Below are 57,671 nucleotides of genomic sequence, written 5' to 3' on the forward strand. Positions count from 1 at the left end.
TTTTAAACCTATTTCATAGTTATCCGCTATTTCTGGATCAACTTTCAGTGAATCTGCGCCTGCACTCGGTGCTGTGCCTACGGCTAAATTAAAACCACCAGATTTTTCACCATGCGAATAGGTTGCATAGAATAAATTGTTGGGATTAATTTTATAACTCGCCGTCAATAATCCGGAATAACTGGTATCACTCAGGTTCAGTTTGCCTGAATCATAGGCCCCAATCTGATTATTAAGCACCGTCTGATAATCCGTATTCACACCGCCTATCGGTGCAAGACGATTGACTCGAGCTTCCTTATCTTCATAAGTCACCCGACCACCGGCGGTAATATCCAGTTTTGGCGTAGTATGCCATGTGCCTTGACCAAATGCCGCATAGCTTTTGGTATCGGCATAGCCATAGGTATGGGTTTCTCGATTATTTAAAATATTTGCACTATTGTTGCCAACCACAGCTCGTAAAGCTGCATTCTGATAAAACAAAAAAGGATCCGCAGCATCGCCATAATAGGTAAAGGAATGATTGGTCAGATTTTGCTGGAAATAATATAAACCTGTGACCCAATCAAAAGTTGGATTGCTGGCAGAAGCCAGACGCAATTCCTGTGAATATTGTTTATCTTCAACTGCAACACCAGTATTACGAATCGCATCTGCGGTGGTATTGTCACTGTTGGTCGGGGTAAAGTTCCAAAAACGATAAGCGGTAATCGAGGTTAACTTTTTACCACTATCCAGTGTCCAGTTGGCCTCCACTGAGGTTCCGCCCTGATCAACCTGCATGCGTTGACTGGCATCTGCTGCAATCTTTTTATCCTTCCAGTTCAGAATCTGAGTATCACCACCAGCTTGAGCAACATTACTTAGATATTGATTATAATTGGCCCCATAAGTTGGATGAGTAAAGGTCGGTCCTCTGGAATAAGTGACCGTCATCCCCTGTTGATCATCTTCTTCATGATAATCGGCAATCCAGCGTAAGTTAAAATTATCACTGGGTTGCCATAAGATCTGGCCACGCACCCCTTGACGATCAATATCATTTAATTTATCGGCATCAGGTTGCGCGACATTTTCAATAAATCCATCCTGTACGGTTTTATAAAAAGAAAAACGTCCGGCGACAGTTTCCGTTAAAGCATCCGATAAACTGCCCTTGGCCTGAAAATAGTTCCTTTCTCCGGCAGAAATTTCCAGCGTGTTATCTGGATAAAACGTCGGTGCTTTAGAGGTGATATTGAGCAAGCCCGCAGTGGTATTTTTACCAAATAACGTGCCTTGTGGTCCGCGTAATAATTCCAGTTGCGCAACATCCAAAATATCAAATACCACCATACCGGGACGGCCCAAATACACATTATCCAGATATACGCCAACACTGGCTTCCAATCCATCACTGGCCGGATTATTGCCCAGACCACGAATGGCAACACTGGATTGGCGTGGATTCTGAAAAGCCACATTCAAGCTAGGTAGTGCTTGTTGTAAATCCTCTACCCGACTTAAACGCTGGGACTCCAAAGTCTGACCACTTAAAATACTGATCGGTGTCGGAACATCCTGCGCCTTTTCTTCACGACGACGCGTTGTCACCACCACAGCGTCCAGTTCAACCACATCTGCTTCATTGACGGGTTGTTGCTGTACAATCCCACTCTGCTGTGTTTCCAGCACCTCATCTTGTGCCATCACTAGAGTTGATGCTGTGCAACCCAAAAGAATCCATGCGATGGATTGTGCCAGTTGACTCGGCTGTATTGCGTTCCCCAAATTAAATTTCGCTTTCATCTTTTCCATCAACGACCTCATAAAAACTTCCTTGGCTATTGAAGATTCATCTCCATATCGCGCAGGCAAAAATCAAAAAATCCTTGGATGATATTGTTTAAAAAAAATGATTAAAAAGCTGTCAAATCACTGACACATTCAGCGTTTTATTCAGAATAAGATATCAAATATAAAGATATATAATTTTTTTAAAATATTAGACGCATTTATTCTAAATCTAATCATGAGTTATATTGGTTTTAAAATAATAAAGACTTCGATACAAAAAAGGTTTATTCACCATTTATAAATAATGAATAAACCCTATTTTTAATATGGTTTTAAAGATTTAAAAAGGTCGTCCACCGGCCAGACTTACTCTTTTTAATAATCTTCGTTGTTCTGATGGAAATGCAGTGCGTGAATGCAAGGTCAACTGATTATCCCAGAACACAATATCCCCAATTTCCCACTGATGTTCATAGCGATATTTGGGCTGTGCAATATGTTGTCGTAAACGTTCAATCAGTTGCGCGCCTTTTTGGTCATCATAACCCACCACTTCCACCTCGGTATGGGTATCCAGATACAACCCCAACTTGCCGCTTTCAGGATGAGTCCGCACCAAAGGGTGCGGAAATGCAGCACCTAAAATTTCCTGATTAGAAAAACGATATTTTGGATAAATACCTGTACCCTGACGTAAAAACGGATTATAGGTAATCAACTGGAGTTGGCGGATTTCCTGTTTGGTTTCCTCATCCAGATCCTGATAGGCTTGCACTGTATTATACCAACTGGTCGCGCCACCATCACTGGGTATTTCAATGGCATATAATAATGAACCACTTGAAGGCTGTGGCGTCCAGTGATGATCACTATGCGGTGTTAGCTCATTGTTCCCGGTATAATCGCCTTGCCCTACTGCATTAGATACAGGGACAACATCCGGTGGCAAACCGTCAGTTTTTTGCGTTGCCAATACCGGAATATCAACCGGTGGTTTAAAAATTGCGCCGAAATAACTGGCAAACGCCAATAGCTGCTCATCCGTCAAATCCTGCTGTTTAAACACCAGAATTAAATGATCCTGCAATGCCTTTTTCAGGGTTAAAATGGTCTGGGCATTTTGTGGCTGTCTGGCATCAAGCCCTGTTACCACAGCACCCAGAGGCGCATCAGCAATCGGAGCGACTGTTAATTGCTCTACACCTTGCAGCACTGATTCATGCCATTTTGGCGCATTTTCAATACTATAAGATAGTTGTGTTAAACTTGACATGATAACTCCTTGATTTGTTTTAAATTGCTTTATATCTCACACAGGTTAACCGTGGTATGGACTGGATGATTCTGTTGCCAGCCATGCTTTATTTCGAAATCACCAAAACACTTTCTCTTGTGATTTTTTTACTTGCTGGATTACCAGACATTTTCATATCCCAATTGCTTAATTCCCTGATCCACAAATTGATGATCGACCCATTGATCGACATCAAATGTTTGTCGAATCAGTTGGGCTTTCAGTGCACTGTCTACACCTTGACGGTAATGATCAATATAGGCCTGATCCAGTAATGGTGAATGTACAACTTTAAAATCCTGATCCTTGAAACCGAGTGCATACAGTGCAACAGGATAATTCGCATTGTTGGCAACCAATTCAATCGCAGCCTCACGATTTTCTGGCTGTGCTACCCAATGTGCAGATTTCAAGACAGTATTGACCAGACGTTGTGTTAGCTCTGGAGATTGCTGGATAAAAGCACTACGTCCAACCAATCCGGCTTCGGTGGTACCTGCCTGACCATTCCCCTGTTTGGAAGATAATGGAATCTCAACAATTCCTTTTTGCTGCAATGCCAATAAACCCAAACTGCCCCAACCAGCATCAATTTGCTTGGCGACCAATGCCGCATTCATCGCAGGGGGATCAAGATTGACGATACGAAAATCTTTTTCACTCAAGCCATACTGGGCAATAAAGCGATTGAATGATAATTGTGATGCTGTACCTTGCCATACCGCGATCCGCTTACCTTTTAATTTTTCCAGATTGTCATAGCCCTGATTGGGCTGTACTGCCAAATAACCGTTGGACTGACGTACGGTTGCCACCAATAATCGTGTATCTATCTGATTGGCCTTGCCAATAATTGCCGCCAGATCACCTAAAAAGGCAAAATCCAGTTGTTGATTGGCCAGAGCCTCATTAATCGCTGGTCCCGCACCTTTAAAAAATTGCCACTCAATTTTGATCTGATCTTTGTCAAACTCTTTTTCCAGCAATTTATTCAAATAAATATTATCAATCAGCGCAGTACCACTACTGTGTCTGTCACTTGAACTTAAATCCGGTACAGCAATCCGGATCACCGATACGTGACTCGCTGGCTGATTTGAATTGACTGTTTTTTCTGATAAATTTTTGGGTTTAAAAATCACAAATAAAATAATCAGGACAATCAATAACGGAATGACCCAAAAATATTTTCTGTTTTTTATGCTATTCGCCATTGGACTTCCTTCAATATTTAACTATTCCATCATCAAGCGAAAGACACCCTAATACAATGCAGACAAATCACGATATTCTGCTAAATAAAGTATTAAAATGAATAACTAATAATGATGGATATCGCGCCAAAGCAGCAAAAAAATCAATCTTTCCCATGTATAGGAATGATGACAATGCTTTACTTTGCTGCCAAAACGGCATCGCGCTTGGCCTGTTCCAATTCCGCCGCCGACAAGCCCTTGGGCGAAATAGTGATGCTGTTGCGACCATCCACACCCACTGGAACATCACCTGCCAGCGTGACACGACGCACCACACGATGCACATCACCATAATCATTGACGGCCAAATGCTGGGTTGCGCGATTATCCCAAATGACAACATCACCCGCCTGCCAGCGCCAGCGCACCGTGTTTTCCGGGCGAATCACCCGTTCCTGTAAAATATCGTAGATACGGCTAGACTCGCGGGCATTTAGACCAACAAAGCGTTTAAAGAAATGTCCCAGTAATAAACTACGTTTCCCGGTTTCCGGATGCACCCGTACCACCGGATGCTCGGTTTCATAGACCACCGACGCAAAAATATTTTTATATCGAGCCAGCACATCAGGATCGACATCAGGCTTTAAGCCGACATAATCGTAATCATTGCTATGAACAGCGCGTAAATGATTGGCCAGTTCTTTGAGGACCTCAGGTAATTCATCATAGGCTGTTTCGGTATTGGCCCAGGTGGTATCGCCACCAAATTCTGGAATGGTCACGCCTCTTAAAATACTCAGTTTTGGATAGGCATCGACGAAGGTCACATCGGTATGCCATGAATTGGCACGTCCGCCATAACGGGAATCCAGCTCCAATAAATATTGCGTCCCCTCTACCGTTGGTACAGTAGGATGGCGCACAGGTTCGCCCAAAAGTGCTGCAAATTTTTCCTGTTCCTGATCATCCAGATGCTGCTGATTTCTAAAAAAGATTACCTTATACTCCAGCAAGGCCTGATAAATTTGCTGTACGGTTTCTGCCGACAATGCACTAGATAGTTTTACACCGCTAATTTGCGCACCTATACGACCCGAAATAGGTGATATAATTAGTTGTTGTTTGGCCTTATTACTTGCTTCGCGTTCAATAACTTCACTCATTTTATGGCACTCATCGTTGCATTTTTTCTATTATGCAAGCGCATGCACCTTTTATTCTGTCAAATACTAGACAACTTACCGATTAAATAATGCTATATATATCTTTTTTTCGGCTAAATTCCGTCAACAATATGCTGGATTTATCATAAATTAATCACATTTTTTTATTTATATTCCGATTTTATTTCATTTATAGTCAATCATTCACGATTTGTCTTATTCTCTTGTCGGGAATTATTTTATCTGGCATTTATCCTGTGAAATTTTATTTCATTAGATATTATTGCTGTATAAAACCATACAAATCAAACTTTCTCCTATTTTGATTCGATCGCCATTCTATTATTCGCCACGATTTTAATGCGAGAAATTTACGATGCTTAAAACTGCACATCTGGAATCTTCTTTTCCGAAGTTCGAAAAAAAATTCACGACATTACCCGCGCCTATTCAATTTCAGAATAAAAGCCTGCAACACACTGCACAGGAATTTCTATTAAATTATAAATTGATTCAATTATGCACGCCGGAACAACAACAAGAGATTTTTAAGCACTTAAAAATTAGCCGCTATCATAGTAATGAGATGATCTTTCATAAAAGTACCTCATGTAATGAATTAACTTTAATTCTTAGGGGCAGCATTAAACTGGCTTGGCATGTCGCCGACGGCAAACAAATTGTGCATCGCTTTATTCCTGCCGGTTGCCTGATTAATATTGTGCCGCTGATCTCGCGATTGAATTTAACCCATGATCATGTGGCCCATGATGCCACCGTGATTGCCACGATTCCCAGCCATATTTTTTATTCGATCCTAAAACAAAATCATCAGGTTTCGCTGGCGGTACTGGAACTGATCTGCAATCGTAACCACTTATTATTTGATGATTTTTATCATCAGTCTACGCAGTCATTACGAGGCCGACTTGCACGTCATTTGTTACTACTGGTGGAATATTTTTCCTATCAGGACAAGCAAGACACCACATTGAATATTAAACTTTCCCAAGAAAATTTTGCCGAGCTTTTACATACCTCGCGACAAAGCATCAATAAGGAATTACTCTGGCTGGCACAACATGGTATTGCAGAAGTCAAATATAATCAGGTTCATATTTTAAATCTGGGGAAACTCAGGGCATTAGTCCATCTATAATCGTTTATATCATCTTCATTGATATTAATATCTGATATTGTTCATATAACTGTCATTTGACTTACAGAACATTGCGTTTAAAACATCAATAATAACCGCATCTATTGAATTTTAGCCTACCCCGCATTTCATTGATAAAACATTAATAGCCTCTATTGAATATGGAATATTATCGCTATGACACAACCAACAACGCAAACACATCCGAATATTTTATTGATTGTTGCAGACGATTTGGGCTTTTCCGATATTGGCGCGTTTGGTGGTGAAATTCAAACCCCAAATCTGGATAAACTGGCATTGGCAGGGTTACGTTTTACCAATTTCCACACCGCATCGACCTGCTCTCCAACACGCTCCATGTTATTGTCTGGCACAGACCACCATTTGGCCGGTTTGGGAACAATGGCAGAAGCCTTAACCCCTGAATTACAAGGTAAAGAAGGCTATGAAGGTGTTTTAAATCAACGGGTTGCTGCCCTGCCTGAATTACTACAGGATGCAGGCTATTACACCGTAATTTCCGGCAAATGGCATTTGGGCTTAACCCCTGAACACTTCCCGGCAAAAAAAGGCTTTGAACGCTCTTTTGCCTTATTACCCGGCGCTGCCAATCACTATCTTTTTGAAGCAGATATTCCCGAAGAAAACATTCCGCGATTATTAAAATCCACGCGCGGTTTATACGCCGAAGGCGACCAGTTTGCGGAAGAATTACCCAAAGGTTTTTATTCTTCAGATTACTTTACCACCCGCTTACTGGAATTTTTACAAGATGATACGGCACGACAAGATCGTCCGTTCTTTGCCTATCTGCCATTTTCTGCACCGCACTGGCCTTTGCAGGCTCCGCAGGAAAATATTGAAAAATATAAAGGCTTATATGATCAAGGTCCTGTCGCCCTACGTGCAGAACGGTTAAAACGCTTAAAACAATTACAGTTGGTTGATGATACTGTTACAGCCCATCCGATTCTGGCCAGAACCCCGTTCTGGGATAAACTAGGCGATGAACAACGAGCAAAATCGGCCCGAACCATGGAAGTCTATGCCGGCATGGTTGACCGCATGGATCAAAATATTGGTCGGGTGCTGGATTATCTTGAATCCAAACAGCAACTGGACAATACCATTATTATCTTCTTGTCAGATAATGGTGCCGAAGGCGCACAATTAGAAGCCCTACCGGTTTTTGGCGGTAATCTAAACCAGATTATCGAGCAATATTACGACAATAGTCTGGACAATATCGGACGAGCCAACTCGTATGTCTGGTATGGCGAACACTGGGCACAGGCAGCCACCGCACCATCCCGACTGTATAAGGCACATACCAGTGAAGGCGGTATCCGCACGGTTTCTTTTATCCATTATCCAAAATTTGCACGTCAGCAACAGATCAGTCATGAATTTCTGACCGTAATGGACATTCTGCCGACCTTACTGGATTATCTGAATATTCAGCATCCCGTGACAGAGTATAAAGGTCGTCAACTGGTGCCTTTACGCGGTGAATCTATCCTGCCTTATTTACAACAACAGCAAGAGCATATTCATGATGATCAGCATATTACCGGCTGGGAGTTGTTTGGTCAGAAAGCATTAAGAAAAGGCGACTGGAAAGCCTTGTTTATTCCTGCACCGAATGGCCCGAATCGCTGGCAACTTTATGATCTGGCAACAGATAAAGGAGAAGTCAACGATTTGGCCGAGCAATATCCGGAAAAACTGCAAGAACTTTTACAAGACTGGGCGACCTATGTGCGGGAAAATGGCGTGGTCGAAAATATTCCGACCCGACGCTTACTGCAAAATGAAAATGCAGAGCCATTTGAAGTATAACAATTAACCCAAACCAAGCACCCGGAACTTTGATATGAAATAAATTTCCGGGTTTTTTTAGGACTTTAAATCAGCTCTGGTTTTAATTTTCAGGTCTGCCCATCTCGGTAAAAGCATCCTTACTCCATGCCCCATAACTGGTATTCGGCAACATAATCCAGTCTTGTCCAAAACGGGACTGATTTTTTTCAATCATTGCTTGTCTTTGGGATTTGGACTGTTGCTGATTAAAATCCTGTGAAAAATCATGTAAGGTGTCACCAATCAATAAGACAATTTGATGGTTTTGAGCAATCAATTGCCGTCGTTGCTCCTTACTTTTACCATAGAGTAAAACATGATCATTGCTGACTTGTGGTAAGCCTAGGTGTTTTAAGGTATTGACGGTGGCTGTACGATATTGCTCGGAACGATCAGACACATAAAAAATAGCCACCTGATGCTGTGACGCAAAGTTGAGAAAATCCAGACTACCAACAATCAATTTCGGCTGACCATTTTTCTCCCACTCACTCCACGTGGTCCACTCGGTATAATCAATACAATGCTGAATATTGCTGACCAGAAAATCACTATTATCCAGTACGGTTTCGTCTAAATCGATAACAATCGCCAGATTTTTCGCCTCGGGCGTTTGCGCCAAAATATGTTGCAAACGCAGTGTTGCAATCTGGTAAGCCTGCAATTGTAGCGCCTGTATTTCGGCAGATTGTTGCTGATATTTCAGACTCATCTCATAGGCTTTGGCAGCACAAATGGTGGTTCCCTGCATGGAAAGATCGGCATGGGCAGAAAGACACAATGTCCCTGTCAACAAAAGCGCAAAACTGGATTTAAACCGAGTACCAAACATACATGAAATCAGTTGAGTATATTGCATTACATCTTTCCATTGAATCCTGATTTAACTGCATCATGTCACCGGACGATATGCAGCCTTTTGCATCTTATGCCGCCACATACGCCAGCCATTAAGCGCCAATAAGATAAAAATAAAGTATAAAAAGGAGGTGAGATATAAGGATTTACTCAGATACATGCAAACATACATCGCATCAAGTACACACCATAAAGCCCAGCTTTCTATGTACTTTTTGGCGGCCCAGAAACTCGCCACCAGACTAAAGGCGGCCAGCAAAGAATCCAGCCATGGTAATGCAGCATCAGTATAGCGATGGAATAAAAATCCGAGTAACAGCCCCGTGAATAAGCCCAGAAGCAAACTGCTTAACAATGTGGTTTTGCCAATACTGGATACACTATATTGACTGGACATTTTTTGGGTTGACCAGCTATACCAGCCATAACACTGCAATAGAATAAATATCCCTTGCAGCATGGCATCGGCATAGAGTTTGACCTGATAAAAAATCATGACATAGAGCGCAACCGCAACAATATTGATGATCCAGCAAATGCGATATTGCATTGATGTCAACCATACGCCAAGCACATTCAAAATAAAGGCGCTGATCTCTAACTTTGTCATGATATATTTCCCTACCCCTTAGAAATTAAAGGCCAAAGAAAATTTTGCCGTACGGGGTGCGCCAAGAAATAAATAATCATCGCCCATAAAGCCACCCACATCACGCCAGTATTTTTTATTCAAGACATTTTCGATATTGATGCGTAGTGTTGTGTCATAACCATATGGCTGAAAATTATAGGCAGCACCGAGGTCAAAGACACTATATCCACCCACTTTTGCAGTGGCTTCTTTATTGGCAAATTTACTGCTGCTATATTGCACACCACCCAATACCCGCAAACCTTCCAATTGTGGCAGATCATAAGACAGATACGTGGCAAATCTGACTTTGGGAACATTCTGGGTTTGATGGTCTTTGTATTGTGCGGTATCAATATCGACTAGTCTGGAACGAATATAAGCCAGACTGGAGTTGAGTTTTAAGCGATCTGTAAGTTCGCCATTTAGAGCCAGTTCCACACCCTGATTATGCTGTTTACCTTCGGCAATAAAGGTCAATGAACCATCCGCCTCAGGTCGGGTATATTGATTATCCTGACGAATATCAAATAATGCCGCAGTCAGTAGATAGTTATGAATCTGTTGTTTAATCCCGATCTCATACTGAGTTGAATTGACAGGCGCCAGAATCTGATCTGCATTTTCAGCATACCATGGTGCTGTACCGCCATCGGTCAAACCCTTGACATAGGATACATAGACATTGGTATCCTGCCATGGACTATACATCAGTGCAGCCTGCGGCAAGAATTTATCGAGGTCGGTATGGCGTGTTTCAATATGCCCGACATCATAGGCTTTTTCATCCAGATGCAGCCATTTCCCGCCCAGCAAGACTGACCATTGCGGATTAAATTCCAGTCGATCCAGTGCAGTCACTGCAAGCTGTTTACTCTTTAAGGATTGATAGAACTCGCCATTTGACGCTGATACCGAAGCATAATCAACCGTATCCTGATAAATATTGCCCGTGCCAATCAGTTCATTAACACCTTCATAGCGTTTACGTTGTTTATCCGTCTGGCTTAGATCCAGCATTAGATGATGCAGCACAGATCCAGTATTAAAAGTTCCATTTAAAGCCGCTTTAAACTGATTGGTTTCCCGCGTATCGTCCGGATTACGATAGTCATAAATATCATAATAGCCATTTTGATCGAAGCTATTACCCAAACCAGTATATTGACAAACATCACTATAACAGCCCCACGGGAAAGCCGTGTAATCATCAATCACCACTTTACTATGTGAAGCAGAAACACTGGCTGTCCAGTCTGCATTAAAAGCATACTGATATTTTAGACTACTGTTTAAGGCATGCGTACTGACAGGTCGACTCCAGCTTTGATACCCCAAAAGCCGATCCCAATCCAGATCATTGATCGCAGGCACTTTGCCATCCAGCAATTGATAGCCGGGAACAGAGCGTTGTCGTTGATACTGTGATTCCAGATCAAACTGAAGTTGCGATTGCTCATTAATATTCCAGTCCAGTGCCAGAGAGCCGAAATAGCGGTTACCATTGGCATGCTCAACATAGGATTGAATATCTTCGGCAGCCGCGTTTATACGATAACCCAGTTGCTGTTCCTGACCGACAAAGCCGCCCAGATCCAATGCCAATGATGTCCCGCCATTGCTATCCGCATTGATGTTGATGGCACGAATATCCTTGGGACGCTTGGTCACATAATTGACTACACCGCCCGGGGTCGACATCCCACTTTGAATCGCTGATACACCCTTGAGAATCTCAACCCGCTCCTTATTTTCCAGTGCAATATTTTGCTCACCACGAATTGCCTGACCATTAAGCAAATAACTCGAAGCCCAATCCAAAGCAAAACCACGGGACACAATATTGGGATAATAACCCACCGCAGCATAGCCATCGCCAACTGAGGCATCATTCTTGATCACTTCAGTCAGAACTTTGGCTTGCTGGTCAGCAATCAGATCGGAAGTCACTGCTGTAATCGATGCAGGTACTTTGGTGATTTCCTTGCTGCCAAAACCTGTTATCTCCACCCGTTTACTGCCATAATTTTGCTGATCATTGCTAGCATAGACATGAATGGTTTCCAGCTGTTTGACCTCAGCCTCATCAACTTCTACTGCATAAAGATGAGAGCTCGTCATCATCAGTAGTGAAGACGACATCACGGCTTGAAGGGTCTGGCTGAGTCGATGTGGTTTAAAATTTTGAATCTGCATTAGGGCGTACCTGTAACAAGTGGAAGGTCAGAAATTTGTGCCCACTCTTGCAGCGAGCCATCATAAATAGATAAAGATTGGCTGGAAACCAAACCAATGGCAACGGCAAGCACACATGCCGAAATTCCCCCGCCACAATACAAAACATTTAAATCTTCATGCCAAGACAACTGTTGCAGGGTATTTTTAATCTCTTGATCGGAAATAAATTTATTGTCTTCACCGATAAAAAGCCGTGCCGGAACATTGACACTATTTGGAATGGCGCCACGACGCGCGTAACGGGTAATACCCTGTCCCGTAAATTGCTCAGGTCCCAAAGCACAGACCAACCCCGAGGGCTCTTGGTGTGAACGTTGCTTGACCTCTTGCAGATCACACCAGTACCCATCCAGCGCAGTCACAGTGATATCACCAGACTGTATCGATGTTGGTACATGGGTTTGCTGCTGAACCGGATAACCGGCATTTTCCCATGCAGTCAATCCTCCATTTAAAATCCGGCTTTTAATGCCCAACGATGATAATACCCACCATAATCGTGAAGCCCAGATCCCATCCTTGGCATCATAAATCACAATATCCGAATCCTGAGATAACCCAAGCTGCCTTAAAAAATGCTGGGCAACTTGTGGCTCAGGTACAGCAAAACTATAATTCACATCAGGATTGCTAAAATCATGATATAAATCGATATGCAGCGAATGCGGAATATGTTTTTTCTGCCAGCATGCCAATCCACTTTGCACACGATAATCGCCATCAAAAGCAGGCTTCTCTAACAAAACCGTGGCATCAAAAATGAAAAAATGTTCGGTGCCAATACGCTGCAATTCATCACATTCAATTAAAATATTTTTACGGTTATACATGCTCACCTCGTGCGTGGATGATACGTTTCAGTTGTGCAAGAAAATCTTGTCCCTGTGCACTGACAAACCAATAGGTGTGTTCAATCAAATACGCATAAGCCGCCTTGGCATGCGTTTCATTGCGGGTAATTCCGACAAAATATTCCAGCTCATATAAGGCAAAATCGATATGTGCCAACGGTAAAATATCAGGCACAAAATCCAGTTGCGCCAGATTCTCTCCAGTTTGTGCATAGCCATGTATAAATGCACACAAGCTTTCAACATCGATATGCAGATCATTGCCTTGATCCAGTGCCAGCCAGTCGATAAAGTTACGCTCAATCGCCACAGCAATATCGTAAGGTATTGAAGTCAAATCAGTGAGACCAAAATCAATCACTGCCGCAACTTCTGCCTGATCTGAACCATTACGCCATAACAGATTGGACGCATGCAAATCGTTATGTGTCCAGATTTTTTTAAACTTGGGAAATTGCGCTAATAACGGCTGCTGTAACCGAAGCAGTAAAGCCAGAAAATCATCAGATACCGGATACTGCGCGAAATATTCAGATAGTGCGGGACTCTGCTGAATGCGATCGGCAAAAGCCTGTAAAATCGACGGACTTTCGATAATTTTCTGGTTGGAAATCAAATATTGTGTGGTTCTGGATTGATCCGGCAAAAAATCTGCGGCAGCCACATGCAGATGTGCCAATGCTTTACCTGCCTGCAACGCATGTTGCGCAACAAAAAATGATTTCCATGACTGCTGATCGGCATAAATATCCTCACCCGCTACTTTCTCATGCAGTTCATAAATCCAGTCATCCAGCGCAGTTGCCGTCTGCCCTTGCGCATTGCTAAAAATCTGCGGCACAGCGACACCTTTACGTGCCAGATGTGCAATAAAATGATGTTCCTGCTGTAAGTCTGCAACGCTACGAAAGGAATGATGACTGCGTTTAAGTAAAAATTCGCCCTGTGCGCTACGGATAATACTGGCCGATGAAAAGGGTCTAGGACTATGCCAGATGATGTCCATTTCCCCCTGTAAAACAGGATAATAAGGTTGAATACGCTTTAAATCTTCGGCACTGATATTGACCCAGTCTTTTGATTCCAGATCGGTACCCATGCCATGACCACAATGATCGTTTAATTCAGGCATTGGCCACCTCGGTAATAAATCGGTTACTGGTCGCCTGCTGCCAGATTTGTGCATCGTTTAAAATGCCATATTGCTGCAACCATGCTGCATATTCCTGATGAAAATCGGCATTTTGTATGCCCCATTGTTCGGAAGAAAACCAGGTTGTGGCGACTGTATTTAAAGATTTTTGAATCAATGCCCGCGGGAAATAAGGAATCACCTGTTCATAAATCGCAAGTGCCTGTTCCGGCTGAGATTGCAATGCCTGATAGCCTTGTTGCAGCGCCGCAATAAAATGCCGAATCTGCTGATCAGACAACCGTGACTGCGCCTCATTGATACCCAAAAGATAACTATGATAATTCGGCGCACCGATTTGGCTGACTGGCCAGACAACCCGCTCATCAGGATCAATCGGGCTGTCCATTAAGGCTTCCCAAACCCAGTAACCGCCAAAACTTGCATGAGCATGACCTGCCTTTAAATCGGTCGGAGTATATTCCCGACTACCGGCATCGACCAAGATCACCTTATCAAAATCACCACCATCCTGTTCTACCAGATGTTTGATCATGGCCAGTCCACGCGGTGTCGGATTAAGCGCGAGTCGTTTATCTTCGAGATCTTTAGGACGATGAATATTAAATTCACGCAAGGTTTGGATCGATTCCAGTCCGGTATGATTAATCGCCGCAATCCCCAATAAAGCTTGCCCCTGTTCACGGCGCACGAATAAACGATTGGTTGGAAAAATCGCGAAATCCACTGCCTGTTGATGGAGATATTCCAGTGCATCGCCTCTACCCGGATCAGTCACAATAAATTCCACCTCCAGACCATATTGCGCAAACAAACCTTGTTCGCGCGCATAATAAAATCCGGCAGAATTCGGCCATGGATGAAAATATTCAAGTGCAACTTTAATCGAGGACATCACAACAACCCTTAGAAACAATGCAGAAAAACTATAAGATTTCAGTGGTACATACCAATCAAATTTTAAGATTTATATATCCGTTTTTTATATAACACTGTGCATATTACAGCTTTAATCATTTTCTTCCACCCTGCTAAGCAACTAAAAATACTGATAAAAAATAATAAATTGAGATCATCATATAAAAGTAATTATTACAAACGTCTTTCGTCATGCGCCCTGTTAAAACGCTAGCTTTGACTCGACTTTTTCTTTACTATCCTTATGCAATTGATTTACATTTTCCAAATCCTAGAAGTCCAGACATGCGCTATTTAGACGTTCAAAAACAACTTGAAAATGATTTGCAGCACTATAGTGATCATCAATTATTACCTTCTGAACGTAATCTATCCGAAAAATATCAATGTTCAAGAGAAACCCTACGCAAAGCACTGGAAAATTTACGCACAGAAGGAAAAATTTTTAAAAATAAAAATATTGGCTGGCTGATTAACCGACACAAAATTAAATATGATCTGAAATCAACATTGGGATTTAGCGATTATACGACCCAACAAGGCTTTGTGCCCACAACGCAAATATTATCCAGCACAATTATTCCAGCAACCGCACAACTGCTTGATATTTTTGGCCTAGATCAGGCTAATCTGCAATTTATTGAAATTGTGCGATTAAGATTTATTCATGATATTCCGGTACTACTCGAATATAATTATCTACCCTATCAACAGTTTGCAAATCTACTGCAATATGATTTAAGCCAATCGATTGTCCATATTGTAGAAAATGATTTTGCGATTCATTATTCATCAAGCCAGATTTCGATTAAATATTCTCATATTTCCAATGAAGAAAAAAATCACTTGCTGATTCCAGCCCATCAATCGGCAGTGAAAATCGAACGTATTTCAAAATCGCAGGATCAGGTGATTGAGTTTGATATTGAGATTTGGCGGGATGATAAAGTGGAACTATTATTGGAAATACAAAACTGATCGGCATTCTATGTAATATATATATATAAAATTTAATGGATGTAATTCAGGGAAAATCTACACAGACTAATCCTGTCAGGCAAGCTGGATATCCTATTTGCCTGACAGTCGTCCTCAAGTTATTAAAAATTATACCGCAGGCTGGCACCAATGGTTCTTGGTTGTGCCGCCGACCCCGCATACATGCCATTGCCAGAATTAACCAATCCTAGAAAATAATGTTTATCGAGCGCATTTTTCGCCCATAGAGACAAATCAATTTCATTATCGCCATGTGGAATACGTACGCCAGTGGTTAAATTCAATACACCATAACTTGGAATTTTGGAATATTCGGAATTATTCACATCAGCATAGGTCTCGGAACGCCAGCCATAGTTGATCAGGCTATAATGTTTGCTATTGGCCAACACATCATGCTGATGCTGTAGCGTCACATTGGCAGTCCAGCGTGGTGCACCATTGACCCGATTGCCTTTAATGTCCCGATAGCCTTTGCCATAACCACTGTCATTGGTGCCACCCGGACCATTAAACACTTCAAATGGTGTCGGTGCCGTACCATTATCAAAGGTGGCCTCGGTATAGGCTGCATTAAAATTCAGACTTAAATTGCGTGTCGCCTGTGCTTTGAAATCAACCTCAATACCTTTACTGGTCAGGTCACCAACATTGGTGAGCAAGCCGATATATTGATTGCCAATTGCAGTATTGGTGACCGCTTGATAATCCTTAAGCTTGGTGATAAAGGCATTGATATTGGCATAAATACGATTGTCTAACCATGCGGTTTTTAGGCCTAATTCAAAATTCTGCGCTTTTTCAGGTTCGATCTTGAGTGAATCATTACCCAAAATGGCAGCCGGTGTCGCTACGCTATTGATATTAAAACCACCGGATTTTTCCCCGGTTGAATAGGTCGCAAATCCCAGTATATTGGGGTTAAACTGATAACTAGCTGTGATTAAACCTGCAATACTGTTGTCACGACGGGATAACTCACCCGAATGATAGCTTTGAAATAAAGGACTTAAAGCTGCATAAGCTGCCGGATTGACTTCGGATTGATTGACCTCTCCGGTTTTTTTCTCTGAGGTATAACGTAGCCCTGTGGTTAAATCAAATTGCTCATTCACATGCCAAGTCGATTGGCCAAAGGCAGCATAACTATGCGTTTTGGATTTTCCCAAGCCTTCAAGTGTGGCATTATTCGGATAGGCTGTGGTCAATGCCAATGCACTGTCGCCAGTTTGATAGGTATTACGACTGTCAATATTTTGATAGGTATTACGACTGTCAATATTTTGATAGAAATAATAAGCACCCACCACATAATCAACTGCACCGCCTGTTGGTGACGCCAAACGGATTTCCTGTGAAAACTGATCCTGTTCGACCTTAAAACCACCAGTAATGCCAGCCAGTCGGCTAAAGTCCAGATCATTTTTAGGGCTAAAATTCCAATCCCGCCATGCTGTAATTGAGGTCAGTTTATAGCCGTTTAATTGCCAATTCAGCTCCGCAGATAAGGCACTTTGGTCAATTTTGGCTTGCTGCTCGGCATCAAAATCCACTTTATAGTCATATGGATTGCGGGCGATGTTTTTTGCCCCTAATAAGGTTGCACGATCGGCAAAGGTGGTAGCATTTGAACCCGTTACCCCTACAGGTAAATAACTTGCAGGATTGCCTGTCGGATTCCAGGGTGCAAAGCTATAGGGCACCAAAGAACCGGTACTGGAATCTTCCCGATTATGCTCGGCAATTACCCGTAGGCTTAATTCATCACTGGGTTGGAACAGCAATTGCCCTCTTAGCCCATAACGATCAATTTCATTGAGGTCCTTGCCATTATAGGTATTTTCCAGCCAACCATCATCATGCGTGCCATAGCCAGACAAACGTACTGCTACTGTATCGGAAAGCGGCTGATTCCATGTGCCCTTCAGCTGTTTGTAACCGCGTTCACCTGCCGAAATTTCAACATTGCCCTCCTGATAAAATACAGGTTGTTTGGAAGTAATATTGAGTACCCCAGCTGTAGTGTTTTTCCCAAATAATGTGCCCTGCGGTCCACGCAATAAATCCACTTGCTCAATATCGAGTAAATCAAATACTGCCTGTCCGGGACGCCCCAGATACACATTGTCCAGATAAATCCCGACACTGCCTTCTAGCCCTTCATTGGCCGTATTGTTACCAATCCCGCGCACAGCCACACTGGATTGACGTGCATGAATAAACTGTGAGGTAAAATTCGGCAACTGTTGCTGTAAATCCTGCACCTGATAAATCTTGGCTTCTTCCAGTTGTTTACCTTTAATCACGGTAATGGGTGCCGGGACATTTTGCTCTGCTTCTGCACGGCGGCGAGCTGTCACCACCACCGTTTCAAGTTGAATGACCTCATCTGCCGCAGTCGTTTGAAGCTGAGAGCTTGATGACGACTGCCCTTCCTCTATCGTATCCTGTGCCCAAGACCATGCCGATGCTGTACTTAGCGCAATGGCCAAACTGGTCAATGTAAATACCCGACGCTGTTGTACGATATTCAGGTATTTTCCCCGCATAAAATGTTTCATGATGCTAACCTCAATTTAAATGTTTAATCTCAACAATAATTTTTTAAAGGCACACTTCAGCTGAGAAAGAAAGCTATGCTTCTTCCGCGACGTGCCACTTTAGAACAGCGATTTAAATCAAAATGAGCGTCAACATCGTGCTGACGCATTGTCCCAACGAATGAAAATTGTGATAAGGCCTGTATTAAACAGCAAAATTAATCTATTCATGCCGCCTCCAGTGGGTAGCGTTCTACCCGAGCAAAATCTTTGCGGTAATAACGCAAGGCAAATAAAATCAGCACCGTTGCCAACACACCACTCACCAGCGGTAAAACGGTTAAAGCTACCGTTAAGCCGAAACTATCCGACAATAATCCAGCGATAAAAGGACCGGGAATCGAACCCAATAAATGAATGGTCATCACCGATGTGGTCCCAGATAATGCCCGTGCCGATGGACTGACCAATTCCTGCGTTAGACTAAGCGGTGCCGAACTACAAAAAGTCAGCAAGGCGCCCGCCACAATAATCAAAGCAAATTGCAGCCATAAACCACTCACCAAGCTAAATGCCAACACATATAAGAGCGTAGCCAGCGCATAACCACCTGCGGCAATATATAATTTTGAGCTGGGATATTTTTGTGTCAGGCGATCCATCACCCAGCCACCCAATGGCAAAGTCACGATGCCGATCAGTAAAATTGAACTGGTCAACAATGAAGCGGTTGCCAATTCAATTTGATGAACACGATGTAAATAACTGGGTAGGAAAAAAACAATCGGCACCCATTGCAAGGTTGCCATTGCAGCAGCAAGATAGGTCAATAATAAAGAAGGGGTTTGGCGAATAGATTGCCAGTTTTGCCGAATCACTTGCCGATGGGTCAATTGCTGCACCGTTGATGACGATGCTGAATCTAAAGCTTTTCCAGCAAAAACCTGTGCAGGCAAAAGTTTAGGCAAAATCGTACGATAATCCCGTCCTTTATACAGCAATAAAGCAATCACAATACCGGGAATCGCCATCACACCCAGCGCATAACGCCAGCCAAAATGCTGTGCAATCAAGCCACCTAGGGCAATACCGATCGCCATACCAATCGGTTGACTGGCTGAAAACAATCCCAATGCCAGTTGCAAACGCCGATGCGGAAAAGCTGCACTAATCCACGCATACGATGCCGGTGCATATGCGGCTTCACCTGCACCTACCAACAATCGGGTGGCTGCGAGTTGTGAAAAGCTTTGTGTAATAGCTCCCGCAGCCGAAGCAATCCCCCAGAAAATTCCCATTAAACTGGCCGTTTTAATGCGCCGCCAACGATCAATCACAATCGACACAGGAAAAGCAAACAGCACCATGCCGATGGTTAAAATGGAACTTAAAAAACCCGCCTGTGCATCATTAATCGCCCAGTCGTGCTGGATATAAGGCAATAGACTGGCGATAATCATACGATCGGCAAAATCAAATATCATCAACAGACATAACAGCGCAAAAACCCAAACCGTTGCCTTACGCCCAAACAGATAATCTTGAACAGTGATGTCTGTATTGGGCTGATCGCGTTTCTGGTGGCTATCGGCATCCACCTGCCCAAGTTCATTATGCGGACGCATGATATCGACTCCGTGGACGTACCAAGCCCAGATGTTCACGCAAGGTGTGTCCTTCATATTCCGTTCGATATAAGCCGCGTTGTTGCAAGATCGGTACAACCTGATCAACAAAAATAGTTAAATCCTGCGGAAAAGTCGGTGGCAAAATATTAAAGCCGTCTGCCGCACCCTGCTCAAACAAATATTGCAACTCATCGGCAATATCTTCTGCTGTACCAATCAAAATACGATGTCCTCGTGCCCCTGCCACTTTTTGATATAATTGACGAATGGTTAAGTTTTCACGTTTTGCCACCTCAAGAATTAATTGTTGCCGACTTTGCCAGCCTTCTGTGGTAGGAAAATCCGGTACCGGATCATCAATTGAATATTGGCTTAAATCGATATTGCCAATAAATGCCGACAACAGTGAAATACCAATTTCCGGATCAATTAAGGACTGTAAATAATCAAACTTTTGCTGTGCCAATTCTCTGGTTTCGGCAATCACAGGCATGATGCCCGGCATGACCTTGACCGCATCAGGATCACGTCCAGCTTTGGCAACACGCTGTTTAATATCCTGATAAAATGCTTTTGCACCTTCAAATGTCTGCTGCGCTGTAAAGACAATTTCGGCAGTTTGTGCCGCAAGATTTTTACCATCTTCCGAAGAGCCTGCCTGTACAATCACCGGATAGCCTTGTACTGGTCGTGCCGATTGCAAAGGACCTGCAACCGAAAAATATTGACCGCGATGATTTAAATAATGTAATTTTTCCGGCTCAAAAAAATTGCCGGAATCCTGATCAAACAAATATGCATCATCATCCAGGCTATCCCATAAACCCTTCACCACATCGACATATTCCCGTGCTTTTTGATAACGCTCCAAATGCGCAGTCTGAGTTTCCAGATTAAAATTATTGGCTTCAAAATCGGTACCAGATGTCACCAGATTCCAGCCCGCCCGTCCGCCACTTAAATGATCCAAAGAAGCAAATAATCGAGCCAGATGAAAAGGCGGTAAATAACTGGTCGAAATCGTACTGATTAACCCAATGTTCTTTGTCACTTGTGCAATCGCAGATAAAACTGTAAGTGGCTCCCAAAAATAAGTTGGTGCACCTTTGGCCAGTAATTGAGGATCTATTTGCGGCCATCCCAGACCATCGGCAAAAAAAATCGCATCGAATTTACCTCGTTCGGCAATTTGTGCCAGATGCTTTAAGTGTTCCAGACGGGTTGCATTTTTGGGGTCAACATCCGGATGTCGCCATGCTGCCAGATGATGGCCAACACTTTGTAAAAAAGCCCCCAGCTTGATTTGTCGTTTGGAATCTGTCATGTGTATGCCTTCGTTTTATTTCTATTTGGGTTCACTTCATTTTAAAATTAAGTGAACGGTATCGTTTACTTATTGCTTAAATTAAGGGATTGCGATTAAAATAAAAAATAATTAATCACGATATTGTTATTCTTGATTGAGATATAAAATGCGGCTAATCCAGCTAAGATCTTATTTTTATTCACCGAATTGAGAAAATGAACAGTCTGCAAAAAAACCTCAAGCCCTCATCAAGCCGTAAAAAAACATTTTCAGGCAGACCCACTCGTCAGGATTCCGAAGTGCTGCATGAGAATTTACTGCATATCGCCACTGAGCATTTTTTAGCATTTGGGTTTCAGGGGGCAAGTATTGAAGGCATTGCAAAAAGTGCCAAAGTGTCAAAACTCACCATTTATCGGCAATATCAAAATAAACAAGGGCTTTTTTTGGCGGTTTTAGAATCCCATGTCCAGCAATATATTCAGGATCTGGAACACACACTGATTAATAAAGAAATCAATCCTGAGAATTTATTGGCTTTAGGTGTATTTATTGCTGGTAGATGGCTTGATGCACACAATATTGGGCTAGCACGAATTGTCATTGCCGAAATGAATCGTATCGAAGGTCTGAGTCAGGTGATTAATCCTTTAATGCAACAATCCCGTCTACCTGTTGAAAATTTTCTCAAGCGGTTAAATGACTTACCTGATTACACCATTGACAATATTCAGCTTGCGACCATACAGTTTATTCAACTGAGTGTGATGGGACATTACTATTTTTTACGTGATGATCACCATCTCCCTAAGCCCGAACAGTTAAAGCAACAGGTTCAGGCTGCGGTGCAATTATTTTTAAATGGCTGTAAAAACCCATAACTGCATTATTATGTTTTTTAGATTCAGGCGAAAAATCAAAAAATAGAATCATAGTTTCCGCTCTTTTTTAAAGAGAGAATAAAGAAATATTATCAATGAGACAGGTAAAGTGACAGCATGTCCCCTATTACCACTGGTCAAAAGAATCTTTCCTTTGACCAGCATATCAAAATTATGACTTTGCCTCGTCCATAAACACTTTAATTTCTTCGTCAGTCGGAGCCTGTAAATCATATTTTTGGATTAAAGTATCATATTCACCAGATTGTTTTAGCTTTTGTAATCCATCATTAATTAAATTATAGGTAACTGTATCGCCCTTACGTACAGCAATACCACCAATAAATGGAAAAAATGGTTCTGTGGAAGTAATTTCTACTTTGCCATTGAGTTTTTTGACGGTATTACGCGCCACACTGCTATCATCATATTGTGCATCAGCAGCTTTTGCCAATACAGCTTGTACAGCCTGTGGTGATGTATCAAATTCACGAACAGTAATGGCTGCTTTACCTTTTGCAAGACAGCTTTCTTGGGAAATTTGATTCAGTTGATCCGGATATAATGAGCCTTTTTGTGTTGCAATAGTTTTACCACATAAATCATCACGGACTTTCGGTTTGTAACTAGAGTTACTGAGTACAGTCACCGATTCAGTAGATTTAAAATAAGGAACCATATCTACTTTTTTCAGACGTTCCGCTGTGATGTACATCCCTGAAATCACAGCATCAAATTTTTTGCCCTCTAGACCAGGAATTAAATTTGAAAACCGTGTATCTATAAAGTTTGCACTTGCAGAAGATTGCTGTAATATTCCATTCATTAAATCAATATCAAATCCACTCGGTTGACTATTTTCGATATATTCAAAAGGTGGAAAAGTCATGTCTGAACCGATATTAATCACTTTTACTTGATCAGTTGTTGAAGCATCACTATTTTGGGTTGAAGAAGTGTCTTTATTACATGCAGTTAAACCACCAGCAAGTAATAATGCCAAAAATGGATAAAGAGAATATTTCATAATACGCATAGTAAGGATTCCGGTTAAATCGTGTGATATTTACTTGATATCTGTTATGAATAGTTATACTCAAGTTTTGAATGGAAAGTAATTTTGAAATTCCTATGTATGGTTATTAAAAATCCGATCCAGCATGAAGCCAAAAATCTATAGAATAAATTCAATAAGTTCTTGAGAGTATACACCTGTGGATGAAAAGCAAATCCGTATTGATTTAGCAGCATGTTTTCGGTTATTTGCCAAAATGGGGATGCATGAAGCTGTAGCCAATCATTTTAGTGCAGCAGTTTCAGAAGATGGTAGAAAATTTTTACTTAATCCCAAATGGAAACATTTTTCCAGAATTAAAGCCAGTGATCTGATTTTAGTAGATGCAGACGATGTCAGTAGTTTTAATCGTGGTGAAATTGATCCAACAGCATGGGCAATCCATGGTCAAATCCATCGTCTAAGACCCGATGTCCGTGTAGTGTTACATTTACATCCCATATTTTCAACAGCGATTTCCTGCTTAAATCACCCAGAAATTATTCCCATTGATCAAAATACGGCACGTTATTTTAATCGGGTTGCTTATGATTCCCAATATGGGGGCATGGCTGATTCTAAAGCTGAAGGACAACGTCTTGCCAATATTTTACAAGATAAGAAACGCTTAATGATGGGGAATCATGGCATATTAATTGGGTCACATTCTATCGGCGTGGCTTTTGATGATATGTATACCATTGAACGTGCATGTCAGATCCTCACTACAGCCTATTCAACAGGCCAAACATTAAAAACTCTAGATGACGATGTTGCCGAAAAAACAGCGCAAGATTGGGAAAAAATCGAAAATTTTAGTGAGGCACATTTTACCGAAATGAAATGTTTATTGGCTGAGGAAGATCCTAGCTTTATGGATTAAGATTTTTTATCTGTCTTCCTAAAAAGCCTGATACTTATTTCAAGCAAACGCCAGATAAATTTTATCTGGCGTTTTATATTATCAATGCAATCACTGGCAATTATAATTTTCTATCAATACCACCATTTATGTCATATTCTGAATAGCTTTGGACACAGAAAATATGAATGATAATTTTAGAATGAGAACCACATAAAAAAGCAGAGTAAATAAAATTACCCTGCATCTTTAGCAAAACATCTATTTAATTTTAAATGCTTAATTCTTTTGAATAAAGTTTTGTAGGCGATTATTTTCAGATTTCAATAGATTATCCGGACTATCATTGGCAACAACATAACCATTTTCCATAAAGACTACCCGATCAGAAACTTTAAAAGCAAAGTTCATCTCATGAGTGACGATGATCATGGTCAACCCTTCCTTGGCCAATTCTTCAATCACTTTAAGTACTTCACTCACCAATTCCGGATCCAGTGCTGAAGTGGGCTCATCAAACAAAATTACTGATGGATGCATTGCCAATGCACGAGCAATGGCAACACGTTGCTGTTGTCCACCCGACAGTTGGTGAGGATATTTTTTGGCATGTTGCTTCATCCCCACTTTTTCTAGCATCGCCAATGCTGTGACCTTATTGGCCATTGGCGTATCCAACTGATGGTATTGCGGTGCCAACATTACATTTTCCAGAATGGTTTTATGGGGAAACAGGTTAAAACTCTGAAAGACCATCCCGACATGAATAATTTGTGATTTATATTGTACAGATTCATCAGTGATACTTTGATCTTTTAAAAATGGATGACCCAGTAGGTTAACGGTACCGTGATTGAGTTTTTCCAGACCATTTAAGGTGCGGATAAATGTCGTTTTTCCTGATCCAGATGGCCCAATAATGGAAATGACTTCTCCCCATTTCACATTCAAATTAATCCCTTTCAACACCTCATGATCGCCATAGGATTTATGAATATCAATGGCTTCGAGTGCATATTTACCTTGTTGTTCCGAAATAATTTCCTTGCGTTTTGAAATGGAGGCATTGGAAATATCTGACAGAAGAGGATCGTTATCCTGAAGTAACCCGGGCGTTTTACGACTTACATCCATGCGTTTTTCCAGCCAGTTCATCAGCCACCCAAAGACAGTAACAATCAGCACATAGTAAAATGCCACTGCCAGCATGGTTTCCATAACCAAAAAGTTTTGTGTATATAGGCGTTGACCGACCAGTAAAATCTCAGTCAGGGAGATCACTGAAACCAGTGATGTGAGTTTTACAATAGTGACATATTCATTGCCTAAGGTTGGCAGCGCAATTCGTAAAGCTTGTGGAATAACAATCAGACGTTGAATACCTGTATATTTAAGACCGAGCGCTTTACCCGCCTCTATTTGGCCCTTGGCAATGGAATTTAAACCGCCTCGGTGAATTTCGGCAATATAGGCCGCCTCACTTAATGCCATGGCCAGCAAACCGGAAATAAACGGTGAAGCCAATAAGACACTGCTCGATGGATAAATTTGTGGCAGATTATAGATAAATACCAATAAGACCAATAAGGGTAAACTTCTAAAAAACCAAATATAAAGACTGCTACCTTTAGATAGAATCTTAAATTTTGATTGCTTTGCCAATGCCAGCACAAAACCAAATACAATCCCTAAAACCCATACCAGAACACTGAGTTCAATGACTGTAAGTGTGGCCTTCCAAAAATCATGATTGGTTAATAAACTGAATGCGTAAGCCCAATTGAACTCCATTCAAACCTCCAGAATCTGTAAAATTTTTACTTATTATTTTTATAGCGGATTTGCTTTTAATAAGTAATTTCTAAATCGTGATGTAACCATGTGGAAAATATGAATCTAAAAAATATGAACAAAAAAATGGTTCAGGTTGGGATGATAATAGCCTAAAACACTTTTATTGCAGGCTTTGCAGCAGTTTATGCAAAAATACATCACATTGTATTAACTGATTAATTTCTACAAACTCATCAGGTTTATGTGCCACTGTAATTGAGCCGGGACCACACACAAGGACTGGACAATGTAATTGATTGGCAAATAATCCACCTTCTGTACCAAAGGAAATTTTACCTGTCTGGGTATTTTCTGGCAGCAAGCTTTGCATAAATTTAACAGCTTGAACGGTTGGCGAGGTTAATAAGCCGGGATATTGATTGACTTCTTCAATATGAACAAACTTTTTAAAGCTATCCAAAGCAGGATGTTGTTGAATTTTTCCCTGAATTTGATCACTGCTGTCCTGTGCAATATTCCTAATTTCATAATCGACAATACATTGATTGGGAACAATATTTAAGGCTTTACCACCTTCAATTTTGCCAATATGAAGTGTGGAATATGGCACATCATAATCACTATCCTGTTCACCTGCTTGGGCAATGTGTTGCTGGGTATCAACAATTGAATTGATCAATGCATTGGCCACATGAATAGCATTGGTAAATTGTGGTGCAAGCGCAGAATGTCCTTCCTGTCCTGTGCACATGGCTTTAAATACTGCTTTACCTTTATGTCCCGTTGCAATTTGCATTAAGGTAGGCTCGCCAATGACACAACAAATGGGTGGAATCATATATTCTGACAAATGCTGTAAAATCTCTCGTACACCAATACAGCCAATTTCTTCATCATAGGACAGGCATAGATGTAACGGTTTACTCAGGATTTGCGTGCTGGCATGTAACATCACATTTAAAGCACAGGCGATAAACCCTTTCATATCAGCGCAACCACGTCCATAAATTTTACCGTCTTTTTCCAGCGCAACAAATGGATCACTATGCCAGTCCTGCCCCTCAACAGGCACCACATCGGTATGCCCCGAGAGTAAAATGCCTGATACATCTTTAGGGCCAATACTGGCAAGTAAGCAGGCTTTGCTCATTTCTGGATTGAATTGTAGTCTTACCTCAATACCATGATCTTCCAGCAATTGTTTTACAAAATAAATAAGTTCCAGATTACTTTTGTATGAAGTAGTGTCAAAAGCAATCAGTTGTTTAAGTAGCATTGTACTTTGAAGATCAGACATTATTCGTCTTCCTTTGTACGGATATGTGGATCATAAAAATGTGGTGCACCCATACCCGGAATATATTGATCAGAAATAAAGGCTCGACAACGACTAATAAATGCTTGGGCAACCGTATTGAGAATGACATTTTTTGCAGTGACCAAACCGATATGCATTGGACGCTGTTCGCCTGAAATTCTCACACGAACCAGTCGTTTGCCATCTAAGGAATAATTAATTTTTGGTCGAACATTTAAAATGCTATAGCCAATATTATTGGCAACCATGGCACGAACTACTTCCGAATTTTTGGAAGTTTTAATGATTTGTGGATTCAAATTTCTATTTTTAAATAATGAAATAAAATAATCATTACTATAAGGCATATCCAATAAAATCATTGGATAGGCTGCCAGCTCTTCCATCGTTACTGCGGGTGCATGTGCCAAAGGATGTTCTTCACTAAATAATGCATAGGGCGGTAACGATGCCAATGATTCAAAATGGAGTAAATTTTCATCAATATTAAGATCATATGTTAAAACCACATCCAGCACATTCCGCAATAAACCATTAATCAAAATTTCCTGATCACCCTCACAGACATCCAGGTCAACACTTTTATATAAGTTACTAAATCCATGAATAATTTCTGCATATAACATCGGTGCAAATGCAGTAAAACAGCCCAGTTTTAATGGGCCACGAATCGAACCAGAGAAATTAGCTGCCAATGAATATAGACTGCCAGCCTGTGATAAAATTTGCTGGCATTCTTTCATCACTTGTTCGCCAATATTGGTCAGAATCAATCCTTTGGCATGTTGCCGAATAAATAATTGAACCTGAAGTTCTGATTCAATATGTGCAATTGCAGCAGAAATTGAGGGTGAAGATACATGAATTTTTTCTGAGGCAATAATAATGCTGCCACTTTCTGCGGTGGCAACAAAATATTCCATCTGGCGTAGCGAAATACGATTTAACACGTTTGATTATTCCATTGAGTTACTGCAAATTATGGATCACCTGGAACGCCGTAACTTGGTGAGGAGGATGGATTCAGGGCACGTAACACATAATCCTCAACTTGTGGTTGATAAATTTTCCATATGTTGTAGAGCTCTCCGATTGGATCAGATTCAGACCAATCGACGCGTAAATCTACAATAGGCCACTGAACTTTGTCCACGACCAGTATACCAGCTGAATGAACACTGCCAGCCTCACCACCTGCGGCAAGACCTGCCTGCATAGCAAGTAATAACCGTTCAGCTAAACATCCCTGACTTTGCTCAAAGGCTTGACACATGGCTTGTGGAACATTTGGATTTGCCAATAAATTACCTGCACAAGCCACATCCTGACCCGTATGGGCGTGATAAATACCTAGTGTTTTTTCGCCACTATATGCAGCAACCTGACCTTGCATATTAAGTACAAGTAATTGACGATATTCAATAAAATCTGTATTGGCTACCAGTTCCTGAATCGCATCATTCGGGGAAACATCATATTTGATTAAATCAAGCAGAATATTCGCCAAATGCGGATCAGTAATATTTTGACTGGCTGCCACGCCTACACCAGCTTTGGCACGAATACAGCGTGAGGCAACTGCAGGTGAGGAAGAACTCACAGCAGCACCCAATTGTCCTGTGGTTTTACAACGTGCCACAATGGAAAATGTCATACACCTCTCCTGATGATTAGTCTGGAATCACAGCAGTCGCATCAATTTCAACCAACCATTCCGGACGTGCCAGTGCAGAAACCACGATCCCAGTAGAAACAGGGAAAACCCCTTTAAGCCATTTTCCAACGACACAATAAACGTCTTCACGGTAGCGTGGATCAATAATATAAATGGTAATTTTACAAATATCCTGTAATTCACCACCCGCTTCTTTAAGGAGCATATCAATATTATACATCGCTTGTTCTGCCTGACCTTTGGCATTACCAATACAGACATTTTCGGAAGTATCAATATTTTGCCCAATTTGTCCACGTAGAAAAACTGTAGAGCCACGCGCCACAACCGCCTGACACAAGTCATTATCAAGATTTTGTTCTGGGTAAGTTTCTTTGGTATTAAAGGTACGAATACGAGTATGTTTCATGTTGCGATCCTGTGTTTTATTACACTTTCTAGTATGCGGATCCCATTTCTCAACTCAATTTCTATTTTCCTTGCTTCTAATTCAGATAATCCGTACTAAAAACTCAATTTAATAGAAGATGCTCACATTCCGAGCGATTCGTTTTTTTTGATTCAGTCCTTTTGGATATGTGATTTTCATTTTTTTAAACAACTTTCTAAGATCAAAACAACATATTTATGGGCTGCTCTGTTAAAGAGAATATATTTTGCAATGCAAGCCTGAAGCTTATAGATCAATCAAAAATTTAGGATTAATCATGAATTTACCAGAACAAATAGATACGGTGGTGATCGGTGGTGGTCAGGCAGGCGTAGCCATGAGTGAACATCTTGGCACATTGAATATTGCACATGTGGTCCTAGAAAAAGCCAGAATTGCGGAAGCATGGCGCAGCAGACGCTGGGATTCACTGGTCGCAAATGGGCCATGCTGGCATGATCGTTTTCCGGGCATGGAGTTTTCTTCAGCACCAGAAAGCTTTGTACATCATGATCAGGTTGCTGATTATTTTGAAGCTTATGCAAAAAAAATTAATGCGCCGATTTATACTGGAGTAGAAGCGCTGAAAGTCAGCAAGAAAGAACAATCTTCGACTTATCAGATCAAAACTTCTCATGGAAAAATTGAGGCACAGCGCGTCGTCATTGCCACCGGACCTTTTCAAAAAGCAGTGATTCCGGCAATCGCACCAAAAGATGAAAAAGTATACCAGATTCATTCAGATCAATATAAAAATCCTGAGCAGCTACCAGAAGGCAATGTATTGGTGATTGGTGCAGGATCTTCGGGAGTGCAGATTGCTGACGAATTAAATCGTGCTGGCAAACAAGTATTTTTATCTGTTGGCAAACATGAACGTCCACCCCGTCGTTATCGCGGTCGGGATAATGTTTGGTGGTTAGGTGTACTTGGTGGCTGGGAAGCAGAAAAACCGGATAATGGTCCTCTCAAAGGTTTTGCTGTCAGCGGTGCGCAGGGCGGCCACACTGTAGATTTTAAAAAGCTTGCACAACAAGGCATTACCTTACTTGGCATGACCAAAGCATTTGATAATGGGAAAGTCAGTTTTCTAGCAGACTTAGCAGATAATATTCATCAGGGAGAGGAAAATTATTTAAAACTTCTAGATGAGGCAGATGCATTTATTACCAATAGTGGACTGGATTTGCCCGAAGATCCCGAAGCACGAATCTTACTTGATGACCCTGAATGTGTAAAAAATCTTATTCTGGAACTTGATCTGGCACAGCAAAATATCACCAGTATTATTTGGGCATCAGGCTTTGGTTATGATTATGACTGGCTTGAACTAGATATCTTTGATGACAATAAAAAACCAAAACATAAGCAAGGTATTACCAATCAAGCAGGCATTTACTTTCTAGGTTTACCTTATCTGACTGGTCGGGGTTCCAGTTTTATCTGGGGAGTCTGGCATGATGCAAAACGCATTGCCGATCACATCAATATCCAACGCAAATACATGAGCTATACGCCTTAATAATCGAGAATTAATCATAAAATATTTTTAGAGGAAATTTTAATATGCAATATCGTGTAGTAAAAACATTAGCGATCACAATGTTCACTTTGGGTGGATTCAATACAGCACAAGCCGATGCATTAACTATTGGAGACGAAACAACAGCCAAAGGTGCATTAACCTTATCAGGTTTCTTACGTGCAAAATATCAGGATAAAAGCTGGTCTGAAAATGATCACAAACTAACCTTTGATGCCGCAAAAATTAATCTAGATTATCAATCACCAAAATTATTTGGCCATATTGAATATCGTTGCTATCAATTTGATAAATTATGTGATTTCTCCTCATTAGTCGATGGCTATCTTGGGTACAACATTAACCAGACGGACAATATCACCTTAGGTTTACAACCTGTGCCATTTGGTCCTGGACGCTTCTGGGAAAGTAACTGGTATGGTGGCATCGTTACGCAATTTGGTCTTGAAGATGTACACAACCTTGGGGTGAAATATCATTTCCAACCCTTTAAAGCGACCAATATTGATCTGGCTTATTTTGCCAAAGATGGTGGTAAATATGGATCAAGTGCCGATGCCAGCCGTTACACAGCCAACTATGTTGAATCTTTAGATGAAAAAAATATGTGGCTTGCACGTATTTCCAGAGATTTAAAATTATCTGAAGATGATAAATTATCCGCAAAATTGGGAGGTGCTTATTGGCATTCGGATATCGATAATGATGCTACACAGTTAACTGGTAATCGCAAAGCATGGACCTTATTTTCTACCATTTCCTATGAAAATCTAGCATTCACTTTAACTGGCGGTAAAAACAAAGTGGATAATAAAGATACTATTAACCCAGATATATCAACCGTGGGTTCATTTAAAGACAATTACGAGATTGCCAATAAAGGGACTTTTTATACCGCAGATATCAGTTATGCTTTTAAAAACGTAGAAAAGATTGGCACGATTACCCCTTATGCCATGTACAGTACCTACCAAAAAGATGCGGAAGGATTTAAAGATTCAAGCCGTAGTATTTTGGGTGTTTCTGTAGACCACAGACAATTCACATTTGTCGCAGAATATATCATCGGCAAAAATGACTTTAACATTGGTGGCACAACAGAATCTTATGCTGTTGGTGATGATAGTGGTACAAATAAATTGTTTAACTTACAAGCAATTTATAATTTTTAATGGCACATAGATCAATATTCAACTCATTGAAATAACGTTATTTTCAAAAAATTCAATATTTTGATGAGTCATATAAATCCTTAAAACAACAATTCATTTGGTAAAATGTACAAATGAATTGTTTTGATCCTCGTGTTATTTATACCGAAAATTAGAATTCTTGTAGAACGTATTGAGATTTTATTTTTACCATGAAAAATGAGAAAAAATTATGGCGATTTTAAAAGTTACCTGTGTCGAAAAAAATATATTATTGGATAAAAATTTCCATTTTGACTTTCCCTGTATATACAAGGAGTATCATCAATTATCTCAAAAGGAATTTTATCAACAGGTATATGATCAGGATGTTCTGGTTGTAAATGACCTAGTTGTGGATGAAATAATACTAGACCATAATCCCGCACTCAAACTGGTCGCCTTATGTTCTACAGGATTCGATCACATCAATATTCCCTTATTACGCCAACACGGTGTAAAAGTAGCGAATATCAGAGGTTATGCTGGAGATGCTGTCGCTGAGCATGCATTCATGTTGATGATAAATTTGTTTAAAAATATAAATGCACAACTTAGCTCAGTTCTAACAGGAAAATGGAGTAATAGTCCAACCTCCTATTACTTATCTACTTCTATAAGGGAACTTAACAACAAAAATTTAGTGATCTTGGGAAAAGGGGAAATCGGTTTATCTTTAGCTGAAAAAGCAAAAGCTTTTGGCATGCATGTATATTTTAGTGAACGAAAAAATGCTCTTACTTGTCGCCAAGGATATATTCCTTTCAATCAAGCCATCAAAATTGCTGATGTATTATCGTTACATTGCGAATTAAATCATCACACCAAAGGCATGATTGATCGAGAGGTTATCCAACAAATGAAATCATCCAGCATATTAATCAATGTAGGCCGTGGAGGGTTAATTGATGAATATAGTTTGGCGCAAGCGCTTAAAAATAATGATATTGCAGGTTTTGGCGCTGATGTATTATCAGAAGAACCACCTCCAACAGATCATATACTGCTTAACCTTCAGCATCCCAATGTCATGATTACACCGCATATTGCTTGGGCAACAGAGGAAGCTCAAAGCAGATTATTTGATATTTTACAGGATAATATCAATTCAAATATTCATGGTATTGCTAAAAATTTAATCAACTAAAAGCCTCGATAAGGATCATTATCAAAAGAATAATTATTATTTGAATTTAAATTAAAAAATATGATTAAAGTATTTGAATATAAAAATAAAAAAAGCCCCAAGTGATCCACTTGAGGCTTTTAAGAATTTGGAGCGGGAAACGAGACTCGAACTCGCGACACCAACCTTGGCAATAGTCACCTACATTTTTACTTTAAAAGGCACTAAATTACCTTAAAATAAATTAATTTATTTCAATATCTTATAATTTTTAATGTATATTTTAAAATTTAAAGCTCATCTATACGATAAATCTTGGTCACTTCTACTCTTTTAAAATTCAACAAAAGTCACCTACATTTTAAATATGGAAAAATCTAGCAGACGCTCTTAATGCTTATACGTCATACTGGATAACTTAAATACATGTAAATGGGCAGGACTTGGTAGCAATTTATTGCTTGACTAAAAAAATATTTCATTTGTTAAGTAAGCTGGTATTTATTGGCGCAAGACAGTATCGAAATAAAAATCTTATCTCATCATTACCGACATCTTCTGTCCATATTGCAAAGGTTTGATGTGAAATTCAGCGCATCACGACATGCTTATCAGACTCTCATTGCTTCAGAAATGCTTGACTGAGCCACTGATGATAGTTTTTTACCTTGGATCCCTCCAACTTTTTATCAGCAGCGTTACCTTTAATCTCCAAAGATCCCGTGCACTTTCATCAAACAAAAAAACTGTATATTAATTGATTAGTAATTAAATCTTTTCAATACCTTATAGCATATAAATTTTTTATAATTCCAAAAAATTATATGTACTTAAATAGTGCATTTATAGAATTATGCATTTTTATAGTACATTTTTATAAAAATACATTATCAACTTATCATAATGATAATTAACATATAATTTAATAAATAATTATTTTTATTATTAAAAATAAGTACATACTTTGGTCTAATTAGATTTTGGCACGTTATATGCTAAAACATTAAATGTATCTTTAAATAAATATACATTTATGGTGACTGGTTATGACGGTAGATGCTTTTGAGTTAGTAAAACTATTTGCTGATGGTAGTACTACGCCTTTAATTGAACTTGAAAAGTCAATTATGAAAATGGATTCAGTGCAATCGGTATTTATCTCACAAAGTTTAGATCGTGCTTTTAGAGAAGCGAAAGCATCGACAGAACGCTGGGAAAATGCTTGTCCGCTTTCCAGTTTTGATGGGGTCGCAATTGCATGGAAAGATTTAATCGATGTCGCAGGCTTGGTGACTACAGCTGGGTCAAAAGTATTTAAGCATCATTCTCCAGCTCAACATGATGCAGAGGTTGTGTCTGCGTTAACACGAATGGGTATGATAAACATTGGCAAAACCAATCTGACTGAGTTTGCCTATTCAGGGTTAGGTTTAAATCCGCATTTTGGTACGCCGGCCAATGTTGTCGAGCCAAAATGTATTCCAGGAGGCTCTTCTTCTGGTTCTGCGGTAGCAGTTGGGCAAGATATTGTCAAAATATCTATGGGAACTGATACAGCAGGGTCAATCCGAATCCCTTCTGCCTTTAATGGTCTGGTTGGCTATCGTAGTAGTTGTGCAAGATATTCGAAAGAAGGCGTTTTTCCTCTAGCCAGCTCTTTGGATACGCTAGGACCATTGGCTAGAAGTGTTCGTGATTGTTATGTATTGGACTGTCTATTACATGGACAAGCAAATGTACAGTTACCCAAATATTCATTATTCCAACAACTTAAGTTTTATGTCGATCTTGATCTTTTGCAAGATCCTGCCATCACAATCGCAGTAAAAAATAATTTTCTATACGCCATCGAGCGTCTGGCACAGGCTGGAGCATGTATTCAATACCAACGTATCACCGCAATTCATAAAACGCTGAGTTTAATTGATTCTGGTAAATGGCTAGGTGCAGCCGAAGCATTTACCTTACATGAGGATTTATTAAATAGTGATGCCGCAACGCAATTGGATTCAAGAGTTCGTTCTCGTCTGGAAACGGCAAGACACCTGCCAGCATCAGTACAAATCGGTTTATATCAAATTGCACGATCTTTAAAGCAATTAATTTCACAAGAACTTTGCGATGGTTTTTTACTTTCCCCAACGGTTGCTCATACCGCACCTCAACGTGCACCGCTTGAGCAGGATGAAACGCTATTTTTTCAAACCAATATGAAAACTTTAAGGCTCACTATGCCGGGAAGTTTTCTGGATATGCCATGTTTAACTCTACCCAATGGTTCGGATGAATATGGTTTACCAACTGCACTATTGATTTCTGGAACGTGTAATCAGGATCAAAAAGTTTTGCACGCAGCACTCGCTGTAGAACAGGTACTTGCTGGTTCATTCAACAAGTAACTCCATTTTAATTTATTTACGTGTACTTCAAAAAGGATGATCTCATGGCTAAAGAAATTTTAGTTTCTATTGGTGTTGATGTAGATGCTGTGGCTGGTTGGTTAGGTTCATATGGCGGTGATGATTCGCCAGATGATATTTCTCGTGGCTTATTTGCTGGAGAAGTTGGTGCATTACGTTTATTGAAATTATTTGAAAAATATCAAATCAAAACCACGTGGTTTATTCCAGGGCATTCTGTTGAAACATTTCCTGAGCAGATGAAAGCCGTAGTCGATGCAGGTCATGAAATTGGTATGCATGGTTATAGTCATGAAAATCCAATAGCAATGACACCTGAACAGGAAGAGGCTGTGCTGGATAAGGCGATTGAATTAATCACGCAATTATCAGGAAAACGCCCCACAGGTTATGTTGCACCTTGGTGGGAGTTCAGTAATGTTACGAATGAACTTTTGCTTAAAAAAGGCATTAAATATGATCATAGTCTGATGCATAACGACTTTACGCCATATTACGTAAGAGTCGGTGATTCATGGACCAAAATTGATTATAGCCAACATCCAGATACATGGATGAAACCTTTGATACGGGGTACAGAAACGGATCTCATTGAAATTCCAGCAAACTGGTATTTGGATGATTTACCTCCAATGATGTTTATCAAAAAATCACCGAATAGTCATGGTTTTGTCAATCCACGTGATATTGAGCAAATGTGGAAAGATCAATTTGATTGGGTTTATCGTGAAATGGATTATGCAGTATTTCCAATCACAATTCATCCAGATGTTTCTGGGCGTCCACAAGTGTTATTGATGTTAGAGCGTTTAATTGAACATTTTCAGTCACATGAAGGTGTGAAGTTTGTAATGATGGATGAAATCGCAACTGATTTTGCCAAACGTTTTCCTCGTGCTGGTTAATGTCGGCTTTAAATTAAAGGAACATGACCATGACTGAAAATATTGATATAAATCCTGGTAGTAATAACAACGAATCACCTACCCAAAAAAGCAATGGTGTTTGGCAACCTGATGTCATTAGCCAGAAGGATATTAATTATGCTTCTTGGATTGCTTTTTTTGCATGGGTATTCGCAGTATATGATTTTATTTTATTTGGAACGTTACTCCCGGTAATGGGAGGACATTTCAATTGGAACGAGGCTGAACAAGCAAGTTTGGCGACATGGATTGCTGTGGGCGGTGCGGTTATTGCTTTTGCGATTGGCCCGATTGTCGATAGGATCGGTCGCCGTAAAGGTATTATCTTTACTATGACGGGTACAGCAATTAGTTCAGCGATGACAGCGGTCGGTGCTGGATGGGGTAAAGGTCCTTTAACAATTATTCGTTCGGTTGCGGGACTGGGTTATGCTGAAGAAGGTGTGAATGCGACTTATCTGACTGAAATGTATGCTACCTCCAAGGACGAGAAATTTAAAAAACGTAAAGGCTTCATTTATTCACTGGTACAAAGTGGTTGGCCAGTTGGTGCATTAGCCGCTGCGGCATTAACTGCAATTTTACTACCCCATATTGGCTGGCAAGGTTGTTTTATTTTTGCGGCAATTCCAGCATTTATTATTGCAATTCTGGCAAGAAAACTTAAAGAAAGTCCACAATTTCAGATTATCAGAAGAATCTCGGAGTTAAAAAAAGCTGGGCAAATTGAACAAGCAAATGCACTCGCCGCAGAATATCATCTTGATCATGAAGAGCATCAAAAAACTGGTGTAAAGGCTGCCTTTCAAGGTAAAGCATTACGACCAACGCTAATTTTGAGTTTGGCCATTCTACTTAACTGGTCTGCAATTCAGGTATTTAGTGTATTGGGTACTTCAGTGATCGTGAATGTCCATCATTTATCATTCCAAAACTCATTAATTATTCTGATTTTATCTAACCTGGTTGGATTTATCGGCTATCTGGTTCATGGTTGGTTAGGTGATCGCATAGGCCGTAGAAATACTGTTGCGATTGGCTGGATGTGTGGTGGTATAGCATTTTACGCCATGGTTGTGGCGTCACATGATTTAGTGACTGTGGTGGCACTTTATAGTGTGGGCTTATTCTTTTTAACTGGGCCTTATTCTGCCATGTTGTTCTTTATGGGGGAATCTTTCCCAACCAGTATTCGTGCAACCGGCGGTGCGATTGTACATGCTATGGGACCAATTGGAGCAATTCTAGCTGGTGTAGGTATTACCAGTGTATTAACCAGTGGTGGAGAGTGGGCAAGTGCAGCACTTTGGTTTGGTGCTTTGCCATGCTTTTTATCTGGTTTGGTGATGCTTGCTGCTCGCCATGTCAATCCAGAAGACGTGAAATAAGGAAAAAACATGATGAATCAAAATCCTGTTGCATTTATTACCGGTGCTGCAAGTGGTATAGGTCAGGCATTGGCTGTGGTTTATGCCAAGCATAATGTACGTGTAGTAGGTGGTTATTTCGAAAAAGATCCACATGATCCGAAACTAACAGAAGAGCTGGTAAAACAAGCAGGTGGCGAATGCATCATGGTACCTGTCGATGTTGCTGATTATCAATCTGTAGAATTTGGTGTAAAAGCTGCAATTGACCATTTTGGTCGGCTCGATTATGCAATTGCCAATGCTGGTTTACTACGTCAATCATCTTTACTGGAGATGACAGATGATGCATGGAATGAACTGATTAATGTCGATTTAACGGGCGTAATGCGAACCTTTAGAGCAGCAAGTAAATATATGGTAGCTCAAGGCGCAATGGTTGCAATTTCTTCGATTGCCGGCGGCGTATATGGTTGGCAGGAACATAGCCATTATGCGGCTGCAAAATCTGGCGTACCGGGTTTATGCCGTTCTTTGGCGGTTGAATTGGCAGTTAAAGGTATCCGCTGTAATGCGGTTATTCCCGGTTTAATTGAAACACCTCAGTCTTTAGATGAAAAAAATTCTTTAGGTCCACAAGGTTTGGCCGAAGCAGGCAAAAAAATTCCACTCGGTCGGGTTGGACGTCCAGATGAAGTGGCAAAACTCATCCGGTTTTTGACCAGTGATGAGGCTAGTTATATCACTGGGCAAAGCATTATTGTAGATGGTGGGCTGACCGTGCGCTGGCCTGATTAAGAGATTACGTTTAGATGTCTGCACCCAAGATGGTGCGGACGTATAATCAGAAAGGATTTAAAATGAAACAGTTAAATGAATGTCGTGTGGTGATCACCGGCGCAGCAAGCGGTATTGGTGCTGCAATTGCCTTAGCCTTTGCTAAACAGGGTAGCTCACTGTTACTCAGTGATTTAAATCAACAGCAACTGGAAATAAGTGCAGAACATTGTCGTCAATTCACTTCTCATGTGAACACTATTGTGACTGATATTAGTTATTCTGAAGGTGCCAATCAAACAATTGATTTATGTATTGAATGTTATGGTGGAATCGATGTACTGGTCAATAATGCCGGCATTCTGACACAAGCGCCTTGTGTCGATTTAAGCCAAAAAATGTGGGAAGACATGTTGCGAATTGATTTGACTAGTGTCTTTCTCACCAGTCAACGGGCTCTACCGCACATGATTGAACAACAATGGGGAAGAATTATTAATATCTCTTCTCAGCTAGGCATTAAAGGCGGTGTTGAGCTCACGCATTATTGCGCTGCAAAAGCAGGTGTAATTGGCTTTACTAAATCCCTCGCTCAGGAAGTCGCTAAACATAATGTATTAGTGAATGCAATTGCACCGGGACCAATTATAACACCGTTGGTTGAGGGAATCAGTGAACAATGGAAAGTGGATAAAGCCAAAGAATTGCCTTTAGGCCGCTTCGGTACCGCCGAAGAAGTGGCACCTGTTGCTATATTATTGGCTTCTGAACCGGGTGGTAATTTATTTGTGGGGCAAACCTTAGGACCAAATAGTGGCGATGTTATGCCCTAATTAAGGATAGTACGATGTGTGGATTATGTGGCGTGATTGGTGAAACACCAGACTGGACAGATGCTCTTGCTTCAACGTTACCGAAACGGCAGGAAAGATTAAGACGCATTAAAATTTTAAATCTACTGACCGCATCACAACGGCTAACAATTTCTGATTTTCATGGCACCAATTATATTGTGCAAACTGCAACCGGAAAAAGCAGTATGGCCAATGGTTTTATGGCATTACTACTGGAAATTGAAAATATGGCAGGCGAAAAGTTAGACGTATTAAGCCCAAATATTTTGTCCTATTTGGAGTGTCTATGATGAGTATTCCGGTACATATTGTGACAGGATTTTTGGGCAGTGGTAAAACTACACTGATTAAACGTCTGTTACTAGAAGGTGATGCACAAAACACACTTGTACTGATTAATGAACTGGGTGAAATCGGTATTGATAATTTACTGGTACAAACAGTTGCAGACAATACTTTTTTATTACCGAGTGGTTGTATGTGTTGTACGGTCTTGGACAGTTTAAAAACAACCTTATTAGATATGCTGAACAAGCAAGCCCAAGGGTTAATACCAATTTTTAGTAGGGTCTTGATTGAAACTACAGGACTGGCAAATCCTGCTTCAATTCTGGCGACCATTCAGCAGGATACGCATCTTAAGAGCCGTTTTTATCTTCACGGTTTAACTACCGTTGTAGATACTGAAAATGCTATCCAACAATCGCAACTACATCCTGAGTGGCTGACACAAATTGTGGCCGCTGATCAGATTTTATTGAGTAAATGCGACCGGGTTGTTGACAGCATACAACTCGCAGTAAAGGATAAAATTCAGCAAATTCACTCTGAGATAGTAATTAAAAATGTGCATGATGTTTACTGTATTGCTAATCTTTTTGAACAGCAGTTACTTCATCGCCAAAATTTAAATTCTGCTGTTTTTTTTAAACCTATGGATAAGGCAAAGCATGATTTAACCCAGACGTGTGTAATTGAATTTGAAGGAGAGATTGATGGGCTAGTCTTTGGTGTCTGGCTCAATTTATTACTCAATAAGTATGGAGAACAACTCCTTAGAATAAAAGGAATTTTAAAACTAGCAGGTTTTGAGCAACCTGTATTAATTCAGGGGGTACAGCATTGTCTGTATCCACCTGAGCATTTGGAAACTTGGTCTTGGCAAGCGCAAACCTCCAAAATAGTCGTGATTGCCCGTCATCTTGATGTGCAACAGGTACAACGTTCGTTTCAGCTATTTATGCAAAAACTGGCAAGTTAACGGATTGAAAATTCAGAATTCTGTATTTAACAACATACGGAATAGGAGCTTTATGTGCGTAATTTAATAGTTCAGGATTTATTAAAAATCAAAAAATAGAAAATTTAAATTGATTTTTAATAAGTTTTTATTTTAGAGGATGTGGAGGTGAAAAGTCATTAATGTGGATTAATTTGAACGATGTCATCAATTTCTAATCATTTTTAAATTTTAAAGCAGGTAGTAGAATGGGTAAACATATTTTCACAGGTTCGATGCTGGTATTAACGCTAAGTGCCACGACATCAATCTTCGCTAATCAGGCCTTTGATGCACAAAGTCTCTGGATGTTGGGGGATTGGTCCGGTAAGCGTAGTGCCTTGGTTGAACAAGGTTATGATTTTTCAATAGCTTATAGTGGGCAAGCTGCAACCTTGCTGGATACTTCTGTTGATTCAGATAAAGACGCAGCTTATGCAGATCAGTGGAATTTTTCTGGTAGTTTTGATTTGGCCAAAATTTTAAATTGGGATAACACTCAGGCTTACATCAATATCACTAAACGGGATGGTAACCAGATAGAGAATAAATCCAATGCGCTATCTACACATATTAGTCAGGTACAAGAAGTATATGGTCGTGGTCAGACTTGGCGTCTGACAGATATGTGGATCAAAAAAACTTTTATGAATAATCAACTTGATGTCAAACTGGGTCGTTTTGGTCAGAGTGAGGACTTTGCAAGTTTTGATTGTGAATTTCAGAACTTGGCTTTATGTGGTGGGCAAATTGGACATTGGTCGGGTGATCAATGGTTTAATGGTCCTGTCAGTCAATGGGCGGCACGGGTTAAATGGAATTTTTCACCTGAATTGGCCGCACAGATCGGTGCCTATGAGGTTAATCCGGAAAATTTGAAACGTAGTAAAGGTTTTAACCTGAGTACTGATGGTTCGAAAGGGGCGATTATTCCTGTTGAACTGATCTGGACGCCGACATTAACCCCGCAACATTTGCCAGGAGAATATCGTATAGGTTATTACTATAGTACGGTTGATACCGACAATGTTCAAACAGGGTATTCTGAAAATGAACATAAATATGGCGTCTGGATTTCTGCAAAACAACAACTTACGACACATGTGAATGATGCTAATCGTGGGCTTAGTATAATGGGGCAAATTGCCTTATATGATAATAAAACCAGTATTTTTCAAGATGCAGAAAATATTGCGCTGGTATATAAAGGTCTGGCAGATAATCGGCCAAAGGATGAAATCGGGCTGGGTATTTCACGTATCGCAGTTGATAGTGATCTGGCACCAGAATTGGATAATGAACTCAATGCCGAATTGTACTATGGGGTTCAGGCAACAAATTGGTTAAAAATTCGGCCTAATTTACAATATGTAAAAAATATTGGCGCTAATTCGGAAAGTGGCAATGCCTGGGTGGCTGGTGTAAAATTCAACATGAACTTTTAAGTGTTAAACAAGTAGGGAGAAAGCTTTAAAGCCGAGGATTGAATGGTTCACCACTTAAAGTTTTTTCCTACTTCATTATTGTCATTTTGCTGTTGTAATACTTAAAAATACAATTTAATTAAGGTTTTTTTATGACTTCAAAAGTCCCGACGCTTCGAATCTTAGGTACTTCAGTGACTTTAATCGAAAAGATTCGTGTCAAAGCAGAACAGGACCTCGGTATCCATATTGAGTATCAAATCTACGACCCTCAAACTGTACAAAGAATTGCAGTATTGCATCCGGAACAATATGATTTATATGATCAATGGTTTCACAATATTGATTTTGTCTGGCCAGTAAAATCCATTCAGCCCATCGAGACAGCGAAAATTCAGCGCTGGAATGAAATTAATGATTTAGCTAAAAAAGGCACTTTATTTTCAGATCGGCCACTGGCACAAGGTGGAGTACCGAGTCAAAGATTATATGTACAGCAAGATGGTACTTTAGGCAGCAATGAAACACCATTTATTACCATGCTACCATTAACGCATAATGTAGATAGCTTTATTTATTTTCCTAAATCTTTACCAGATCGCCTGAAAAATCAACCTGAGAGTTGGGCCTGGTTACTGGATAAAGATTGGCACGGCTCTGTTGCAGTACAAAATGATGCGGCGATTGGGGCACTGGATTTAGCCATGGCGGTTCAGGCCAGCAAACAATTGCAATTTTCAGATTTAGGTAATCTGAGCTTACAAGAAATTGATCTATTAACTGCATTACTATGGGAGTTAAAGCGGACTAATCATTTTAAGGATTTTTGGTCTGACGATGAACATGCTTATCAATTGATTTCCAGTAAAGATGTATATATCGCAAGCTTATGGTATCCGACCTTAATCAAATTGCTGCAACATAATAATAACTTCAAAATTGCCAATCCGAAGGAAGGGTATCGTGCGTGGTTTGGTGGACTGGCATTGTCCAGAGATGTGTCCGATGAAATCAAAGATGTAGCTTATCGCTATCTAAACTGGTGGTTAGAGGGCTGGGCTGGTGCAATGATGGCAAGGCAAGGCTTATACATTTCCAATCCTCTACGTGCCAGAGAATATATGACAGAGGCAGAATGGGATTTTTGGTATATGGGCAAACCCGCACAGGAAATTTTATGTGGAATTAATGATCAACCCTTGATTTCCAAAGGAATGTTAAGAGAAGGTGGTTCATATATGGAGCGTATGGGGCATATTGGGGTCTGGAATTCTGTTATGGATGAACATAACTATCTGGTACGGAAATGGAAAGCATTATTAGACAGTTAAAATTTTAACTTTAGGATACGCGTTCCAGATAGGGCGGAAGATGGGGTTCTGGAATAATTGAGAACACTTTTAAATAATCCACAGAACGTTTTTTTGCGTTGATAAGATGCTTTTCCAGATTTTGAATAGCAGATTCTAAAGACCCATACAGTAATGCATCGATGACAGCCTGATGCTCTGCCAGCATAAAATGATAATCGTTGACATGGATAGCCTCATGTAATACCTGACTAATCAGAATCGAACTTTGTGCATTGTACATAATATGCGCCATTTTCTGATTTTGCCATTCTATATTACACAGCGTGTGATGTAGATCGTGTTCAATCTGTTTAATAATTTGTTTATCCATATCTTTAATATTTTGCTGGGCAAAAAGAATACGCTCAGACATTTTTTTTAAGTCATTACTGGATACCCGATGAATATTATTGCGTAATGCAATGGGTTCTAAAATTAACCGAAGTTCATAGTTTTCACTGACACTTTGTGCTGATAATGGGCCAGCTAGCCAATCTCCATAGGGTTCTTTTTCGACGAGCCCTTGTAAATGAAGATTTTTTAAAGCTTCTCGAACGACACTTCGGCTAATGTTAAAGTGTTCAGCCGCACGTTGCTCATCCAGTCGGTAATGGCCATGCAGGATAATCTGTGAAATATATTGATAAAGTTCCTCATATATTTTTTCGCTTAATAAGCGTGTATCAATAATTTCTTCATTATCAGGAATGCCTAATAATTCTTTAGTGATATTTAATCTAATTGGTTTGGTATATTCTTGCTTAGGATTGACAAGATAACCTCGACCATCAAAACGAGAAATAAGGTGTTGATCTGATAAAAGTTGTAGTGCGTGCCGAACAGGGACTCGACTTGTATTAAATATTTTTGACAGTGGTGCTTCTAATAGCACAGTTCCAGTCGGTATAGTTTGGTCTTTAATTGCTTTGGTGAGTGTTTCAAAAATGATTTGATAACGAGCATTTATTTGTTGAGAAAAATTCGTTGAGTTCAGCATATTAATGAGCAAATGATAAATGGCAATATTTGTGATTACTTTCTTTGATACGCATTTCTATAGTTTGTACTGATGCCTCAGTTTCAATGACATATGAATTCACTATAGCGCTGTAAATACTCTTAATAATCAATTCATTAAGTTTATTTAGAGTAGTCACTTCGTATCTCGTTACGAATAAATAATAGTGATTATAACGTTATTTCACTTCCTCTGCTATGTAATTTAAGATGGCTGATATCTTGAAAATAAGCACAAAAATGACGCCTTTACTGCCATTTTTTATGTGTGATTTCACGAATATCCGTCACGCGACATATAAGTTGTCATTTGCGACAGATGTTACGTCATTCATATGTCTATGTTTTGCAAGCATTCAAATTTAAATTACAACTTGGGTATTACAAGGTTTACCTAATTTGATGAGCTTATTTAATATCGTTACACATGCATGTACTTCATTGACCTGACTCTTGAAACTTTTTAGGCCCAACTTTTTCCTATTTTTCATACTGTCTGAACCGTACCGGGTTTGTCGGAGACATTTTTATTTAAGTTAGGCCACGTGACCTAACGGGTTAATCTTATCATAGTACATTGCTTCAAACTCAAAAGGCGATACATAACCCAATGCGCTGTGTACACGCTTTTTGTTGAACCAATCTACCCAATTTAATGTCGCAAGTTGTACATCCGCTAAACCTTGCCAGTCTGCTTTTAAATATTCAATCACCTCTGTTTTGTATAACCCATTCACTGTTTCAGCCAAAGCGTTATCGTATGAATCACCGGTCGTACCGACTGATGCTCGTAAATTTGCTGCTTCTAAACGATTGGTATAGCGAATTGAAAGATATTGAACACCTCTATCTGAATGATGAATCACATTCTTAGGCATACCTCGGTCATGCAATGCTTGCTCTAGTGCATCGAGCACCATGTCTGTATTCATACGTGTTGATACTTTCCATCCAACAATCGCTCGTGAGAACACATCAATAATAAAGGCGGTATAGACCCAGCCTGAATGAGTTTGAATATACGTGAAGTCACCGACCCATAGTTGGTTTGGATAATCAGCAGTAAAATTACGTTTCACTAAATCATCCGCTCTTTTTTGATCATCTCGGCTACGGGTGGTGTATTTATTCTTCCCACGCCAAACACCCTGTATACCTAGCTTCTTCATCAAGCGAACCACTGTACAGCGTGCAATAACATAACCTTCACGTTTCAGTTGTTGCCAAACTTTACGTACACCATATCGACCTGAACTTTCTTTCCAAATTCGTTTAATTTGTTCAGCATGATGCAAATCATGTAGATCTCGCTTTGCTCGATGTTCTGGGTTTTCAGCAATATCTAGTGTTCGATAATAGGTAGAAGCTGAGATCGGTAAAATCCTACAAATCGACTCAACACCATATAACGCCTTATTGTTATGGATGAAATCCACCATTATTTGTGTGGGCGGTCGAGCTCCGCCTGGGCGAAAAAAGCGGCTGCTTTACGCAGAATTTCATTGGCACGCTTTAATTCTTTGATTTCACGTTCCATTTGCTTCATTTTTTTCTTGATCAGAGATCTGTTGTACTTTGATAGGATTTTGCTCATCTAAATGCTTTTGATTCCAAGCACGAAGTGTTTCAGGAGTACAACCAATCTTAGGCGCAATAGCTGTGATCGCAGCCCAATTAGATGGATAGTCTTTTTCAGATTCAATCAATAATTGAACCGCTCTTTCTCTGATTTCAGGGGTATATTTTAATTTGGTCATCGGAACATTCTCTCAGAATACTGAGTCTCCGACAAACCCGGTACGGTTCATGATGTAGATTCTGATACATCTACTTCTAAGTACTTGCACCTTACTAAAACTCGCAATCCCACATACATCAGTCGCCGATGTTGTTTAGTTTTAGATTTTTTACCAATGATCATTTTTTCCCAAAAATGTTTAGCCTGCCAATTTTTAATTTCATAATTTGTAAAGATGTCCATAAACTCATTGTAAAAAGGTAGATGTACAAAATTTTTCATAATGGACTGCCCAGCAAATAAAAGAGGATTATAGTCCGTGGATTTATAGTCCTCAATTACTGATATTACTGTTTTTTATACTTTCCAGTAAAAATGACAGCGTTAGCAGTAAAGATTGGGAAAATTATTCGTCAGAAAAGAACCGAATCAAGCATTACTCAAGAATCATTAGCTTTAAAATGTGAAATAGATCGTAGCTATTTAGGGCGTATCGAACGTGGAGAAGTCAATCTGACAGTAGATAAGCTGTATCAAATCGCCCAGGTTTTACAAATTAGCCCCAAAGACTTATTACCAGATTAAAATAGTTTTTTGAACGACACATTTAGTCGCAGAACCTATTATTTTTCTGATTGGCTTAGTTTTAGAATTTTTGTTTTGCCAAGTACTTCCTGTACTTTAAAATCATCATGCAAAACTTTATACAGAGCCTAAACAATAGAAATTCAGCCATGAATGGCACAACTAGCTTACTAGTTCTACCACTCATACTTTGACTTACAATTAAGCAGTTTGTGGCGTTTTGGACTTTTCGATAAAACGCCCAAACATCAACCCAATCTCAAAAAGTAGCCACATCGGAATCGCCAACATTACCATACTAAGAGCGTCTGGTGGCGTAATAAACATCGAAACAAAGAAACAGCCAACAATCACATAACGTCGATTTCGAGTCAGTGTTTCCACGGAAACTAAGTTCACCAAAATCAATAATAATGTCGCTACAGGCACTTCAAAAGTTACCCCAAAGACCAAAAATAATTTCAAGCAAAAACTCAGATAGCTATTAATATCAGTCATTGGTGCAACTGCCTCGGGTGCTGCATGTAAGAAAAATGCCAACACTGCAGGTAAAGTTATAAAGTACGCAAACGAGATACCAACATAAAATAATACAATACTTGATACGAGCAATGGTACTGCAATACGTTTTTCTTGCTTATACAAAGCTGGCGTGATGAAAAGCCAAATCTGGTACAGAATGTATGGCATCACCACGATTACTGCGATAAAAAAGCTGAGCTTAAATGGTGCCATAAATGTCGTGGTAATATCCGTGGCAATCATGGTCGCATCTGCAGGAAGCTGTAAACGCAAAGGCTTTGAAAGCACTTCATACAAGTCATTGGCAAATGGAATCATGCTAAAGAATGCGGCAAAAACCGCAATCAATATCCGCATCAAGTATTTACGCAGTTCAATCACATGCGACATCAATGGCATAGACTGCAACGGCTGATCACTTTGTTGAGTTTGTGAAGAAGCCATCATCTACTCTCCTATACTTTGTGCAGGTTGTTGAGCAGCTGGATTACTTTGCCCTTGTTGCGCTTTTGTACTCGCAATATCTTCAGCACTCTTTCTCATTTCAACCAACTGCTGTTGCATATCTCGTTCTACTGCACGGATTTGATCAAGTTCACGCTGAACTTGTTCTTTCATCTCGAGCAGATTGAGCTCCTTCTCAATATCGTGCTGCACGCTATGCATTAAGCGTCGAGCTTTTCCATACCATCGCCCTACTGTACGCATTGCTTGTGGTAACTTGTCAGGACCAAGCACCACAATAGCGACAATACCAAACAGTAAGATTTCACTAAATCCCATATCTAACATTGGTTAAACCACCTTTATGCCAAATGATGAAAATTACTTTTGCGTATGTGACGCATCTCGAACGGTATGACTAGACACATCAATCACCGAAGTATCTTCGGCAAGTAGTTTTTGATCTTGATCTTCATTTTTTACTGAATCTTTAAAATCCTTAACCGCACCACCTAGGTCACGACCCAGCCCTTTGAGCTTCGATGTACCAAAAAGCAAAACAACAATAATCAAGAACAATAAAATATGCCAAATTGATAGACCTGCCATTTCACAACCCTCACCTAAACAAAAAAATAACTTAAAATAAATACTACACCAAAAAACTTAAAAATAAATAAAAAATTAAAAATAAATTATTGTGTCGTCAAATTTTAATCAACCATTATCAGGAAAATTAATTCACACTTTTATTTTACAAGTCTTTATCTAAAACATATAGTAACTGATGCTTATTGAGCTTAACTACAGCTTTAGCTGTATACAATCGAGGATCAACGCATGAACAATACAATACTTACCACCTTATTATTTGCTTTATTATCATTAAGTTGTGCAAAGGCAAGCGATAGTGGCATATCACACAACACAAAGTACACGACTACTAAAAGCAGTATTATAGACAGCCAAAACCCTCCGAAAAACAATCAATCAGAAGGATATTCAAAAGCATATGAAAGGTGCATATCAGACCACAAACAAGGATTCAACCTTGCAGTAGATTGTACGCAAAAAGAATTGGAAGATATTAATAATAAAATAAATAAAATATTAGATAATAAAAAACCTCACATAAATAAAAAAAGCATTCAATCTAAATATGAAAATTATGAAAGAATGATGTGCAATGATTTAATGAATACATCAAAATTGACTAAATCCAGCTCAATCACACGATCGCAGTGCAAACTTTCACTTCGTCAAAACTATTTAGATAATTTACAAAATATACTTTCACCACAGCGACTAGAATAACCACCAGAACAATAACTGAAACGGTGTTACCCCACTGTGGTTGAGATCAAAAACTGAGCTCAACCACGCATCTTATAAATTCCCAAAACGAATCAAGCAAATTTATGCAACAGCCGCTTCACAGTTTTCAGACTTCATTGCAGTGACTGTTTCTTGCGTCTTCAAGGTGTCAGTCACATCAACAGGCAAACTCCAAACCCGAACATTGGCTGAATTAATCTCATCAGTAATTGATGGCATCCCTGAATAACGTTCTGGATAAGTAAAATCTGTGCTGTTATCAACTGAAATCATCGTTGTAGATTGTCTTGAGCCATCAGCGGTCGTTCCAAGTGCAGGTAATGACAGAAGGTATGGTGCCCCTATTCGCTTATCATAAAAAATTTGCGAAACATTACTAAAATACTCATATTTGACTTGATTTGGGTTTTGATTACTACCTTTAATACCATCATTATGAATGGCGTACTGTACCGTTGAAGCATCTTGATAGTTTTTTGCATTAAGACGAATACCAGCAGCGATTACAAAATCCAATTTAAACTCGGTATTTTTTAGCTGTGCCATGCGATACTTATCTGTAGTCGTACTGGCAACTGCGTAGTCCAAACAAATATTTATCCCAAATGGCAAGCCTTCAATTAGTTCATTATTAAATGTGGTGTCCAATAATTGACGACCATAATCATCAAAGGCTTGAACTTTATCAGACGAAACTCGCTGGATTTTTACCACCAGCTTTTCCTCTCCATTTAAAGTACAAACATGTGCATAGTTCTCCAGATCAGGATTACTGGCATTATTACCAAGTTCATCCCCTCGATCACATCTTGTATCACCAATGAAGTCAATCCAAGACACAGTGCGTTTTGGCCAAACCATATATGCAGGGCGCTGATGCTCATCATTTAAAGACAGATTATGCACACATACCAAATGGTTCGTTGCTTCTAATATTGGATTTTTATCGGTGCTGGCATCACTACCATCTTTGTTAAAAATATTTACTGATGGCTTTAACACTGCGATAGTTCCTGGGAGAAGTACCAGTTTTCCATAATCACATTCAGGAAACTTAGCAATCAAACTACGGACTTTCTGTGTGACGAGTTCTAAAAATAAATCTGCAACTACCAAGACTTCATCCGTATTCAAAAAATCAGTCCAAGGCACATTCCAATAAAATTCTGGAGCAGTAAAAAAGGTGACATCATAGTCTTGTGGTGGGCGCTCAGCAAAAGCAGTCAACATCCCTCGGTACAACAATACAAAACGATGATCGACCGAGCGCTTGACATAATCTACGATACTTTCCCAAGCCGTTTCAGTACCATCTTTATTGGTCACCAAAACTGAACCTGCTGTACCTTTACTTACTTTGCGACGTGCACGTAATTGCTCAAAAGAATTATATTCAAAGTTATAGATCCCCACATTCATTTTCACCGCATCTGGACTAATGATCGGCTCAGTACCTTGTTCGGGCTCAGTCTTTTCGCCTTGATCTGGAATTTGCGGTGTTGTATCTGGGTCAAACGGTGCAATCGGTATCACCACATCCGACTCAACCTCACCACCACCTCCGCCGCCACCACAGCCCGTAAGCATGGATACCGCAGGCAAGGTCATTCCCCCAATCAAAATAGAGCGTCGAGTCAAGGGAGTATTTAAAACTGATTTTTGTAGGTTCACTTGTGGCTGTACCATCATCATTTCCTCTAGGTTGGATTAAAACCGCCTAGATAAATACAATATCTATACCAATTTTATAAAATATGTAGAAATTATGAAGAACTTTGATTTTTTGAGCAAATAATCGCCGAAAATGATATTTATTGGTTTTTCTCTAATTTTGATAATACTCATGCTTTATGTACTTAAAATTTATTTTAATTCTGTTTTTATAACGCCCCCATATGATGCAACTAAGTTCATAGATGAACTAAAATATCACTACCCGAGCAACATTAATGCCACAATAGAATTCGAACCGATTCTCCCGCAATGGCTATTGTCGTTACTTCCATTTCAATGCGGTAATCCTCCTGTTTTTTCAGCACACATCAACCAAAGTTAAAAGTAAAGTGTACGCCATTTGAGGTGGCTTCCTTTGTTTGCTTGGTATAGTCTTTCATGGTAACAATGAATTTGCTGGAGGCAACTCACACATCAACGGTATTGAATCATTCTGGTCTTATGTCAAAAAAGACTGAGAAAGTTTAATGGCATCGCTTTAGTATCATGTTTGAAGAGCGTGTAACCAAGTATTTTTAAAACGGTATTTACACAGAATTATTTACACTCTCGTTTCTTCATTTGAAAATTATGTTGCTGAAGAAGATACTAGGAATAGTTTTGTGCAACAAAGCTTATCTATTTATTTAACCCTACGTAAATCCGTTTTGCCCATCCTTCTAAGTCATCAATAGCAACTTGTTGTCCTTCATCAATACGTGGGTGATTGAATCTAGCCTGACGACTTGCTATTTCTTTAATGAAACTAATTGGCCAGTTAAGAGTATTTTGAACTATATATTTGCGAATTTTTTCATAATTTTTTTCCCAATAATTCATATCTTTTATTGTTAACAATTGTGTTGACAGACGATTTGCATTATCGGATGTATCAACTTCGAGTAAAATGAAATGCTGACCTTGATGCAGAAAATGTACTTCAGCAATACAGCGTGGATTATTATCGGACTTTAGATGTTTAGTAAACCCCTGTACTGTAGGCAAAATTTTTGAAGTCAATGAATATTGTATTCCATACTTTTCCTCAAGTTTATAAAGCATCTGCATAAAAGCGGAGAAACGGTCTAGATATAAATGGGCATCATCAGTTTGATCCTTCGCACCCTCAAAATCACCAGCTTTAACTGTACCGCCAATTCCTGGTTCATCGGCATTTACATCACCAATTAATTCATCAATATACTCTTTAGCATCATCCACGATAATAGCGTTTTTTGAGCCCGTTTTATCTGCGATTTTTCTAGTTTCAAATGGATCATCAAAATCAAATAAAGTAGCTGGACTATCTATAATAGTGGGTCTATTGCTAGGCGTTGCTTCATCCTCATCATTGAGTTTGGGTTCTGCATGATTCGGCTTTGATGGTATGGTACTGGTATTACTTGATTTTTTTGAGGCATTAGAAAATTTATCGTGATAAAAATAAACTGGCTTATCAATATGGGTAGATAGCCCAGAAAAGCCAATGATTTCATTAACCTTAAATGTATTGGTTAACTTATCATAGTAGCCATATGCTTCAATGTTCATGCCTGTTAAATTAGGCGGGATGAAACTAAAGTTCCATGTTCTTACTGTATTATTAATTCTTTCAAAAGCTTGACACTGTTGAGCGATGCTTTCATATGAAGCTCTTATGTTTTTATTTAGGAGTAAATATCCAAGAAATCGACGAAACCCAGGTTTATTGAAATGAGAAAGTGCAAGTGAACCCTCACATGAGGGAAGAACATTAATTAAGTAATGATCATTGTTGTTCTGAATATCAAAGTCTTCTGCCAATACATTCAGCTCAAGTGCAGATCGAGTTAGGTAAGCATTCTGGAAGAAAAAAGCTCTTGCTAACTCAAGCTGTGGTAATTCAATATGAATCTGTTTAACGGTTTGATCCTCATTTGAAAATTTTGCAAGAGCCTCAAATCCAAAAAAGTGAAGTTGTGATTTAAATTGAGCAAAAGATCTCCATTCTGCTGGTAATGGACATCTAAATTTTAGATGAAATCCAGATTTTCGATGCTCATTTCTGGTGGAGTTAATAATTCGACGTTTGGCCAACAAATTCATGTGGGAAAAAGAGGTGCTATATCTTGCATTAGACTCTTCGGATTCTCCCCACAGATTAATCAACCAAGGTTTACCCTCATATTTAAATAATCTCCCAATACCTGTAATCAATGTATTTAAAGGGAGACGCTTAATACGCATAAATCTTCTCCTCACAAATTATATTTAAAAAGCGTAGCGCTTCATCAGTAATCCTTTCTTTACTTAACCCTGCAATTCGCAATATTCGCCATCTATCTTTAGGTCCAGATTCTGTATAACCCAGCCTGACCATCGCATAGGTAATTCTTCGAATCTGATAACTGATTGTATCTTCAGTATAAATTGAAAGAAATTTGGAACTTAATGGCAGTTGGTGCAAATTTTTGGAAATAGTATTTCCTTTGGATAACTGATTGAGAAACCAGCGCTTTGACATTCTTGGGTACTCAATGAGGAAATGAGCAGTGAGTCTTCAGAAAAAATTAAAAATCAAGCATTACTATTGCTCGCGATATATCGTAAGTTACTGCTTGCTGTCGATAGGGATTTATGTAAGGTAAAAACTACTCTAAAGGATAGTGTGAAAAGAAGACACTGGGGTAAAGTGGATAAAGCACAGGACAAGATGGTGGTTGCAGGCCAACTTCGGCTAAAGCGTTTAGATCCAGAAGAAATGATTTTATTTTTAAATACACAGCATTTTTTGAAAAAGCTGCCGATTTCCTTTGTTCAAGAATTGGTTAATTGGGCATCACCGGTGGTGAGTGGTAATTTTTAATCGAAAATGTTTTAGCAGGTTATATCGCCCAGAAGCTTTTGCCATTAGAAAGAATTAAAGTAAGAGAGCTTGGCAAGCCTGTGCAACCATATTTTCATTTAGCTGACTTTTTTGTATTTTTACCTCAATTGGATGAACTTTATCTGAATAGCCACTAATTTTGTAGACACCTTTTAGTTAGATAAAATGGCTAATTAACGAGGTGCTTATGAGCAGTAAACGATACCCTGAAGAATTCAAAATTGAAGCAGTAAAACAAGTCACTGAGAAAGGTTATAGTGTGGCCGAGGTTGCTACACGTTTAGGAACCACCACCCATAGTCTGTATGCCTGGATTAAACGTTATGATCCACAGCAGCCCAAGATAATAGAATCTAATGATCCAAGCGCAGAATTAGCAAAGTTAAAAAAAGAACTGCAACGGGTTACTGAAGAAAGGGACATATTAAAGTGAAAGCACTGCTTTCACGCCGCTTCGCAAGCCAGTCCAAATGAGGTACGCCTTTATTCAGGACAATCAGCACATATGGCCTGTTCGTCGTTTATGTTCAACGTTAGATGTTCATCACAGTGGTTATTACGCATGGTTAAAGCAACCCACCAGTAAAACTGCAAGGAAACGGCAACAGCTTTCAGGCCTGATTAAACAATTCTGGCTGGAATCTGGCGGAGTCTATGGCTATCGCAAAATTCACTGTGATTTGAAAGATGTTGGCGAAAGTTGTGGGATCAATCGAGTACATCGGCTGATGAAGGCAGATGGTCTTAAATCACAGCGTGGTTATCGTAAGCCTAGAGCTTACGCTGGTACTCCGGCTGTCATTGCCACAAACAGCTTAAATCGACAGTTTAATCCAACTGAGCCGAACCAATTATGGGTGACGGACATTAGTGTGCCGCAGCAAGCGGCGTAAGAGATGAGGGTATGGCCCCTCGCTATCGGCTTGCAGGAGTAGGTAGCAAACCACCATAAGCGGCTTGGATCAAAAGTCCCGGTCGTGAGCGTTATGGAAAAGGCATCGTAGAGATGTCAGGTAAGAATTAGGAAGGCGAACAACAGTGAACTGCCGTTCAAGTGTCGAAAGTACTCAAATGACATCAAAACCGGGGATGGAAGTTACCCCGCGATTAGTTTGGCCGTTACCTGCTTACGGGCCATTCGGTGTCCGGCGTAGAGGCAGCGCGATCCTAATTCAGGCTCTTACGTTGAACTGCGGGAACCTTCGGTGGCGATGTCAAGCGAAAGGCACAAGCTCAAAAGGCAAGGCTGATAATAGCAATGCGTCACCAAGGGGCGGAGCAACTCGTAGTAGTGTTGAAGTTACTGTAATGGTAATGGAGCGAAGGGGTTGCATTATCCAGGTCTACGGATTTGTCAACTGTGCAAGCAGGAGGAGCAAAACTTTATGACCAAACCATTTAATATTCCTAAAGCGTTAATCTGGGAGGCATTTAAAAAAGTCAAAGAGAATGGTGGCGCTCCAGGCGTTGATCATGAATCTATTGAGCAATTCGAAAAGCATTTAAAGAACAACCTATACAAACTATGGAATCGACTTTGTTCTGGCAGTTATTTTCCACCGCCAGTTAAGGCTGTTCCGATTCCAAAGAAGTCAGGTGGCGTGCGTATACTAGGTATTCCAACAGTTGCAGATCGAGTCGCGCAAACAGCAGTTAAGCTCTTATTAGAGCCGAAAATTGATCCATTATTTCATCCAAACTCATATGGATATCGTCCGGGGCGTTCTGCCCATGATGCAATTGCGATAGTGAGGAGACGAAGTTGGGATTATGACTGGGTTGTGGAATTTGATATCAAAGGTCTCTTTGATAACATCGACCATGATTTACTAATGCGTGCACTCAAGAAACACTGTGAAATTCCATGGATTCTTTTATATGTGCAACGTTGGTTAAAAGCACCAATGCAACACATAAATGGCCATCTTTTAGAAAGGAATCGCGGCACACCACAAGGTGGTGTTGTGAGTCCTTTATTGGCGAATTTATTTATGCATTATGCTTTTGATATGTGGATTACGAAACATCTTCAAAGTGTACGGTTCTGCCGTTATGCAGATGATGGCGTAATTCATTGTCGGAGTTTATCTCAAGCCAAACTTGTTTTACAAAAGATCGATGCACGATTTCGTGAATGTGGTCTCGAATTGCATCCAGACAAGACAAAGATTGTTTATTGCCAAGATATTAATCGTCGTAAAGCATATCCCGATGTTCAATTTACTTTTCTCGGGTACACGTTTAGGCCCCGTAAGGCTGTGGACAAGTATAAAAGAGTTTATGTAAATTTCTCTCCTGCAGTCAGTTGTGATGCACTTAAAGCAATGCGACAGACTATTCGGAAATGGCATCTACATCTGATGTGTAATCGCGAATTAAGTGATTTATCTGCAATATTCAATCCAATTCTTCAAGGTTGGCAGCAATACTATGGTCGATTCCATGGTTCAGCAATGTCAGCGATCTGGCAACACATGAATGCTTATCTTATACGCTGGATGAGGCGTAAGTATAAAAACTTGGCCCGTCATAAAAGACGGGCTAGATATGCCTTAGGGCGACTTGCGCGTGATTTTCCAAATGCCTTTGTGCACTGGAAAATGGGATGTTTACCATCGGTTGGATAATGGGAGCCGGATGAGCTGAGAGGTTCATGTCCGGTTCTGCGAGGGGCTAAGGGTGAAATTCCCTTGGTCTACTCACCCGTATATTCAAACCCATTCAGGCTGGATATATACCGCCTTTATTATTGATGTCTTTTCACGAGCAATTGTTGGATGGAAAGTATCTACACGGATGAATACTGACATGGTGCTCGCTGCACTTGAGCAAGCGTTACATGCTCGAGACATGCCAAAGAACGTGATTCACCATAGTGACAGGGGCGTACAGTATCTTTCCATTCGCTATACCAATCGTTTAGAAGCAGCAAATTTACGAGCATCAGTCGGTACGACCGGTGATTCATACGATAATGCTTTGGCTGAAACAGTGAATGGCTTATACAAAACCGAGGTGATTGAATATTTAAAAGCAGATTGGCAAGGTTTAGCGGATGTACAACTTGCGACACTAAACTGGGTAGATTGGTTCAATAAAGAGCGTGTACATAGTGCACTGGGTTATGTATCACCTTTTGATTTTGAAGCAATGTACTATGATAAGATTAACCCGTTAGGTCAGGTAGCCTAACTTAAATAAAAAGTCTCCGACAAACCCGGTACGGTTCAATCATATTCCTCCTATAAAAATAGAAGAAATGAGACAAAGATGGCAAGAAATCGTGCTAGCTAATGGTGTAAAGGCTGGTCGCAACATTAAATCAGGTTCTGCAACCTATATGTGGCTTTACAGAAATGATCGAAGTTGGCTGCTTATGTTTAATTCAAGACACGTATCACAATCCAAAGTCCGAAAAAACAAAGTAAATTGGCGAATGCGTGATTTTTTGATAACCAAAGAATTATTCAAAGTTTTGTATCGTTCAAATGATGACTTAGCTTAACATCATTTTCAAAACTAAAACTGGGCATGGTTTTTCAAACCTACCTTCAGATATTTTTAATGCATCAATGAGCAATGGTGTCATCATTTTTTCTG

Annotated in this window: 47 protein-coding genes, 6 pseudogenes and 1 other annotated feature; of the genes and pseudogenes, 25 read left to right on the forward strand and 28 right to left on the reverse strand. The window is 40.0% G+C overall.

Annotated elements, in window-relative coordinates; translation table 11 throughout:
- The 4 genes from CAP51_RS12775 to CAP51_RS12790 all read right to left on the reverse strand — a co-directional run.
- Positions 1-1,800 (reverse strand): TonB-dependent receptor (locus CAP51_RS12775; RefSeq protein ID WP_087621164.1); only part of this gene is annotated, 1,800 nt, incomplete at its 3' end.
- A gap of 319 nt (positions 1,801-2,119) precedes the next feature.
- Positions 2,120-3,052, reverse strand: coding sequence for a TauD/TfdA dioxygenase family protein (locus CAP51_RS12780; protein ID WP_087621165.1), 933 nt, complete (start codon positions 3,050-3,052; stop codon positions 2,120-2,122).
- 140 nt (positions 3,053-3,192) lie between these two features.
- Positions 3,193-4,287 carry an ABC transporter substrate-binding protein gene (locus tag CAP51_RS12785; RefSeq protein WP_087621166.1) on the reverse strand — a complete coding sequence of 365 codons (1,095 nt, stop codon included), beginning with the start codon at positions 4,285-4,287 and terminating at the stop codon, positions 3,193-3,195.
- Between the two features lie 179 nt (positions 4,288-4,466).
- Positions 4,467-5,435 carry a TauD/TfdA dioxygenase family protein gene (locus CAP51_RS12790; RefSeq protein WP_087621167.1) on the reverse strand — a complete coding sequence of 323 codons (969 nt, stop codon included), beginning with the start codon at positions 5,433-5,435 and terminating at the stop codon, positions 4,467-4,469.
- 376 nt (positions 5,436-5,811) lie between these two features.
- Between CAP51_RS12790 and CAP51_RS12795 the strand changes: the two genes are divergently transcribed.
- Together CAP51_RS12795 and CAP51_RS12800 are read left to right on the forward strand one after the other, a co-directional pair.
- Entirely contained in the window at positions 5,812-6,594 is a 783-nt protein-coding gene (locus CAP51_RS12795; RefSeq protein ID WP_087621168.1) for a Crp/Fnr family transcriptional regulator, read from the forward strand.
- 177 nt (positions 6,595-6,771) lie between these two features.
- Positions 6,772-8,436 (forward strand): sulfatase-like hydrolase/transferase, encoded by a 1,665-nt coding sequence (locus CAP51_RS12800; RefSeq protein ID WP_087621169.1) that lies wholly within the window; start codon positions 6,772-6,774, stop codon positions 8,434-8,436.
- 82 nt (positions 8,437-8,518) lie between these two features.
- Here the strand turns inward: CAP51_RS12800 and CAP51_RS12805 are convergent, their stop codons facing one another.
- From CAP51_RS12805 to CAP51_RS12830, 6 genes are read right to left on the reverse strand one after another with little or no spacing between them, the layout of a single operon-like run.
- The gene (locus tag CAP51_RS12805; RefSeq protein WP_213062696.1) at positions 8,519-9,316 is read right to left on the reverse strand and encodes a 5'-nucleotidase, lipoprotein e(P4) family; all 798 of its coding nucleotides are present in this window, start codon (positions 9,314-9,316) and stop codon (positions 8,519-8,521) included.
- 33 nt (positions 9,317-9,349) lie between these two features.
- Positions 9,350-9,925, reverse strand: a complete 576-nt coding sequence (gene pnuC, locus CAP51_RS12810; RefSeq protein ID WP_087621170.1) for a nicotinamide riboside transporter PnuC — start codon at positions 9,923-9,925, stop codon at positions 9,350-9,352.
- An 18-nt stretch (positions 9,926-9,943) separates the two neighbouring features.
- Complete coding sequence (locus CAP51_RS12815; RefSeq protein WP_087621171.1) at positions 9,944-12,142, reverse strand: TonB-dependent siderophore receptor; 2,199 nt, start codon at positions 12,140-12,142, stop codon at positions 9,944-9,946.
- Positions 12,142-13,014, reverse strand: coding sequence for a sulfurtransferase (locus tag CAP51_RS12820; protein ID WP_087621172.1), 873 nt, complete (start codon positions 13,012-13,014; stop codon positions 12,142-12,144). Before CAP51_RS12820 ends, CAP51_RS12815 begins: the two co-directional genes overlap by 1 nt.
- Positions 13,007-14,167 carry a phosphotransferase enzyme family protein gene (locus tag CAP51_RS12825; protein WP_087621173.1) on the reverse strand — a complete coding sequence of 387 codons (1,161 nt, stop codon included), beginning with the start codon at positions 14,165-14,167 and terminating at the stop codon, positions 13,007-13,009. The genes CAP51_RS12820 and CAP51_RS12825 overlap by 8 nt, the downstream gene beginning before the upstream one ends.
- Positions 14,160-15,083, reverse strand: a complete 924-nt coding sequence (locus CAP51_RS12830) for an ABC transporter substrate-binding protein (protein WP_087621174.1) — start codon at positions 15,081-15,083, stop codon at positions 14,160-14,162. The genes CAP51_RS12825 and CAP51_RS12830 overlap by 8 nt, the downstream gene beginning before the upstream one ends.
- Positions 15,084-15,391: 308 nt before the next feature.
- Between CAP51_RS12830 and CAP51_RS12835 the strand changes: the two genes are divergently transcribed.
- Positions 15,392-16,084 carry a GntR family transcriptional regulator gene (locus tag CAP51_RS12835; RefSeq protein WP_171294790.1) on the forward strand — a complete coding sequence of 231 codons (693 nt, stop codon included), beginning with the start codon at positions 15,392-15,394 and terminating at the stop codon, positions 16,082-16,084.
- 122 nt (positions 16,085-16,206) lie between these two features.
- Here CAP51_RS12835 and CAP51_RS12840 read toward each other — a convergent pair whose 3' ends face one another.
- The 3 genes from CAP51_RS12840 to CAP51_RS12850 form a co-directional block, all read right to left on the reverse strand.
- Positions 16,207-18,666, reverse strand: coding sequence for a TonB-dependent receptor (locus tag CAP51_RS12840; protein WP_245809157.1), 2,460 nt, complete (start codon positions 18,664-18,666; stop codon positions 16,207-16,209).
- A gap of 206 nt (positions 18,667-18,872) precedes the next feature.
- Positions 18,873-20,270: an MFS transporter gene (locus CAP51_RS12845; protein WP_087621176.1), complete on the reverse strand. Its 1,398-nt coding sequence runs from the start codon at positions 20,268-20,270 to the stop codon at positions 18,873-18,875.
- On the reverse strand, positions 20,257-21,597 hold the full coding sequence (locus CAP51_RS12850) for an LLM class flavin-dependent oxidoreductase (RefSeq protein ID WP_087621177.1): 1,341 nt from the start codon (positions 21,595-21,597) through the stop codon (positions 20,257-20,259). Before CAP51_RS12850 ends, CAP51_RS12845 begins: the two co-directional genes overlap by 14 nt.
- 197 nt (positions 21,598-21,794) lie before the next feature.
- On the opposite strand from CAP51_RS12850, the gene CAP51_RS12855 reads away from it, so the two are divergent.
- The gene (locus CAP51_RS12855; protein ID WP_087621178.1) at positions 21,795-22,460 is read left to right on the forward strand and encodes a TetR/AcrR family transcriptional regulator; all 666 of its coding nucleotides are present in this window, start codon (positions 21,795-21,797) and stop codon (positions 22,458-22,460) included.
- A gap of 172 nt (positions 22,461-22,632) precedes the next feature.
- Here the strand turns inward: CAP51_RS12855 and CAP51_RS12860 are convergent, their stop codons facing one another.
- Complete coding sequence (locus CAP51_RS12860; protein WP_087621179.1) at positions 22,633-23,496, reverse strand: ABC transporter substrate-binding protein; 864 nt, start codon at positions 23,494-23,496, stop codon at positions 22,633-22,635.
- A gap of 178 nt (positions 23,497-23,674) precedes the next feature.
- On the opposite strand from CAP51_RS12860, the gene CAP51_RS12865 reads away from it, so the two are divergent.
- On the forward strand, positions 23,675-24,397 hold the full coding sequence (locus tag CAP51_RS12865; protein ID WP_087621180.1) for a class II aldolase and adducin N-terminal domain-containing protein: 723 nt from the start codon (positions 23,675-23,677) through the stop codon (positions 24,395-24,397).
- Positions 24,398-24,655: 258 nt separating this feature from the next.
- Here the strand turns inward: CAP51_RS12865 and CAP51_RS17715 are convergent, their stop codons facing one another.
- The 6 genes and pseudogenes from CAP51_RS17715 to CAP51_RS12890 all read right to left on the reverse strand — a co-directional run bounded on the left by CAP51_RS17715 (position 24,656) and on the right by CAP51_RS12890 (position 29,572).
- Positions 24,656-25,378, reverse strand: a complete 723-nt coding sequence (locus tag CAP51_RS17715; protein ID WP_228150450.1) for an amino acid ABC transporter ATP-binding protein — start codon at positions 25,376-25,378, stop codon at positions 24,656-24,658.
- 138 nt (positions 25,379-25,516) lie between these two features.
- Positions 25,517-26,167 (reverse strand): annotated as a pseudogene (locus CAP51_RS17720) (amino acid ABC transporter permease); the annotation flags it as partial.
- Positions 26,168-26,330: 163 nt separating this feature from the next.
- The gene (gene argE / locus CAP51_RS12875; protein ID WP_087621182.1) at positions 26,331-27,467 is read right to left on the reverse strand and encodes an acetylornithine deacetylase; all 1,137 of its coding nucleotides are present in this window, start codon (positions 27,465-27,467) and stop codon (positions 26,331-26,333) included.
- A complete protein-coding gene (locus tag CAP51_RS12880) occupies positions 27,467-28,438 on the reverse strand; it encodes a LysR family transcriptional regulator (RefSeq protein ID WP_087621183.1) in 972 nt (323 codons plus the stop codon). Before CAP51_RS12880 ends, argE begins: the two co-directional genes overlap by 1 nt.
- Before the next feature lie 29 nt (positions 28,439-28,467).
- On the reverse strand, positions 28,468-29,142 hold the full coding sequence (locus tag CAP51_RS12885; RefSeq protein ID WP_087621184.1) for a DUF1028 domain-containing protein: 675 nt from the start codon (positions 29,140-29,142) through the stop codon (positions 28,468-28,470).
- A gap of 16 nt (positions 29,143-29,158) precedes the next feature.
- Positions 29,159-29,572, reverse strand: a complete 414-nt coding sequence (locus CAP51_RS12890) for a RidA family protein (protein WP_087621185.1) — start codon at positions 29,570-29,572, stop codon at positions 29,159-29,161.
- Positions 29,573-29,870: 298 nt separating this feature from the next.
- Here CAP51_RS12890 and CAP51_RS12895 point away from each other — a divergent pair, with 298 nt between their 5' ends.
- The 12 genes from CAP51_RS12895 (at position 29,871) to CAP51_RS12950 (ending at position 43,830) form a co-directional block, all read left to right on the forward strand.
- The gene (locus tag CAP51_RS12895; protein ID WP_087621186.1) at positions 29,871-31,115 is read left to right on the forward strand and encodes a flavin-containing monooxygenase; all 1,245 of its coding nucleotides are present in this window, start codon (positions 29,871-29,873) and stop codon (positions 31,113-31,115) included.
- A 44-nt stretch (positions 31,116-31,159) separates the two neighbouring features.
- On the forward strand, positions 31,160-32,308 hold the full coding sequence (locus tag CAP51_RS12900; RefSeq protein WP_087621187.1) for a hypothetical protein: 1,149 nt from the start codon (positions 31,160-31,162) through the stop codon (positions 32,306-32,308).
- A gap of 211 nt (positions 32,309-32,519) precedes the next feature.
- On the forward strand, positions 32,520-33,473 hold the full coding sequence (locus tag CAP51_RS12905; protein WP_087621188.1) for an NAD(P)-dependent oxidoreductase: 954 nt from the start codon (positions 32,520-32,522) through the stop codon (positions 33,471-33,473).
- 1,025 nt (positions 33,474-34,498) lie between these two features.
- Positions 34,499-35,851, forward strand: coding sequence for an amidase (locus CAP51_RS12910; protein ID WP_087621189.1), 1,353 nt, complete (start codon positions 34,499-34,501; stop codon positions 35,849-35,851).
- A gap of 44 nt (positions 35,852-35,895) precedes the next feature.
- The gene (locus CAP51_RS12915) at positions 35,896-36,777 is read left to right on the forward strand and encodes a polysaccharide deacetylase family protein (protein WP_087621190.1); all 882 of its coding nucleotides are present in this window, start codon (positions 35,896-35,898) and stop codon (positions 36,775-36,777) included.
- A 29-nt stretch (positions 36,778-36,806) separates the two neighbouring features.
- Positions 36,807-38,186 carry an MFS transporter gene (locus CAP51_RS12920; protein WP_087621191.1) on the forward strand — a complete coding sequence of 460 codons (1,380 nt, stop codon included), beginning with the start codon at positions 36,807-36,809 and terminating at the stop codon, positions 38,184-38,186.
- Positions 38,187-38,195: 9 nt separating this feature from the next.
- Complete coding sequence (locus CAP51_RS12925) at positions 38,196-38,963, forward strand: SDR family NAD(P)-dependent oxidoreductase (protein ID WP_228150487.1); 768 nt, start codon at positions 38,196-38,198, stop codon at positions 38,961-38,963.
- Between the two features lie 62 nt (positions 38,964-39,025).
- Positions 39,026-39,775, forward strand: coding sequence for an SDR family NAD(P)-dependent oxidoreductase (locus CAP51_RS12930; RefSeq protein ID WP_087621193.1), 750 nt, complete (start codon positions 39,026-39,028; stop codon positions 39,773-39,775).
- Between the two features lie 14 nt (positions 39,776-39,789).
- The gene (locus CAP51_RS12935) at positions 39,790-40,086 is read left to right on the forward strand and encodes a hypothetical protein (RefSeq protein ID WP_087621194.1); all 297 of its coding nucleotides are present in this window, start codon (positions 39,790-39,792) and stop codon (positions 40,084-40,086) included.
- Entirely contained in the window at positions 40,083-41,057 is a 975-nt protein-coding gene (locus tag CAP51_RS12940) for a CobW family GTP-binding protein (protein ID WP_245809158.1), read from the forward strand. The genes CAP51_RS12935 and CAP51_RS12940 overlap by 4 nt, the downstream gene beginning before the upstream one ends.
- Before the next feature lie 227 nt (positions 41,058-41,284).
- Complete coding sequence (locus CAP51_RS12945) at positions 41,285-42,520, forward strand: carbohydrate porin (RefSeq protein WP_087621196.1); 1,236 nt, start codon at positions 41,285-41,287, stop codon at positions 42,518-42,520.
- A 131-nt stretch (positions 42,521-42,651) separates the two neighbouring features.
- Positions 42,652-43,830, forward strand: coding sequence for an ABC transporter substrate-binding protein (locus CAP51_RS12950; RefSeq protein WP_087621197.1), 1,179 nt, complete (start codon positions 42,652-42,654; stop codon positions 43,828-43,830).
- Between the two features lie 10 nt (positions 43,831-43,840).
- On the opposite strand, the gene CAP51_RS12955 is transcribed toward CAP51_RS12950, so the two are convergent.
- Entirely contained in the window at positions 43,841-44,848 is a 1,008-nt protein-coding gene (locus tag CAP51_RS12955; protein WP_245809159.1) for a GntR family transcriptional regulator, read from the reverse strand.
- 556 nt (positions 44,849-45,404) lie between these two features.
- Positions 45,405-46,625, reverse strand: a pseudogene (locus CAP51_RS12960) (IS3-like element ISAba34 family transposase).
- Positions 46,233-46,349, reverse strand: a sequence feature (AL1L pseudoknot). (Overlaps the previous pseudogene by 117 nt.)
- Before the next feature lie 356 nt (positions 46,626-46,981).
- Between CAP51_RS12960 and CAP51_RS12970 the strand changes: the two are divergent.
- Positions 46,982-47,191, forward strand: a complete 210-nt coding sequence (locus tag CAP51_RS12970; RefSeq protein ID WP_002123499.1) for a helix-turn-helix domain-containing protein — start codon at positions 46,982-46,984, stop codon at positions 47,189-47,191.
- A 201-nt stretch (positions 47,192-47,392) separates the two neighbouring features.
- Here CAP51_RS12970 and tatC read toward each other — a convergent pair whose 3' ends face one another.
- Genes tatC through tatA form a run of 3 tightly spaced genes read right to left on the reverse strand, consistent with a single transcriptional unit; the run spans position 47,393 to position 48,766 of the window.
- A complete protein-coding gene (gene tatC / locus CAP51_RS12975) occupies positions 47,393-48,157 on the reverse strand; it encodes a twin-arginine translocase subunit TatC (protein WP_425426815.1) in 765 nt (254 codons plus the stop codon).
- A gap of 3 nt (positions 48,158-48,160) precedes the next feature.
- Positions 48,161-48,505, reverse strand: a complete 345-nt coding sequence (tatB, locus tag CAP51_RS12980; RefSeq protein ID WP_002123497.1) for a Sec-independent protein translocase protein TatB — start codon at positions 48,503-48,505, stop codon at positions 48,161-48,163.
- Positions 48,506-48,538: 33 nt separating this feature from the next.
- On the reverse strand, positions 48,539-48,766 hold the full coding sequence (gene tatA / locus CAP51_RS12985; protein WP_002123495.1) for a Sec-independent protein translocase subunit TatA: 228 nt from the start codon (positions 48,764-48,766) through the stop codon (positions 48,539-48,541).
- 231 nt (positions 48,767-48,997) lie between these two features.
- Between tatA and CAP51_RS12990 the strand changes: the two genes are divergently transcribed.
- Positions 48,998-49,471: a hypothetical protein gene (locus CAP51_RS12990; protein ID WP_004733332.1), complete on the forward strand. Its 474-nt coding sequence runs from the start codon at positions 48,998-49,000 to the stop codon at positions 49,469-49,471.
- A 102-nt stretch (positions 49,472-49,573) separates the two neighbouring features.
- On the opposite strand, the gene CAP51_RS12995 is transcribed toward CAP51_RS12990, so the two are convergent.
- The gene (locus CAP51_RS12995; protein ID WP_087621199.1) at positions 49,574-51,181 is read right to left on the reverse strand and encodes a hypothetical protein; all 1,608 of its coding nucleotides are present in this window, start codon (positions 51,179-51,181) and stop codon (positions 49,574-49,576) included.
- Positions 51,182-51,597: 416 nt separating this feature from the next.
- On the opposite strand from CAP51_RS12995, the pseudogene CAP51_RS17725 reads away from it, so the two are divergent.
- A pseudogene (locus CAP51_RS17725) lies at positions 51,598-51,704 on the forward strand (IS1595 family transposase); the annotation flags it as partial.
- 140 nt (positions 51,705-51,844) lie between these two features.
- On the opposite strand, the gene CAP51_RS13000 reads toward CAP51_RS17725, so the two are convergent.
- Positions 51,845-53,431, reverse strand: a complete 1,587-nt coding sequence (locus CAP51_RS13000) for a Tn7-like element transposition protein TnsE (protein ID WP_087621200.1) — start codon at positions 53,429-53,431, stop codon at positions 51,845-51,847.
- Entirely contained in the window at positions 53,421-53,708 is a 288-nt protein-coding gene (locus CAP51_RS13005) for a hypothetical protein (RefSeq protein ID WP_245809161.1), read from the reverse strand. The genes CAP51_RS13000 and CAP51_RS13005 overlap by 11 nt, the downstream gene beginning before the upstream one ends.
- A 6-nt stretch (positions 53,709-53,714) precedes the next feature.
- On the opposite strand from CAP51_RS13005, the pseudogene CAP51_RS13010 reads away from it, so the two are divergent.
- From CAP51_RS13010 to CAP51_RS13040, 5 genes and pseudogenes are all read left to right on the forward strand, one after another.
- Positions 53,715-54,193 (forward strand): annotated as a pseudogene (locus tag CAP51_RS13010) (hypothetical protein); the annotation flags it as partial.
- Between the two features lie 65 nt (positions 54,194-54,258).
- Positions 54,259-54,943: pseudogene (locus CAP51_RS17515) on the forward strand (IS3 family transposase); the annotation flags it as partial.
- A 513-nt stretch (positions 54,944-55,456) separates the two neighbouring features.
- Positions 55,457-56,698, forward strand: a complete 1,242-nt coding sequence (gene ltrA / locus CAP51_RS13030; RefSeq protein WP_087621203.1) for a group II intron reverse transcriptase/maturase — start codon at positions 55,457-55,459, stop codon at positions 56,696-56,698.
- A gap of 79 nt (positions 56,699-56,777) precedes the next feature.
- A pseudogene (locus CAP51_RS13035) lies at positions 56,778-57,263 on the forward strand (IS3 family transposase); the annotation flags it as partial.
- A 52-nt stretch (positions 57,264-57,315) separates the two neighbouring features.
- Positions 57,316-57,576: a TnsD family Tn7-like transposition protein gene (locus CAP51_RS13040; protein ID WP_425426820.1), complete on the forward strand. Its 261-nt coding sequence runs from the start codon at positions 57,316-57,318 to the stop codon at positions 57,574-57,576.
- Positions 57,577-57,671 lie beyond the last annotated feature (95 nt).

This window comes from Acinetobacter populi (genome assembly GCF_002174125.1).
Lineage (GTDB): Bacteria > Pseudomonadota > Gammaproteobacteria > Pseudomonadales > Moraxellaceae > Acinetobacter > Acinetobacter populi.

Bases quoted from the DNA above. Each gene is read 5' to 3' on its own strand.
- CAP51_RS12780 (WP_087621165.1), bottom strand. From the start codon at position 3,052: ATGTCAAGTTTAACACAACTATCTTATAGTATTGAAAATGCGCCAAAA.
- CAP51_RS12785 (WP_087621166.1), bottom strand. From the start codon at position 4,287: ATGGCGAATAGCATAAAAAACAGAAAATATTTTTGGGTCATTCCGTTA.
- CAP51_RS12790 (WP_087621167.1), bottom strand. From the start codon at position 5,435: ATGAGTGAAGTTATTGAACGCGAAGCAAGTAATAAGGCCAAACAACAA.
- CAP51_RS12795 (WP_087621168.1), top strand. From the start codon at position 5,812: ATGCTTAAAACTGCACATCTGGAATCTTCTTTTCCGAAGTTCGAAAAA.
- CAP51_RS12800 (WP_087621169.1), top strand. From the start codon at position 6,772: ATGACACAACCAACAACGCAAACACATCCGAATATTTTATTGATTGTT.
- CAP51_RS12805 (WP_213062696.1), bottom strand. From the start codon at position 9,316: ATGCAATATACTCAACTGATTTCATGTATGTTTGGTACTCGGTTTAAA.
- pnuC (WP_087621170.1), bottom strand. From the start codon at position 9,925: ATGACAAAGTTAGAGATCAGCGCCTTTATTTTGAATGTGCTTGGCGTA.
- CAP51_RS12815 (WP_087621171.1), bottom strand. From the start codon at position 12,142: ATGCAGATTCAAAATTTTAAACCACATCGACTCAGCCAGACCCTTCAA.
- CAP51_RS12820 (WP_087621172.1), bottom strand. From the start codon at position 13,014: ATGTATAACCGTAAAAATATTTTAATTGAATGTGATGAATTGCAGCGT.
- CAP51_RS12825 (WP_087621173.1), bottom strand. From the start codon at position 14,167: ATGCCTGAATTAAACGATCATTGTGGTCATGGCATGGGTACCGATCTG.
- CAP51_RS12830 (WP_087621174.1), bottom strand. From the start codon at position 15,083: ATGTCCTCGATTAAAGTTGCACTTGAATATTTTCATCCATGGCCGAAT.
- CAP51_RS12835 (WP_171294790.1), top strand. From the start codon at position 15,392: ATGCGCTATTTAGACGTTCAAAAACAACTTGAAAATGATTTGCAGCAC.
- CAP51_RS12840 (WP_245809157.1), bottom strand. From the start codon at position 18,666: ATGAAACATTTTATGCGGGGAAAATACCTGAATATCGTACAACAGCGT.
- CAP51_RS12845 (WP_087621176.1), bottom strand. From the start codon at position 20,270: ATGCGTCCGCATAATGAACTTGGGCAGGTGGATGCCGATAGCCACCAG.
- CAP51_RS12850 (WP_087621177.1), bottom strand. From the start codon at position 21,597: ATGACAGATTCCAAACGACAAATCAAGCTGGGGGCTTTTTTACAAAGT.
- CAP51_RS12855 (WP_087621178.1), top strand. From the start codon at position 21,795: ATGAACAGTCTGCAAAAAAACCTCAAGCCCTCATCAAGCCGTAAAAAA.
- CAP51_RS12860 (WP_087621179.1), bottom strand. From the start codon at position 23,496: ATGCGTATTATGAAATATTCTCTTTATCCATTTTTGGCATTATTACTT.
- argE (WP_087621182.1), bottom strand. From the start codon at position 27,467: ATGTCTGATCTTCAAAGTACAATGCTACTTAAACAACTGATTGCTTTT.
- CAP51_RS12885 (WP_087621184.1), bottom strand. From the start codon at position 29,142: ATGACATTTTCCATTGTGGCACGTTGTAAAACCACAGGACAATTGGGT.
- CAP51_RS12890 (WP_087621185.1), bottom strand. From the start codon at position 29,572: ATGAAACATACTCGTATTCGTACCTTTAATACCAAAGAAACTTACCCA.
- CAP51_RS12895 (WP_087621186.1), top strand. From the start codon at position 29,871: ATGAATTTACCAGAACAAATAGATACGGTGGTGATCGGTGGTGGTCAG.
- CAP51_RS12900 (WP_087621187.1), top strand. From the start codon at position 31,160: ATGCAATATCGTGTAGTAAAAACATTAGCGATCACAATGTTCACTTTG.
- CAP51_RS12905 (WP_087621188.1), top strand. From the start codon at position 32,520: ATGGCGATTTTAAAAGTTACCTGTGTCGAAAAAAATATATTATTGGAT.
- CAP51_RS12910 (WP_087621189.1), top strand. From the start codon at position 34,499: ATGACGGTAGATGCTTTTGAGTTAGTAAAACTATTTGCTGATGGTAGT.
- CAP51_RS12915 (WP_087621190.1), top strand. From the start codon at position 35,896: ATGGCTAAAGAAATTTTAGTTTCTATTGGTGTTGATGTAGATGCTGTG.
- CAP51_RS12920 (WP_087621191.1), top strand. From the start codon at position 36,807: ATGACTGAAAATATTGATATAAATCCTGGTAGTAATAACAACGAATCA.
- CAP51_RS12925 (WP_228150487.1), top strand. From the start codon at position 38,196: ATGATGAATCAAAATCCTGTTGCATTTATTACCGGTGCTGCAAGTGGT.
- CAP51_RS12930 (WP_087621193.1), top strand. From the start codon at position 39,026: ATGAAACAGTTAAATGAATGTCGTGTGGTGATCACCGGCGCAGCAAGC.
- CAP51_RS12935 (WP_087621194.1), top strand. From the start codon at position 39,790: ATGTGTGGATTATGTGGCGTGATTGGTGAAACACCAGACTGGACAGAT.
- CAP51_RS12940 (WP_245809158.1), top strand. From the start codon at position 40,083: ATGATGAGTATTCCGGTACATATTGTGACAGGATTTTTGGGCAGTGGT.
- CAP51_RS12945 (WP_087621196.1), top strand. From the start codon at position 41,285: ATGGGTAAACATATTTTCACAGGTTCGATGCTGGTATTAACGCTAAGT.
- CAP51_RS12950 (WP_087621197.1), top strand. From the start codon at position 42,652: ATGACTTCAAAAGTCCCGACGCTTCGAATCTTAGGTACTTCAGTGACT.
- CAP51_RS12955 (WP_245809159.1), bottom strand. From the start codon at position 44,848: ATGCTGAACTCAACGAATTTTTCTCAACAAATAAATGCTCGTTATCAA.
- CAP51_RS12970 (WP_002123499.1), top strand. From the start codon at position 46,982: ATGACAGCGTTAGCAGTAAAGATTGGGAAAATTATTCGTCAGAAAAGA.
- tatC (WP_425426815.1), bottom strand. From the start codon at position 48,157: ATGGCTTCTTCACAAACTCAACAAAGTGATCAGCCGTTGCAGTCTATG.
- tatB (WP_002123497.1), bottom strand. From the start codon at position 48,505: ATGTTAGATATGGGATTTAGTGAAATCTTACTGTTTGGTATTGTCGCT.
- tatA (WP_002123495.1), bottom strand. From the start codon at position 48,766: ATGGCAGGTCTATCAATTTGGCATATTTTATTGTTCTTGATTATTGTT.
- CAP51_RS12990 (WP_004733332.1), top strand. From the start codon at position 48,998: ATGAACAATACAATACTTACCACCTTATTATTTGCTTTATTATCATTA.
- CAP51_RS12995 (WP_087621199.1), bottom strand. From the start codon at position 51,181: ATGATGGTACAGCCACAAGTGAACCTACAAAAATCAGTTTTAAATACT.
- CAP51_RS13000 (WP_087621200.1), bottom strand. From the start codon at position 53,431: ATGCGTATTAAGCGTCTCCCTTTAAATACATTGATTACAGGTATTGGG.
- CAP51_RS13005 (WP_245809161.1), bottom strand. From the start codon at position 53,708: ATGTCAAAGCGCTGGTTTCTCAATCAGTTATCCAAAGGAAATACTATT.
- ltrA (WP_087621203.1), top strand. From the start codon at position 55,457: ATGACCAAACCATTTAATATTCCTAAAGCGTTAATCTGGGAGGCATTT.